The 57671-nt window shown below is 68.1% G+C and carries 48 protein-coding genes (1 of these 48 running past the window's edge); 28 read left to right on the top strand and 20 right to left on the bottom strand.

The window, feature by feature from the left end:
* Positions 1–2633 carry the 3' portion of a DEAD/DEAH box helicase gene (locus KK141_RS03565; RefSeq protein WP_214572781.1) on the top strand. Its footprint begins 394 nt before the window's first position, so only the last 2633 of its 3027 coding nucleotides appear in the window; the start codon falls outside the window, past its left edge; its stop codon occupies positions 2631–2633.
* Positions 2634–2640: 7 nt separating this feature from the next.
* Complete coding sequence (locus KK141_RS03560) at positions 2641–3258, top strand: class I SAM-dependent methyltransferase (RefSeq protein ID WP_214572780.1); 618 nt, start codon at positions 2641–2643, stop codon at positions 3256–3258.
* Between the two features lie 3 nt (positions 3259–3261).
* Here the strand turns inward: KK141_RS03560 and KK141_RS03555 are convergent, their stop codons facing one another.
* From KK141_RS03555 to kdpF, 16 genes are all read right to left on the bottom strand, one after another.
* Positions 3262–3585: a hypothetical protein gene (locus KK141_RS03555; protein WP_214572779.1), complete on the bottom strand. Its 324-nt coding sequence runs from the start codon at positions 3583–3585 to the stop codon at positions 3262–3264.
* A gap of 84 nt (positions 3586–3669) precedes the next feature.
* The gene (locus KK141_RS03550; RefSeq protein ID WP_214572778.1) at positions 3670–4056 is read right to left on the bottom strand and encodes a DUF4440 domain-containing protein; all 387 of its coding nucleotides are present in this window, start codon (positions 4054–4056) and stop codon (positions 3670–3672) included.
* The gene (locus KK141_RS03545; protein WP_214572777.1) at positions 4056–4745 is read right to left on the bottom strand and encodes an HAD family hydrolase; all 690 of its coding nucleotides are present in this window, start codon (positions 4743–4745) and stop codon (positions 4056–4058) included. Before KK141_RS03545 ends, KK141_RS03550 begins: the two co-directional genes overlap by 1 nt.
* Positions 4746–4835: 90 nt before the next feature.
* Positions 4836–5150 carry a DUF4189 domain-containing protein gene (locus KK141_RS03540; RefSeq protein WP_214572776.1) on the bottom strand — a complete coding sequence of 105 codons (315 nt, stop codon included), beginning with the start codon at positions 5148–5150 and terminating at the stop codon, positions 4836–4838.
* A gap of 161 nt (positions 5151–5311) precedes the next feature.
* Positions 5312–6526 (bottom strand): type IV secretion system protein, encoded by a 1215-nt coding sequence (locus tag KK141_RS03535; RefSeq protein WP_214572775.1) that lies wholly within the window; start codon positions 6524–6526, stop codon positions 5312–5314.
* 34 nt (positions 6527–6560) lie between these two features.
* Positions 6561–7280: a hypothetical protein gene (locus KK141_RS03530; RefSeq protein WP_214572774.1), complete on the bottom strand. Its 720-nt coding sequence runs from the start codon at positions 7278–7280 to the stop codon at positions 6561–6563.
* Between the two features lie 136 nt (positions 7281–7416).
* Positions 7417–8340: an AraC family transcriptional regulator gene (locus KK141_RS03525; RefSeq protein WP_214572773.1), complete on the bottom strand. Its 924-nt coding sequence runs from the start codon at positions 8338–8340 to the stop codon at positions 7417–7419.
* 328 nt (positions 8341–8668) lie between these two features.
* Positions 8669–10042 carry an SGNH/GDSL hydrolase family protein gene (locus tag KK141_RS03520; RefSeq protein ID WP_214572772.1) on the bottom strand — a complete coding sequence of 458 codons (1374 nt, stop codon included), beginning with the start codon at positions 10040–10042 and terminating at the stop codon, positions 8669–8671.
* Positions 10043–10341: 299 nt separating this feature from the next.
* Positions 10342–11037, bottom strand: a complete 696-nt coding sequence (locus KK141_RS03515) for a response regulator (RefSeq protein WP_167253451.1) — start codon at positions 11035–11037, stop codon at positions 10342–10344.
* Positions 11037–13691 (bottom strand): sensor histidine kinase KdpD, encoded by a 2655-nt coding sequence (locus KK141_RS03510; protein WP_214572771.1) that lies wholly within the window; start codon positions 13689–13691, stop codon positions 11037–11039. The genes KK141_RS03515 and KK141_RS03510 overlap by 1 nt, the downstream gene beginning before the upstream one ends.
* Before the next feature lie 112 nt (positions 13692–13803).
* On the bottom strand, positions 13804–14373 hold the full coding sequence (kdpC, locus tag KK141_RS03505; protein WP_214572770.1) for a potassium-transporting ATPase subunit KdpC: 570 nt from the start codon (positions 14371–14373) through the stop codon (positions 13804–13806).
* Between the two features lie 10 nt (positions 14374–14383).
* Complete coding sequence (locus KK141_RS03500) at positions 14384–15838, bottom strand: outer membrane beta-barrel protein (protein ID WP_214572769.1); 1455 nt, start codon at positions 15836–15838, stop codon at positions 14384–14386.
* A gap of 62 nt (positions 15839–15900) precedes the next feature.
* Entirely contained in the window at positions 15901–16089 is a 189-nt protein-coding gene (locus KK141_RS03495; RefSeq protein WP_214572768.1) for a hypothetical protein, read from the bottom strand.
* Between the two features lie 29 nt (positions 16090–16118).
* Positions 16119–18206: a potassium-transporting ATPase subunit KdpB gene (gene kdpB, locus KK141_RS03490; RefSeq protein ID WP_214572767.1), complete on the bottom strand. Its 2088-nt coding sequence runs from the start codon at positions 18204–18206 to the stop codon at positions 16119–16121.
* A 19-nt stretch (positions 18207–18225) separates the two neighbouring features.
* Complete coding sequence (gene kdpA / locus KK141_RS03485) at positions 18226–20028, bottom strand: potassium-transporting ATPase subunit KdpA (protein ID WP_214572766.1); 1803 nt, start codon at positions 20026–20028, stop codon at positions 18226–18228.
* Positions 20025–20117, bottom strand: coding sequence for a K(+)-transporting ATPase subunit F (kdpF, locus tag KK141_RS03480; RefSeq protein WP_081805176.1), 93 nt, complete (start codon positions 20115–20117; stop codon positions 20025–20027). Before kdpF ends, kdpA begins: the two co-directional genes overlap by 4 nt.
* 358 nt (positions 20118–20475) lie before the next feature.
* Between kdpF and KK141_RS03475 the strand changes: the two genes are divergently transcribed.
* The 5 genes from KK141_RS03475 to KK141_RS03455 all read left to right on the top strand — a co-directional run bounded on the left by KK141_RS03475 (position 20476) and on the right by KK141_RS03455 (position 24882).
* On the top strand, positions 20476–21183 hold the full coding sequence (locus tag KK141_RS03475; RefSeq protein WP_214572765.1) for a TraB/GumN family protein: 708 nt from the start codon (positions 20476–20478) through the stop codon (positions 21181–21183).
* Positions 21152–21583, top strand: coding sequence for a TraB/GumN family protein (locus KK141_RS03470; RefSeq protein ID WP_214572764.1), 432 nt, complete (start codon positions 21152–21154; stop codon positions 21581–21583). The genes KK141_RS03475 and KK141_RS03470 overlap by 32 nt, the downstream gene beginning before the upstream one ends.
* A 207-nt stretch (positions 21584–21790) precedes the next feature.
* Positions 21791–22873: a TraB/GumN family protein gene (locus KK141_RS03465; RefSeq protein WP_214572763.1), complete on the top strand. Its 1083-nt coding sequence runs from the start codon at positions 21791–21793 to the stop codon at positions 22871–22873.
* 137 nt (positions 22874–23010) lie between these two features.
* Positions 23011–24063 (top strand): TraB/GumN family protein, encoded by a 1053-nt coding sequence (locus KK141_RS03460; RefSeq protein WP_214572762.1) that lies wholly within the window; start codon positions 23011–23013, stop codon positions 24061–24063.
* 522 nt (positions 24064–24585) lie between these two features.
* Entirely contained in the window at positions 24586–24882 is a 297-nt protein-coding gene (locus KK141_RS03455) for a hypothetical protein (RefSeq protein ID WP_214572761.1), read from the top strand.
* Between the two features lie 84 nt (positions 24883–24966).
* On the opposite strand, the gene KK141_RS03450 is transcribed toward KK141_RS03455, so the two are convergent.
* The 3 genes from KK141_RS03450 to KK141_RS03440 all read right to left on the bottom strand — a co-directional run bounded on the left by KK141_RS03450 (position 24967) and on the right by KK141_RS03440 (position 27500).
* A complete protein-coding gene (locus KK141_RS03450; protein WP_214572760.1) occupies positions 24967–25500 on the bottom strand; it encodes a pseudouridine synthase in 534 nt (177 codons plus the stop codon).
* 9 nt (positions 25501–25509) lie between these two features.
* On the bottom strand, positions 25510–26406 hold the full coding sequence (locus tag KK141_RS03445) for a methyltransferase (protein WP_214572759.1): 897 nt from the start codon (positions 26404–26406) through the stop codon (positions 25510–25512).
* A 167-nt stretch (positions 26407–26573) separates the two neighbouring features.
* Positions 26574–27500, bottom strand: coding sequence for a LysR substrate-binding domain-containing protein (locus KK141_RS03440; protein ID WP_214572758.1), 927 nt, complete (start codon positions 27498–27500; stop codon positions 26574–26576).
* Between the two features lie 105 nt (positions 27501–27605).
* Between KK141_RS03440 and KK141_RS03435 the strand changes: the two genes are divergently transcribed.
* Both KK141_RS03435 and KK141_RS03430 read left to right on the top strand, forming a co-directional pair.
* Positions 27606–27806 carry a hypothetical protein gene (locus KK141_RS03435; protein ID WP_214572757.1) on the top strand — a complete coding sequence of 67 codons (201 nt, stop codon included), beginning with the start codon at positions 27606–27608 and terminating at the stop codon, positions 27804–27806.
* Positions 27807–27866: 60 nt separating this feature from the next.
* A complete protein-coding gene (locus KK141_RS03430; protein WP_214572756.1) occupies positions 27867–28811 on the top strand; it encodes an aldo/keto reductase in 945 nt (314 codons plus the stop codon).
* Between the two features lie 89 nt (positions 28812–28900).
* On the opposite strand, the gene KK141_RS03425 is transcribed toward KK141_RS03430, so the two are convergent.
* Positions 28901–29686, bottom strand: coding sequence for a TatD family hydrolase (locus KK141_RS03425; RefSeq protein WP_214572755.1), 786 nt, complete (start codon positions 29684–29686; stop codon positions 28901–28903).
* Between the two features lie 459 nt (positions 29687–30145).
* Here KK141_RS03425 and KK141_RS03420 point away from each other — a divergent pair, with 459 nt between their 5' ends.
* From KK141_RS03420 to hrpB, 19 genes are all read left to right on the top strand, one after another.
* A complete protein-coding gene (locus KK141_RS03420; protein WP_214572754.1) occupies positions 30146–31780 on the top strand; it encodes a S8 family serine peptidase in 1635 nt (544 codons plus the stop codon).
* A gap of 602 nt (positions 31781–32382) precedes the next feature.
* On the top strand, positions 32383–32802 hold the full coding sequence (locus tag KK141_RS03415) for a hypothetical protein (protein ID WP_214572753.1): 420 nt from the start codon (positions 32383–32385) through the stop codon (positions 32800–32802).
* Positions 32799–34805, top strand: a complete 2007-nt coding sequence (locus KK141_RS03410; protein ID WP_214572752.1) for a PA domain-containing protein — start codon at positions 32799–32801, stop codon at positions 34803–34805. The genes KK141_RS03415 and KK141_RS03410 overlap by 4 nt, the downstream gene beginning before the upstream one ends.
* 157 nt (positions 34806–34962) lie before the next feature.
* A complete protein-coding gene (locus KK141_RS03405) occupies positions 34963–39402 on the top strand; it encodes an ESPR-type extended signal peptide-containing protein (RefSeq protein WP_214572751.1) in 4440 nt (1479 codons plus the stop codon).
* Between the two features lie 293 nt (positions 39403–39695).
* Positions 39696–40199, top strand: coding sequence for a hypothetical protein (locus KK141_RS03400; protein ID WP_214570961.1), 504 nt, complete (start codon positions 39696–39698; stop codon positions 40197–40199).
* Positions 40196–42184 (top strand): PA domain-containing protein, encoded by a 1989-nt coding sequence (locus KK141_RS03395; RefSeq protein WP_214570960.1) that lies wholly within the window; start codon positions 40196–40198, stop codon positions 42182–42184. Before KK141_RS03400 ends, KK141_RS03395 begins: the two co-directional genes overlap by 4 nt.
* A 79-nt stretch (positions 42185–42263) precedes the next feature.
* Complete coding sequence (locus tag KK141_RS03390) at positions 42264–43742, top strand: YadA-like family protein (RefSeq protein WP_214570959.1); 1479 nt, start codon at positions 42264–42266, stop codon at positions 43740–43742.
* A 235-nt stretch (positions 43743–43977) separates the two neighbouring features.
* Positions 43978–45708 (top strand): type II secretion system ATPase GspE, encoded by a 1731-nt coding sequence (gene gspE, locus KK141_RS03385; protein ID WP_214570958.1) that lies wholly within the window; start codon positions 43978–43980, stop codon positions 45706–45708.
* Between the two features lie 108 nt (positions 45709–45816).
* Positions 45817–47034 carry a type II secretion system inner membrane protein GspF gene (gene gspF / locus KK141_RS03380; RefSeq protein ID WP_214570957.1) on the top strand — a complete coding sequence of 406 codons (1218 nt, stop codon included), beginning with the start codon at positions 45817–45819 and terminating at the stop codon, positions 47032–47034.
* Between the two features lie 89 nt (positions 47035–47123).
* The gene (gene gspG / locus KK141_RS03375) at positions 47124–47522 is read left to right on the top strand and encodes a type II secretion system major pseudopilin GspG (RefSeq protein WP_214570984.1); all 399 of its coding nucleotides are present in this window, start codon (positions 47124–47126) and stop codon (positions 47520–47522) included.
* A gap of 90 nt (positions 47523–47612) precedes the next feature.
* Positions 47613–48059 (top strand): GspH/FimT family pseudopilin, encoded by a 447-nt coding sequence (locus tag KK141_RS03370; RefSeq protein ID WP_284733850.1) that lies wholly within the window; start codon positions 47613–47615, stop codon positions 48057–48059.
* Positions 48056–48475 (top strand): prepilin-type N-terminal cleavage/methylation domain-containing protein, encoded by a 420-nt coding sequence (locus tag KK141_RS03365; RefSeq protein WP_214570955.1) that lies wholly within the window; start codon positions 48056–48058, stop codon positions 48473–48475. Before KK141_RS03370 ends, KK141_RS03365 begins: the two co-directional genes overlap by 4 nt.
* Complete coding sequence (locus tag KK141_RS03360) at positions 48475–49140, top strand: type II secretion system protein GspJ (protein WP_214570954.1); 666 nt, start codon at positions 48475–48477, stop codon at positions 49138–49140. Before KK141_RS03365 ends, KK141_RS03360 begins: the two co-directional genes overlap by 1 nt.
* A complete protein-coding gene (locus tag KK141_RS03355) occupies positions 49137–50009 on the top strand; it encodes a type II secretion system protein GspK (RefSeq protein ID WP_214570953.1) in 873 nt (290 codons plus the stop codon). The genes KK141_RS03360 and KK141_RS03355 overlap by 4 nt, the downstream gene beginning before the upstream one ends.
* Entirely contained in the window at positions 50006–51181 is a 1176-nt protein-coding gene (locus KK141_RS03350; RefSeq protein WP_214570952.1) for a PilN domain-containing protein, read from the top strand. Before KK141_RS03355 ends, KK141_RS03350 begins: the two co-directional genes overlap by 4 nt.
* A complete protein-coding gene (gspM, locus tag KK141_RS03345; RefSeq protein WP_214570951.1) occupies positions 51178–51831 on the top strand; it encodes a type II secretion system protein GspM in 654 nt (217 codons plus the stop codon). Before KK141_RS03350 ends, gspM begins: the two co-directional genes overlap by 4 nt.
* A complete protein-coding gene (locus KK141_RS03340) occupies positions 51828–52580 on the top strand; it encodes a general secretion pathway protein GspN (protein WP_214570950.1) in 753 nt (250 codons plus the stop codon). Before gspM ends, KK141_RS03340 begins: the two co-directional genes overlap by 4 nt.
* A 3-nt stretch (positions 52581–52583) precedes the next feature.
* Entirely contained in the window at positions 52584–54977 is a 2394-nt protein-coding gene (gene gspD, locus KK141_RS03335) for a type II secretion system secretin GspD (RefSeq protein WP_214570949.1), read from the top strand.
* Between the two features lie 115 nt (positions 54978–55092).
* Entirely contained in the window at positions 55093–57612 is a 2520-nt protein-coding gene (gene hrpB, locus KK141_RS03330; RefSeq protein ID WP_214570948.1) for an ATP-dependent helicase HrpB, read from the top strand.
* Positions 57613–57671 lie beyond the last annotated feature (59 nt).

Below are 57671 nucleotides of genomic sequence, written 5' to 3'. Positions count from 1 at the left end.
AAGTGCTGGACACCGCGCCGTGCTTCCTCGGCGGCCTGGCCGGGCTGCGCCTGTCGCGCGGCAAGGGGCATCTGCTGAACTGGCATTGGCATCTGGAAAAGGACGGCAGCCAGAAGCTGCTGCCCGCGCTGCCGGCCAATCAGCGCCTGGTGCGCATCGATGGCCTCTGGTACCTCGACGCCGAGCGCGCCGAGCTCGGCCATCTGGAAGCGCCGGCCGGGGAAACCCAGTGGCTGGACCTGCCGGCGCTGAAGCACGAGGACAGCGCCACCCTGCGCGACGCGCTGCCCGGCAGCCGCGTCGCCCATCGCGTGCCGGTGCCGCAGGTGTTCGACGAACTGCGCCGCGCGGAACTGGCGCCGCGCCCGGTGCTGATCCTGCACGCGCTTACCCGCCACGCCCGCCTTGCCGCCGGCACGCCGCCGCTGGCCTATGCGCGCCTGGCCTTCGACTACGCCGGCGAGCGCCTGCCCGGCCGCGGCGGCGAGCCGCTGGTGCGCCGCGTGCGCCACGGCACCCTGGTGGAAATCACCCGCCGCCGCGCGGAAGAACTCACCGCGATGGAACAGCTCGAACGCGCCGGCCTCACCCCCGGCGTCGACACCGAAGGCCTGCCCTGGGATCTCGCCGACACGCTGCCGGAAGACGCCTGGCTGTTCCCCGGCAAGGGCTATGCCGGCGCGCTGGAAGTGAACACGCCCGCACGCTGGCTGGCGCTGCGGCCCAAGCTCGAGGTGGAAGGCTTCCTGCTCGAATACGCGCCCAGCTTCCCGTTCGAGGTGCTGGAAGGTCCGGTGCAGTGGTACGGCAATGCGGTGGAAGACGCCGACGACCACGCCTTCGACCTGGAAATCGGCATCGAGCTGGAAGGCAAGCGCCACAACCTGCTGCCCGCGGTGGCGCAGGCGCTGGCCGAGCACACGCTCAATCTCAGTCCCGCGCCCAACGAGCCGGAAGACGCCGTGTGGTACGCGCCGGTGGACGAACGCCGCCGCGTGCCGGTGCGCCTGAAGGAACTGCGCGGCCTGCTGGCGCCGCTGGCCGAATACCTGGAGAAGCCGCGCAAGAAGCTGCATCTGCCGCGCGTGCAGGCCGGCCGCCTGGAAGAAATCGTCGAGGCGCTGCCGGTCGGCGCCGCACTGGAAGCACCCGAGCAGCTGCGCGGCTTCACCGCGCGCCTGCGCGACGCCGCCGAGCGCGCCAGCGACGCGGTGCCGGAAGGCCTCACGGTAGAAATGCGCCCGTATCAGCGCGAAGGCCTGCGCTGGCTCAATGCGCTGGCCGAGGCCGGCGTGGGCGGCGTGCTCGCCGACGACATGGGCCTGGGCAAGACCTTGCAGCTGGTCACCCATCTGCTGGCGCTGAAAGAACGCGGCGCGTTGACCCAGCCCGCGCTGATCGTGGTGCCGACCAGCCTGATTCCGAACTGGCAGGCCGAGATCGCGCGCTTCGCGCCCGCGCTCAAGGTGCTGGCCCTGCACGGTCCGCAGCGCGGCGGCGAGTTCGCGCAGCTGGGCGCGCAGGACATCGTGCTGACCAGCTATGCGCTGCTGCCGCGCGACGTGGTGGCGCTGCGCAAGCAGCCGTTCGCGCTGATCGTGCTGGACGAGGCGCAGCAGGTGAAGAATCCGCGCACGCAGGCGCGCCGCGCGGTGCTCAGCCTGCGCGCGCCGCGCTGCATCTGCCTGACCGGCACGCCGCTGGAAAATCATCTGGGCGAACTGTGGTCGCAGGTGGACCTGGCCGTGCCCGGCCTGCTCGGCGACGAAGGCGCGTTCCGCCGCCATTACCGCGTGCCGATCGAGAAGCAGCACGACACCGAATGCCAGGACCGCCTCAACCGCCGCCTGGCCCCGTTCATCCTGCGCCGGACCAAGTCGCAGGTGGCGTCCGAATTGCCGCCGAAGACCGAGATCACCCGCCGCGTGGTGCTGGAAGGCCGCCAGCGCGAACTGTACGAAAGCCTGCGCCTGTCGCTGGCCGAGGAGCTGCGCGAGGTGATCGCGCAGCGCGGCATCCAGCACAGCGGCATCGTGGTGCTCGATGCGCTGCTGAAGCTGCGCCAGGTGTGCTGCGATCCGCGCCTGGTCAAGCTCGAAGCCGCGCGCGGCGTGCGCGATTCGGCCAAGTTCGACCTGCTGATGGACATGCTGCCCGCGCTGCTGGCCGAGGGGCGCAAGGTGCTGCTGTTCTCGCAGTTCACCGAAATGCTGCGGCTGATCGCCAGCGAACTGGACCGCCGCCGCATTCACTACGTGATGCTCACCGGCGAGACGCGCGACCGCGCCGAACCGGTGCGCCAGTTCCAGGAAGGCGACGTGCCGCTGTTCCTGCTGTCGCTGAAGGCTGGCGGCGTCGGCCTCAACCTCACCGCCGCCGACACCGTCATCCACTACGACCCGTGGTGGAACCCCGCCGCCGAGGCGCAGGCCAGCGATCGCGCGCATCGCATCGGCCAGGACAAGCCCGTGTTCGTGTTCCGCCTGATCACCTCCCATACCGTGGAAGAACGCATCGAGGAACTGAAGGCGCGCAAGGCCGAACTGGCCGAGGCGGTGCTGGAGGGCGGCGGCACGCGCGAGCGGCTCAGCTTCGACCAGGAAGACCTCGACGCGCTGCTGGCGCCGGGTTGATCGACGCATGAGCGACCGCGGCTCGCGCTGGGACGAGGTGTATCGGAGCAAGGGCGCCGATACGGTGAGCTGGTTCCAGGCGCGGCCGGTGATGTCGCTGGCCCTGATCGAGCATGCCGGCGTGGTCAAAGGCGCGCCCGTCATCGACGTGGGCGGCGGCGCTTCGTCGCTGGTCGATCATCTGCTGCACGAAGGCTATGCGGACCTGGCCGTGATGGATCTGTCGGACAGCGCGCTGGCCACCTCGCGCGAACGCCTGGGCGATCGCGCCAGCCAGGTCGACTGGATCGTCGGCGACGTGCTCGCCTTCGCGCCTTTGAAGCGCTACGCGCTGTGGCACGACCGCGCCGTGTTCCATTTCCTGGTCGATGCCGGCGACCGCCGCCGCTATTTCGAAGCGCTGCATCGTGCATCGCAGGTCGGCACGCAGGTGGTGATGGCCACGTTCGCCGAAGACGGCCCGGAGCGCTGCAGCGGCCTGCCGGTGGCGCGCTACCGCGCGGCCGAATTGCATGCCGCATTCGGCGCGGATTACGAGCTGGTGGAAAGCACGCGCGAAACGCATCGCACGCCGAGTGGGGCGGAGCAGCACTTCACCTGGGTGCGGATGCGGCGGGTGCGGTGAGCCTTACTGCGCCCGCGTGCGCAGCAGCGCATCCACCGCCTGCTGCCACTGCGGAGAACCGGGCTGCGATTGCGGTGCTTCCTCGCCGAGCTTGCGCTGCACGGCGTTGTTCCATTCGTCCGAACCGCCGTCGGGACCATGTCCCTCGCCATCGCTGATGGCCAGCCGCTGGTCCACCCACTGATACCACTCGTGCGAACCCAGCGACGCGTTGGCCGGTGTCGCTGCGGAGGCCTGCGGCTTGGGCTGGTTGTCCGGCTGCGGCGCTTGCGGCGAGGAACAGGCGGCCACGAGCACGGCCAGAGGCAGAAAGACGAGTCGACGCATGACAGCTACCCCGAAAACTCCGAGGGTTCAGCCTAACGCCGTCAGCGGGCGCGGCGGTGAATCGTGCCTGACAAGCGTGGGCGCTCAGGCGCCGTCGAGCACGACGGTGCCTTGGTGATAGAGGATTTTCCATTCGTCGCCATCCCGCCGCCAGATCGTCGACCTGCGCGTCATGCGCGTTCCTTGATGCAGTGTGTAGGTGATCAGATAAGCCTGCCCGTCGATCGGCGTGCAGCGGAAGTCTTCCAGCTCCAGCGGTTCGTGCAGCCAGCCGTCGCGGTGGCGCTGTTCCAGCATGTCGAGCACGAAGCCGCGGTCGTAGCGGCGGCCGGAGGCGCCGACTTCGTGGAAGTCCGTGGCGGTCATGCGCTCGAAGTCCGCGCGCGCATGGCCGAACTCTTCGCAATGAAAGATCGGCTCGCGCCGGCGCAGTTCCGCGCGTACCTCATCGATGCCGTTCGCCATGCGCATCAAAGCCTCGCGGCCACTTCGTCGATGTGCTTGAGCAGGTCGGCGGGATCGTCGTACACGCGCAGCGCACCGGAGCGGGCGAGTTCGTCCTCGCTGTAGCCGCCGGACAGCAGACCCACGCCGAGCGCACGGGCGCGCTGCGCGGCCAGCATGTCCCAGATGCTGTCGCCGACCACCAGCGATTGCTCGATATCCACGCCGAGCTTTTCCGCCGCGGCGAGGAACAGATCCGGATCCGGCTTGGCATGGCGCACCTGGTCGCGGGTGATCACCGGCACCTTGGACGGATCCACGCCCAGCGCCGCGATATTGTGCGCGGCCGTGGCCATGCGCCCGCTGGTGGCGATGGCCCAGGGATAGCCCTGCTCGGTGAGATAGGCGAGCAGTTCGCGCGCGCCGGGCAGGGGCCGCACCAGGCCCTGGGTATGCTGGCGGTTGAACGCTTCGACGTGGCGCTGATGCAGCCGCGCCAGGCGTTCCTCGGTGATCTCCAGTCCCGTCTCGCGCAGCAGGATGTTGGTGAACAGGCCGCCGCTCATGCCGATCTTGCGATGGATGCGCCACACCGACAGTTCCACGCCCTCGGCATCGAGTGCTTCCTTCCAGGCCAGCACGTGCTGGTAGACGCTGTCGATCAGGGTGCCGTCGAGATCGAACAGGAAGGCGGTGCTGCTGCGGGCGCGGTGCATGGCGGGGCTCCGATGGGGCAGGGGGCATACAGTGTCGCCCATCTGGTGGGAGCGGTGCATGGTGGCTGTCGATGCGCTGCGCATGGGGTGCTATGGAACCTGCTCAGCGGGACTGCATTCGGTGTAGACGATCTGGCAGTCGCTGGTTTTCTTCCGGCAGCGTTTCATGGAGATCGCGGAAGCTTCGTCCACGGTCGTGGCGCTGCTCATGGAGGAATAGGTGGCGCCCCAGGCGACGGCTACGCATTGGTCGCGGTAGGTGAAGTCGATCTGGCAGTCCGGGCTGGCGCACCGTTCCATGGCGCTCTGTTGGGCCATCGATTGGCTCGGCTCACCGAAGGAAACACCCATCTTCTGCGTGGTATTGCTGGTCGCGATGGATCCCCACCGCGACAGGTAGCGCACGGACGGAACTGGCGAGGCGTTGGTGCGACAAGGGCCTCCGCCCATGTTGTACAGGCCCGGGCCTCGTGGACCTTCCGGACGCCATTGGCAAGACTGAGCCAGGGCTTCCGCACAGGACACAAGCAAGACAACCAGTACGGACCATTTGTATAGGGGCGTTGTCATGGGTTTTCCGAAGTGGGAGCGACAGGCGGCCCTGAAGGGTCCCGTGCGCGATCGGTGAATGACGCATGGGGACGGGGAGAACGCTTGATGACGTCTTCATTGGTGCTGGCGCCATAGCTGGACCCGCGTGTTGCTCCGACGACCTCCGGCGGCTTCATTCTTCCGGCGGTCTCGCCAGTCCTCGGCTGATCGCCTTGCGCGTGACCCTGGTGGGGACGCGCAGGCTGTGGCTGCGCGGTGGGCACCTGATCATGGGAGGTATTCCCACCAAACATCGAGTAAGCACTGAACTGCCCCAACGCCCCCATGAAAAACTCCGCCGTCATCTGCGGCACCGTCACGATCAGCAAAGTCATGATCAACCCCAGCCCACCCTGCTGCAGCGCCATGCTCGACACGCCCTCGGCCATATGCAGGTCGACCGCGCCATGGCTGAGCCTCTGCACCGCCGCATTGAGCAGCCGGTCCGCCCAGAACGCCGCCGCTACCGCGCACACCATCTTCAGCGCCACCGAGGTCATCACGGCCGTCACCGCAAGCCGGAACAGCGAACCCACGCAGTACTGCAGCCAGCGCTGGAAGATCGGGCGCGTGCCCTGGAACAGCAGGCACATCACCGCCAATGGCGCCATGGCGATGAGGAACCGCAGCACGATCTGCATCAGCATCAGCAAGGTGCCGCCCACCACCACGGGGCCGGCGGTGCCGATGCCGGCGAACCACAGGCTGCGCTCCCTGGCGGCGGCGATGGCGGCATCGCCGCCGGTGGGCAGGGTGTCGATGCTGGACAGCGCGAACTGCATCCAGCCCAGGCTGGCGCGGATCTGGCCGTCCATGTCCTGCTCGCCGCTGACCAGCACGCTGATCAGTTGATCGAGCTCGTTGATCCGCGCCGCCATCCAGGGATTGCCCATGCTCGCCGCAGTGACCGCGAACACGATCAGTGCCGCGCGCGCCGCATCCACCACCAGCCCCATCATCGGCTCGCGCGAACGTCCGCTGACGATGCGGTAACCGTGCATCAGGATCCACGTGGTAAGCAGCGGCAGCGCGAGCAGCGCCAGCAGCGAGCCGAGGCGCTCCGCCATGCCGGCGGTCCACTGGGTGATCAGGCCGTCGTCGTCCAGCAAAAAGTCGCGGATGGCGGAGAAGAACACGACGTGGCCCATATCGCCCGAAGGGGCGATGGACGCGAAAGCGCTGGCGAGCATGAAGTCGTCCATGACGGAGCAAGACGCCGCGCGCCTATCGATGCCTCGCGGCATCGAGCGCCTGCCGCAGCGCCGCGCCCTGAATCAGCATGCCCGCAAGGCCGCCCGCATCGGCGGGAGCGCTGGCCAGCGCCTGCCCGGTGAGCTGCGCCTGCTGCTCGCGCACCGCCTGTCCCAGCGTGGCGTACTGGTCGAGCGCCGCCCTGGCGCCATGCATGTCCTGTCCCAGATTGGCCTGGAAGGCCTGCACCTCGGTATCGAATGCTTTCAGCCCGCCAAGATCGTCCGATGCCGCCTGGGTGATGCGCCGCGCCAGGATGACTCGCATCTCCTGTCCGCGCCGTTCGATCAGCCGGTTGAGATCGACCAGCACGTTGTAGCGCCGGTTCTCCAGCTGCAGCAGCATCCGGCAGAACACGTGCTGCTGCTGCGCGAGCGTGCCGGCCTGCAGGGGACACCGCTGCGCCATGCCGTCTTCTTCGCCGCGATGCTGCAATGGCGCGCCGTCGAGAAACGACGGCCCGGCCTGTACCACATTGAGCATGGTGAAGTACTGCTGCTGCCACTGCGCGAACTGCTGCTCCCACTGCAGCCATTGCTTGGCCCAGGCCTCGGTGCCGATGCGGTTCTGCTCCACGTCGACCACGGCCCACTGCGCCATGCCGTCGGCCATGGCGCAGCAGCAGACGAGCGATACCGCGAGCCGGACGCACAGCCGGCGCACCCACCCGGTAGGACCGGCTCCCGATCGCACGTGCTGCTCCTGCGGCTATGGCTGCTCAGGCCCGATGCCGCATTGAAGCCCCAGCGCAACACGCTTCGCTATCGGACTAGTACGAAAGTGCGCAGGCCCTTTGCCGATCTGCGAACCACCTTCCATTCACCGCGCATCACGGCGCACCCTGGCAACTCTCCTGGCTGGCGGTCGCCGCCGCCCGCACCGCGCGCATCTCTCCAGGACACATGCCCTGGATCCGCTTGAACAGCCGATAGAACGCCGCCTTGCTCGCATAGCCCACCTGCTCGGCCACGTCGGCCACGGACAGCCGCGGATCCTGCAGCAGCCGCTCGGCCAGATGCATGCGCCAGTAGGTGATGTACTGGCCCGGCGGCATCTTCATCAGCTGGGTGAAGCGCTGGGTGAAGGAAGAACGCGACATGCAGGCCAGCGCCGCCATCGTCTGCACGCTCCAGCCGCGGCCGGGGTCTTCGTGGATGGCGTTGAGCACCTTGGAAATGCGCCGGTCCGAGAAAGCAGTGAACAATCCGAGGTTCGCATCGGAACGCTTCGCGTAATGGCAGATCGCGATGGTGAACAGGATCTCCGCGAGCTTGTTGAGGATCACCCCGCGCCCGGTGATGCTGGACTGCGAGACCTCGATCATCGCATTGGAAATCCGCCGGTAGACGTCGCCCGCATCGCCGGGCCGGATCACGAACCATGGTGGCAGCACTTCATGGAACTGCCGATGCCAGCCGCCGGTGAAATAGAGCCGGCCGCGGATCAGGCTCGGGCCGCTGATCTGCAGGCCGATGGCCTTGAGGTCCCCATGGGCGTCGAAGGAGGCGATCAGCAGATCGCCGGGATCCAGCCGGATCGGCGTGTCGATCGAGCCCCCGTGCACCTGGCAGGCATGCATGCCGGCCATATGGAACAAGCCGCAGTATTGCCGGGACGGCGCCGGGTGCCCCTCGGCTTCGGCGCCCTGGATATCTACATGGACCAGCGACAGATCGAGCAAGGTCTCCAGCGAGTGGATGAGGTCATCACGATGGTGTCGCTTGACGAGAGAAGTTTTCAGCTCGGTGTACATACGGATGTCCTTCCTCTTTGCTTCGTCGGCATGGCGTTGCGTGAGGTTCGTTCATGCGCTTGCGGCTCCAGGTGGCGGAACGATGGGGAGGGTTAACTAAGAAATTTCTTAGTTGCCGGTGGCCGGGATCAGGTATCGCGCGACACGATGTCGTACTTCATGCCCGATGCAGACGCTCTCACTCTATGGAGGCGCGCTGGAAGATTTCGTTCCCCTGCGCTGGCATCAAGCCCACGCTTTGTTGTCCATGCTGATGCTTCGAAATGATCGATAGCGTGGTTACCGTTGAGCGATGGGAGAGAGGCGAAAGTAACGAATCGCAGGCTGTCTATGGATGCTTCGCAGCTTTATCAGACACATCTGATTGGATCGGTGCTGATAACTCATTAGGGAATTTTCCTAGCAAGAAAGAAGTGACTTTATCGGCGAGAATCTGGTGGCCTTTCGCGGTCGGATGCAGGCCGTCCCAGAAGAAGTAATCGTCGGCGCGCGTACATGCCGGACGCGGGTTTTGCTTCATGGTGTAAGCAAGGCTGCTGCCGTATTCGATCTTCAGGCAGGAGTCGCTGAAGACGCTGAGGCCGTGGCCGGCCAGATCCGCGGCGACTGCACGGAGCAGCGGCGTGTTGTCCAGCAGGGCCAGCTGGACGTCGGCGTGTTTTTTCTGCAGGCGGTCGACCAGGTCGCTCAGCTTGCTGTTGTAGCTGGACACATCCCTGGTCACCTTCGCCTTGTCCTTGGAACTGCGCAGGCCGGGGGCGAGGGTAAGGTCGGGAAGATTCAGCACCAGCACATGCCTGGCGCCTTGCGCGATCAGTGCACTCAGCGAGGTTTCGACATGCTGGGCCACGCTTTCGGCCGAGCGGCCGTAGCTGATCAGGTCGTTGGCCCCGATCCACAGCATGAACAGCGTTCGCGCCGGCTGGTAGTTCTTGGCGGAGCGCATGTACTGCGCCCAGGAGGCGACCTGTTCGCGCAGGCCGGGTATCACCAGGTAGCGGTCGCCGGCCGCACCGCCTATCGACCAGTTGTACAGCGGGAGACCCAGCGCGGCGGCAACCTTTTCATTCCATAGCGGGCCATTGCTGAAGCGTCCCAGCAGCCAGCTTTTGCGATGGGGCATCTTCCACAGCGCGCCGTTGAACAGGTTCATGGTGTCGGAGAGGCTGTCGCCGAAGCTGACGATGCGATCGATCGAGGTGCCGGCCCCGCCCTTGCTGTTCGTCCAGATCAGATAGTTGAAGGAAAGCCGGTTGTCGGCCGCATGCAGGTCGAACAGCGTGGCGGGGCGGCTCTGCTGGCGCAGCGTGTCCTGGCAGGTGCGTTCGAGCTCGGCGCGCGTGACCGTGGTGTAGAAGATGTTCCGCCACTCGAACAGCTGGTTGTCGTGCCAGTAGCCCGGGAGCTTGTAGTACGAGCCCTGAGCCGTGCGCGCCCACTCGTAGCCGGACTGCGGATCGAGGTCGCTGGCGTGCTTGCGGTACCAGCAGCGCACATAGGTGTAGTCGCGATCGAACGCCGCGCGCAGCACGGCGCGCTGGTTGCGCTGCATGGGTGCTTCAGGTCCGTCGTCCGAGATCTGGCGGCCGCTGTAGGCCTTGGGTTCGTCGTCCTCGTGGTCCGCGGCCGACTGCCCATGTACCGGGCCGAAGCTGCCCAGCAAGATGGCGAACACGATGAAACGCAGGTGTGGCTTGCTCATGGCTATGGCTCCGTCGACGGCGCGCGGGCTCAAGCCCGGCGGGCCGCGCAAGGCCGCGGTGGCACCCCGTGCCTGCGGCGATGGAAGCGATGCGGGCGGTGCCCGGATCGCGGATCGGGAACGCAATGCCCGACTCGAGAGGCCATCGCTTCAGCGGCGGCATGGAAGGATTCTTATGCCGGCCTCGGCGATGCTCCATCGCCTGCTGCCCTGCCTGCGGTGTCCCTCTGGCCGAGAGAGCGCGCGCTACAGCCGGCGGACAGCCCACCGTCAGCCATGCTTAGGGTTTGCCCGCCGGCTCAGCCGGCGAGGAAGCGATAACCGACGCCGGGCTCCGTTTTCAGCCAGCGCGGCTCGGCCGGATCGTCGCCCAGCTTCTGGCGCAGCTTGCCCAGCACGATGCGCAGGTAGTGCGTGTCCTGCACGTGGGTCGGACCCCAGATCTCGCGCAGCAGTTGCTGCTGCGTCACCACGCGGCCCGCATGGCGCAGCAGCATGGCCAGCACGGCGTACTCCTTGCGCGTGAGCGCGAGCGCCTCGCCGTCGAGCTGCACTTCGCGCCGCGCCAGGTCGATGGCGAGGCGGCCGTCGTCGTAGCGCTGCGCGGCCGGTTCCGGTTCGCCCGGGCGGTTGCGCAGCAGGGCGCGCAGGCGAGCCATCAGTTCCTGGATGCCGAACGGCTTGGTCACGTAGTCGTTGGCGCCGGCATCGAGCGCGCGCACCTTCTCGCTCTCGGCATCGCGCACGGAGAGCATCAGCACCGGTACCTGGGTCCACTGGCGCAGTTCCTTCAGCACCTCGTGGCCTTCGCGGTCGGGCAGGCCGATATCCAGGATCACCAGGTCGGGCGAGCGTGTGGCCGCCTTGGCCAGGCCTTCCTCGGCATTGGCGGCCAGCACCACCTCGTAGCCTTCGGCGCGCAGACCGATATCGAGGAATTTGCGGATCTGCGCCTCGTCGTCGATCACGAGCACGCAGGGTGCGGCAGCGGTCATCAGGGCGGCGTCGGCAGCGGCAGGGTGATGCGAATGGTGGTGCCCGCGCCGTCGCCGGGCAAGGCCTCCACCGAACCGCCGTGCGCGCCGATCATGCCGCGGCAGATCGCCAGCCCCAGGCCGGTGCCCTGCGGCGCGCGGTCGCCGCGCGAGACCGAATAGAACATGTCGAAGATCAGCGCGCGCTCGTCCTCGGGAATGCCGGGGCCGCGGTCGCTCACGTCCAGAACGAGCTTCTCGTCCTGCGTGCGCACCAGCACCCGCACCGCCTCGCCCGGCGGCGAGAAGCGCGCGGCGTTCTCCAGGATATTGAACAGCGCCTGCTCGATCAGCGCCGGATGCACGTACAGCAGCACCGTGCCGGCCGGCAGCATGGTGTCCACCTTCAGTTCCGGGAACAGCTTGTGCAGCCGGGTGACCGCGGCGGCGACGATCTCGGCCACGTCGGTCCAGTCGCGATTGAGCTTGAGCGTGCCGTGGCCCAGCCGCGTCATGTCCAGCAGGTTCTGGATATAGCGGTCCAGGCGCTGGCCTTCGCCGAGGATGGCGTCGAGCAGCTCCTGGCGTTCCTCCCGCGGCAGCTGCTCGCCATAGCTGGACAAGGTGCCGGCCGAGCCGATCATCGAGGCCAGCGGCGAGCGCAGGTCGTGCGACACGGAAGACAGCAGGGCATTGCGCAGCCGCTCGGTCTCGCCCTGCACGCGCGCGCCTTCCAGTTCCTCGGCGAGGCGTGCGCGCTCCAGCGCCTGGCCGATGTCCTGCACCATGGCCATGGCCAGGCTGCGCTGGTCGGGCGAGAGGTCGCGCTGCTCCGGCGGGAAGCGCATCGCGGCGACGCCGAGCGGGCGGCTTTCGCTGCCCAGCGGCAGCACCCAGCAGGGCGCGGCGTTGAGCGTGTCGGTGTAGCGTCCGGCGGCTTCGGCGTGTTTCTCGCTCCAGTCGGCGGCGCCCAGGTCCTGCGCGGTCAGGCGGAAGTCGCGCGGCGACACCGAGGCCACCTGCAGCACGCGGCCGGGATCGCGCATCAGCACCGCCGCATCGCAGCGCAGCGCGCGCGCCAGCGCCGCGGCGCCGACATCGCGGATGCCGCTGGCATCGGTGCTGGCGGTCAGCCGCTGGCCCAGCGCAAGCAGGGCGCGCGCCTGCGCGTGCGCCGCGCGCATCGACTCCACCTGGCTGGACAAGCGCGTGGCCAGCCGGCTGCACACCAGCGCCGCGACGAAGAACAGGCATACCGCCAGCACGTCGTCGAAGTTGGCGATCATCAAGGTGTAGCGCGGCGGCGCAAAGAAAAAGTTGTAGCCGACGAAGCACAGCGTCGCCGCATACACCGCCACCGCCATGCGTGTGCGCACCGCCACCACCAGCACGGCGGTAAGGAAGATCAGCGCCAGGTTCGCCACGGAGAGGTAACGGTCGGCGATAAAGGCCAGCACGAAGGCGACCAGCGCGGCGAGGGTGGCGTAGATGTATTCGCCGCGCCGACCGCGCCCGCCCGGCATGCGCAGCCGCAGGCGCGACTGCGCGCGTTCGGTGGGCGTGGCGATGATGGTCAGTTCCAGATGCGCGCCGCGGCGCAGCAGCTGCTGGGTCAGCGAGCGGCCGAGCATGCGCGCCAGCGGACGCTCGCGCGTGCGGCCGAGCAGGATCTGGCCCACGCCTTCGCGGTCCGCATGCGCAAGAATCTCGTCGGCGATCGTATGGCCGCGCAGCACGATGGTTTCGCCACCCAGGCGCCGTGCCAGACGCATCGCGGCGTCGAGCTGTTCGCGGCGCTTGCTGTCCAGGTCCGCGCCGGTATCGACGAAGGCCACGCTCCACGGCGCGCCGCGGCGCTCGGCGATGCGCCGCGCCACGCGCACCAGGTATTCGCTCTGGCCATGGCCGTCGATCGCCGCCAGCACGCGCCGGCGCACCGGCATCGCACCGCCGCGCGCCAGCATATGGCCGCGCAGGTCGCTGTCGACGTGGCCGGCCACGGTATCCACCGCCAGCTCGCGCAGCGCGGCCAGGTTGGTCGGCGAGAAGAACGCATCCAGCGCCGCGGCCGCGGTTTCCGGCACGTAGACCTTGCCCTGCTTCAACCGCCCGATCAGCTCGCGCGGCGGCAGGTCGACCAGCACGATGTCGCGCGCGCGGTCGAGGAAGGCATCCGGCACGGTTTCGCGCACGGTGACGTTGGTGATGCGCCGCACCTGGTCGTTGAGGCTTTCCAGGTGCTGCACGTTGAGCGCGGTGTAGACCTCGATGCCGGCATCGAGCAGCTCGGCGATGTCCTGCCAGCGCCGCTCGTGCCGCCCGCCCGGCAGGTTGCGATGGGCCAGTTCGTCGACCAGGATGACTGCTGGCTTGCGCGCCAGCGCGGCGTCCAGGTCGAACTCGGTGAAGTCGCGGCCGCGGTATTCGACCGGCCGGCGCGGCAGCACCTCCAGCCCGTCGACCAGCGCCTCGGTCTCGGCGCGGCCATGCGTTTCCACCAGCCCGATCACCACGTCCACGCCTTGGCGCTTCAGCTCGCGCGCCGCGGACAGCATGGCGAAGGTCTTGCCCACGCCGGGCGCGGCGCCGAGGAAGATCTTCAGGCGGCGGTGACGCTCCTCCTGCACGCTGTCGAGCAGCGCATCGGCGCGCAGTTCGCGGGAGAGGTCGGACATGGAAGCAGGCAGTCCTTGAGGCGTGAACGCATTGTAGGTTGGGGTGAGCCGCAGGCGAACCCCAACGGGGCGATACGCCTCAGGGCGGCGATGTTGGGCTTGTCACCCCAACCTACAGCCGGTCCAGCGCCAGATTCAGTTCCAGCACATTGACCCGCGCCTCCCCCAGCACGCCGAACTGCCGCCCGCTGGTGTACTGCGCCACCAGCTGCTGCACCCTGGCCGCTTCCAGCCCGCGCGCCTTGGCCACGCGCAGCAGCTGGTACTGGGCCGCGGCGGGGCTGATCTCCGGGTCCAGGCCGCTGCCCGACGCCGTCACCAGCTCCACCGGCACCGGCGCCGTGTTGCCCGGGTCGGCGGCGCGCAGCGCATCGATGCGCTGCCTGGCCGCGTCGGTCAGCGCGGGGTTGGTCGGTCCCTGGTTGGACGGCGTGGACGAGGCACCGTTGTTGGCCATCGGCGACGTCGCCGACGGCCGTCCCCAGAAATACTTCGGCTCCGTGAAGGACTGGCCGATCAGGCGCGAACCGACCGGCTTGCCATCCTTGGCGACCAGGCTGCCATTGGCCTGCGCCGGAAACAGCAGCTGGGCGAGACCGGTGGTGGCCAGCGGATAGAGCAGGCCGAGGATCGCGCTCATCAGCACGAGCATGCCGGCGGCATTGAGTATCAGGCGTTTCATGCGCTTTGCCTCAGTAGTGCAGGATCGCGTCCATCAACGCGGTCATCTGGTAGTTGCGGCGGCCGCGGTCGTAGATGGGCTGGTCGTACGAGCGCTCGTAGCGGATCTCCGGGCGCAGCTCCAGGTCCTGCGATACCCAGTGCGTCAGTCCCAGCGTGTGGCTGGAATAGCGCGTGGCGAAGCCGGTGCGCTGGCCTTGCAGGTCGCGGTAGTACTCGTTGCGGAACGACAGCATGTTCTTCGGATCGAGCTCGAAGTTCAGATAGTTGACGATGCCGTAGGCGCCGGCCTGGCCCGCGGTGGACGCCGAGCCCGGCACGCCGGGAATGCCGTCCGGCCCATAGCCGGGAATATTGCGGCCGTAGATGCGGTAGGCCTCGGTCAGCATGTGCACTTCCTTGCTGAAGCGGTGGCCCCAGGTGGCCACGTACATCTGGATGTTGTTGTAGTTGTAGTCGGACTTGTTCCAGTTGTTGATGCAGGGGTAGAGCATGTCGTTGTTGTCCGCCGACACCCAGCGCACGCAAGCCTGCAGCGACGGGCGCGACGAATGGTTCCACACCGCCACGTCGTTGCCGCCGTTCACGCCCAGCTGCACCGTCCACTGGTCGCTGAGCTTGGTGGTGGTCATCACGCCCATCTGCGTATACGGGTCGACCGTGTAGAGAATGGAATGGGTCAGCAGGTAGTTGTTCGGCGAGAACTGCGCTTCGATATCCGGCAGCGACAGATAGCGGCCCACGCGCACGTTCATGCCCTGCGCCACCGAGGGGAAGTACACGTCCACGTAGAACAGCATCGGGTCGACGCCGTAGGTCTTGCCCGGCAGCGGCTGGTCGGCGCGCGGGTTGTTCAGCAGCTGATTGCTGAAGACGCCCTTCATCGTCGTGTAGTGGTAGTCGTAGCCGTACAGGATGTCCAGGTGCATGCCCCAGTCGATATGGTCGGTCTGCACGGTGTCCGGCACGCGCTCGATGCGGAACAGGAACTGGTTGAACTCCACCCGGTTCGGGCGCGTGGCGTACGACAGCGGGTAGTTGGTATGGCTGGACGAGCTGATATTGATCGAGGGATTGATCCAGCCGTACACCTCGATGCGGTTGTCCTTCATCCAGTGGCCGAGCCCGGTGCAGGCCAGCGCCTTCTCCAGCGGATACTGGCTGTTGAGGTTGGGCACGCCGATCGGATACGCCACGCCGCCGAGCTGCCATTCCGCCGAGGGGAACGGCGCCGAATCGAACGGCGATTCCATGGCGCGGCGCTTGGGCGCCGGCGCGTTCGGGTCGGCCGGCTGCGCGTTCTCGCGGTAGGCGGCGGCCAGGCGGCTGCCGAAGCCGGCGGAGCAGTCGTCGCTCGACACGGCCGGCGCGCCGGGCGCGGGGCCCAGGTCCGAGGCCGCCATGGCTTCGCCGGCTGGTGCCAGCGCCAGCAGTCCTGCGAACGCGAGTGCCTTCTTGTGTTGCATAAAGTCCTGTGAGAACCGGTCCGCGAAGGACCGCCTTGTGTGGGTTGGAAAAGATCGTCGCTTCAGATGCCGGCGTAGCCGCCGAGCACGTAGTCGTCCTGCTCCGGCGTCGCCGCCTCGCGCCGCGCGTCGCGCGCACGCACCGGCAACGCGATCACCACGTCGCAGGCGGATTCATCGGCCGACAGCCGCAGTTCCACGTTGTCGTGATCGGCGTCGGGCAGGGACACGGAAAGCTTCAGGGTCTGCATGGAACACATCTCCTCGTGATGGATCGCGCTCAGGCCAGGCCGAGCAGTACCAGCAACAGGTCGATCAGCTTGATGCCCAGGAAGGGCACGGCGATGCCGCCCAGCCCGTACACCAGCAGATTGCGGCGCAGCAGCGCGCCGGCGCCCAGCGCGCGGTACTTCACGCCTTTCAGCGCCAGCGGAATCAGGAACACGATGATCAGCGCATTGAAGATCACCGCCGACAGGATCGCGCTCTGCGGCGTGGCCAGCTTCATCACGTTCAGCGTGTTGAGCGCGGGGTACGTGGTGGCGAACGCGGCCGGGATGATGGCGAAATACTTGGCGATATCGTTGGCGATGGAGAACGTGGTCAGCGCGCCGCGCGTGATCAGCATCTGCTTGCCGATCTCCACCACCTCGATCAGCTTGGTGGGGTTGGAGTCCAGGTCCACCATGTTGCCGGCTTCCTTGGCCGCCTGCGTGCCGGTGTTCATCGCCACCGCCACGTCGGCCTGGGCCAGCGCCGGCGCGTCGTTGGTGCCGTCGCCGCACATCGCCACCAGGCGGTTCTCGGCCTGGATCTTGCGGATCAGTTTCAGCTTCGCTTCCGGCGTGGCTTCGGCGAGGAAGTCGTCCACGCCGGCCTCGGCCGCGATGGCGGCGGCGGTGAGCGGGTTGTCGCCGGTGATCATGATGGTCTTGATGCCCATCCGGCGCATTTCGGCGAAGCGCTCGCGGATGCCGCCCTTGACGATGTCCTTCAGCTCGATCACGCCCAGCGCCGTGGCACCTTCGACGACGATGAGCGGCGTAGCGCCCCGGCGCGCGACGTCCTCGGCCATGCGCTTGACCAGCGGCGGCAGGTGGCTGCCGGCGGCGTCCAGGTAACGCTCCACCGCATCCAGCGCACCCTTGCGGATGCGGCGCTCGCCCACGTCGACGCCGCTCATGCGGGTCTGCGCGGTGAACGGCACGAACACCGCGTGGCTTTCCTCGAGATGGCGCTCGCGCAGGCCGAAGCGCTCCTTCGCCAGCACCACCACGCTGCGGCCTTCCGGCGTTTCGTCGGCCAGCGAGGCGAGCTGCGCGGCGTCGGCCAGGATCGATTCCTCCACGCCCGGCGCCGGCATGAAGGCCACCGCCTGGCGGTTGCCCAGGGTGATGGTGCCGGTCTTGTCCAGCAGCAGCACGTCGACGTCGCCCGCCGCTTCCACCGCGCGGCCGGAGGTGGCGATCACGTTGGCGCGGATCATGCGGTCCATGCCGGCGATGCCGATGGCCGAGAGCAGGGCGCCGATGGTGGTCGGGATCAGGCACACCAGCAGGGCGATCAGCACGGTGAGGGTGATCGGGTTGCCGTGGCCGCTGGCCTGCACGCTGTAGATCGAGTACGGCAGCAAGGTGGCGCAGGCCAGCAGGAAGATCAGGGTGAACTTGGCCAGCATGATGGTCAGCGCGATCTCGTTCGGCGTCTTGCGCCGCGCGGCGCCTTCCACCATCGCGATCATGCGGTCCAGGAAGCTCTCGCCCGGGTTGGCGGTAATGCGCACGACCAGCCAGTCGGACAGCACCCGCGTGCCGCCGGTGACCGCGCTGCGGTCGCCGCCGGATTCGCGGATCACCGGCGCGGACTCGCCGGTGATCGCGCTCTCGTCCACGCTGGCGGCGCCCAGCACCACCTCGCCGTCGCCCGGCAACTGCTCGCCGGCATCGACCAGCACGTAGTCGCCGGTGCGCAGTTCGCTCGACGGTACGAACGTCACCGTGGCATCGCGCTGCGGCGCGGCCAGCTTCTTGGCGATCACGTCCTTGCGCGAACCGCGCAGCGCGGCGGCCTGGGCCTTGCCGCGGCCTTCGGCCAGCGCTTCGGCGAAGTTGGCGAACAACAGGGTGAACCACAGCCACAGCGACACCCAGAAGATGAAGCCGGTGGGTGCCTCGCCGTGGCCGGCCAGCGCCTGGCCCCACAGCAAGGTGGTGAGCACGCTGCACACGAACACCACGAACATCACCGGGTTGCGGAACTGCTGGCGCGGCGACAGCTTGCGGAACGAGTCCGCGACGGCCTTGAGGATCAGATCGCGGTCGAACGAGCGCGCCGCTTGGACGTGCACAGATTGAGCGTGCGAAGTCATCGAACGGTATCCCTATGAATCAATGAGCCGACATCAGGAACTCGGCGATCGGGCCGAGCGCCAGCGCAGGCAGGAAGGTCAGCGCGCCCACCACGATCACCACGCAGGCCAGCAAGGTGACGAACAGCGGCGTATGCGTGGGCAGGGTGCCGGCCGAGGGCGGCACGTGGCGCTTGGCGGCCAGCGAGCCGGCCATGGCCAGCATCGCGATCGCCAGCGGGAAGCGGGCGATGAACATGCACAGGCCGGTCAGCACGTTCCAGAACGGGGTGTTGGCGGAAAGGCCGCCGAACGCGCTGCCGTTGTTGTTGGAGGCGGAGGTCACCGCATACAGGATCTCGCTGAAGCCATGCGCGCCGGGGTTGGCGACGCCCGCCACGCCGGCCGGCGCCATCACCGCGATCGCCGTGCCCACCACCACCAGCGCGCAGGGAATCAGCACGGCCAGGCTGGCCATCTTCATCTCGTGCGCTTCGATCTTCTTGCCCAGGTATTCGGGCGTGCGACCCACCATCAGGCCAGCGATGAACACCGCCACCACCGCGAAGGCAAGCATGCCGTACAGGCCCGAGCCCACGCCGCCGAAGATCACCTCGCCCAGCTGCATCAGCCACATCGGCACCAGGCCGCCCAGCGGCGTGAGCGAGTCGTGCGCGTTGTTCACCGCGCCGCAGGAGGCGGCCGTGGTGATGGCGGTGAACAGGCCGCTGGCGGCGATGCCGAAGCGCGTTTCCTTGCCTTCCATATTGCCGCCGGACTGCAGCGCGCTGGCCTGCTGGTCGATGGCCAGGCCATGCAGCGCCGGGTTGCCGGCCTGCTCGGCGGCGACCGCGCCGATCGCCAGCGGCACGAAGATCAGCAGCATGGTGGCGAGGATCGCCCAGCCCTGGCGGCGGTCGCCGACCAGCACGCCGAAGCTGTAGCACAGGCCGCCGGGGATGATGAAGATCGCCAGCATCTCCAGGAAGTTGGCGAACGGCGTCGGGTTCTCGAACGGATGCGCCGAGTTGGCATTGAAGAAGCCGCCGCCATTGGTGCCCAGCTGCTTGATCGCGACCTGCGAAGCGGCCGGGCCCATCGGCAAGGTCTGCACCGTAGCCGGCGATTCCTTGGTCAACGGATTGCCCTTGGCGTCCTTCAGCGGATTGCCGTCGGCATCTTTCAGCGGCTCGACCTGGGTGATGTGCTGCGTCAGCGGCACGTCGACATAAGGCTTGAGGTTCTGCACCACGCCCTGCGACACCAGCAGCAGGCTGAGAATGAGCGAGAACGGCAGCAGGATGTACAGCGTGCTGCGCGTCATGTCGACCCAGAAGTTGCCGATCGACAGCGAGCTGCGCCGCGAGAAGCCGCGCACCACGGCAACGAGCACCGCGATGCCGGTGGCCGCGGACAGGAAGTTCTGCACGGCCAGGCCCAGCATCTGGGTGAGGTAGCTCATGGTGCTTTCGCCGCCGTAGCCCTGCCAGTTGGTGTTGCTGGCAAAGCTGATCGCGGTATTGATCGCCGAATCCGGCGACACCGCGGCGAAGTGCTGCGGGTTCAGCGGCAGCCACTGCTGCACGCGCTGCAGCAGGTACACGGCCAGCAGGCCGAGCATGTTGAACACCAGCATGGCGATGGCGTAGCGGCGCCAGCCCATGTCTTCGTCGGCGCGGATGCCGGACAGGCGATACAGCAGCCGTTCCACCGGTGCGCCGAAGCGCGTCACCCGGTTGGGCTGATCGCTGAAGACCTGCGCCATATAGCTGCCGACCGGCTTGATCAGCAGCAGCAAGACCACGAGAAACACCGCGATCTGGATAAAGTCATTGGTGGTCATTCGAACCACTCCGGCTTGAGCAGGGCCACGCACAGGTAGCCCAGCAGGGCCACCGCGATCACGGCAGCCACGGCATAGAAGAAAGTCATGGGGAAAGTCCCGCTAAGGCGCGTCGGGAAAAGCCGCGGAAAGCGCGGCGGTCAGGGGCGTCGGCCCAGCCGGTCGCAGATCAGCAGGAAGCCGATCGTGGCGGCGAAGAGCACGAACGAGAACAGCAGATAGAGAGCGTCCATGGCGAACGTAGGTACCGGCAATGCAACGGTGCGTATTGTCGAAACCCGGGTATAAGAAAGGGGTAGCGAATCGGGGGCGGGGCGTATAGAACGCGTAAATTTTCCAGCCGGACAGGTTGGCATCGCGCCTCATGGATCAGGAATATTCATGTGGAGCGTCAGGGAGCCATCGCCCATGCTTGACGGCTTACTTCCTTGAAGCTTCGACATCTTCATGCGCTCGATCCGAACCGTCCTCTGGCTGGCCATCTGCGCAAGCTGCCCTGTTTTCGCACAGTCCTTGCCGGACACGCCTGCACCGTCCGCCGCGATGGCCAAGCCGACGGCCACAGCTCCGGTGTCCAATCTGGAGTCGGTGGTGGTGCATGGCGTGCTGCAGGGGCCGCGCCTGTGGAAAGTGAGCAAGCAGGGGCATGTGATGTACGTGCTCGGTACCGTGTGGCCGATGCCCAAGAACACACCCTGGAAAACCGACGAAGTGGAGGGCGTGATCGCCGCATCGCAGGAGGTGCTGGCTGAGCCGTGGACGGCGGTCAGCGGCGCGTCGGTCTTCAGTGAGGCGCTGCTCGCCATACCGACATTGCTTGGCGTGAGGAGCGGGAATTCCTGGATCGCCAAGCTGATGGTGGTTCCGATCGGCGTGCGAAAGGATCCCGCGGGCCTCAGCTTGCGCGAATCGTTGTCGCCGGAGGAGTACGAGCGCTGGTCGGTGCTCAAGAAGAAGTACATCGGTAGTGGCGGCGGCGTGGAAAAGTGGCGCCCGATATTTGCCGCGGCGGAACTCTATCGGACAGCGATCAAGACCAACGATCTCGACGCCGTGCCGAACGACATCGTGCGCAAGTTGGCAAAAAAAGCATGGCGTGACGTACAGCTCGACGAACAATCGCATGACCTTGCCGAATCCCGCGGCGATCGTTGACGCCATCGAGTCGGCTTCGATCGACGGCGGCAGCTGCTTCAGCCAGACTCTGGATCTGCTGGAACATGGCCTGGACAACATAGCCGCGCGGGCCGATGCATGGTCGGTGGGGGATCTGGCCACACTGCGCGGCCTGCCAGGCGGCGATACCTTCGAGGTCTGCGCGGAGGCGGCGCGGCGCTCTGGCGTGGTCGAGCAGATCGGCTTCGCGGATTTCAAGGACCGTCAGGCGGCCTACTGGACGCAGGTGGTCGATCAGGCCATGGCGAGGAACGCACAGACCTTCGCCTTGCTGCCGCTGGAAGAAGTGACGTCGCCGACCGGCATGCTGTCGCGACTGCGCGCACGGGGATACGCAATAACCGAGCCCGATGAGAACGAATCGGTGCCGGTGAACTGAAGGATTCGCGGCTGTTTTTTCCGCGACCACAGTCTGCGGTTCGGCTAGATTCCGATCTGCCGCGGCAGAGCGTCGAAGCTTTCGCCATCCTTGAATCCGACGACCGTTCCCGGTCGTGCCGGTGATCTGATTGGGAAAAATCGTATCGATGAACCTAGGACATTGGCTCATCCTCGACCGCCCTTTCCCCCGAAGTTTCAAGTACCCATGCGTCCGCTCTATCTCATTCCCTGGCTGGTGCTGTTCGCCGCCACAGCGGCTTTCGCGCAGAAGCAAGCTCATATACGCGCGTCTTCTTCCTCCGCACCGGTCGCCAATCTGCAGTCGGTGCAGGTCCAGGCCGAGATGCCCGGGCCGCAGCTATGGAAGGTGAGCAAGGGCGGCCACGTGATGTACGTATTGGGTTTCCCGCGGTTCCTGCCGCCCCGCCAGCGATGGAATGCCGCCGAGGTGGAAAGCATCATTGCGTCCTCGCAGCGTGTTCTTACCGAAACCCAGCTCAAGATTCCGGTCAGTGCTGAGGTTTCGGAGACCGTGCTTGCCTTGCCGCCTTTGTTCGGCCTCTACATGGTCAAGAACGATCTGGGCCTGGAGTCGCTGCCTACGGCTGACGTCCGCAAGAACCCGCGTCACGCTTCGTTGCGCGAGTCACTCGCGGCGGGTGACTACGCGCGCTGGAAGGCGCTTCGGGAGAAGTACCTGGGCGGGGACACCGAGGTGGAAAACCGGCGCCCGATCTTCGCCGCGGCGGAGCTGCTCGGTAAGGCCATCGACAACGGGCGCTTCGATCTTGGCGTGAGCGACAGCGTGCGGAATCTGGCCGGGAAGCATCGTGTGAAGGTCAAGGCAGTCATCGGGGAGATGCCGTTCGACCGGCCCGAGGCGGTAGCGGCGGCGATCGAATCGCTGCGCATGGATGACCGCCCCTGTTTCAGGGCGACGCTCGACATGGTGGAGCAGGGGCTGGGCAACCTCGTCGAGCGCGCCAGGGCATGGGCGGTGGGCGATCTGCCGGGCCTGCGCCAACTGCTCGCGGGCGATCCAGGCGCCGCCTGCGCGGCGGCGGCCAGGAAGGCGGGCCTGGTCGAGAAGCTGGGATGGGACATCCAGCAGATGATGGATGCAACCTGGATGGCCGCGGTGGATGAATCGATGAGCCTGCACGCGCAGACCTTCGCCCTGCTGCCCGTCGAGGAGGCGTTGTCGCCTACAGGTGTGCTGCGGAAACTCAGCGAGCGCGGTTACAGGGTGACCGCACCGGATGAGGGCGACGCCGCGTCTTCCCATTGATCCGGGGTCTTTCTCGGATGCGGAGCAGGAAGGCCGGCGGTGCCAACGCATGGAACCTTTCTGCCATGCTTGAGTCGGACGGCTGTTCCCTGCCCATCTCAACACCCGTCCCCCGCTATCTCCGGAGCTTAGAACTCATGCGCCTGGTCCCCCTTGTCCTATGGCTGGCGCTGTGCGCCGCCACCTCTGCCGTTGCGCAGCAGGCGCCGGCACCGGCCGCCACCGCCATGGCGCCCACACCCGCCGGCTCGGTGACCAATCTGGAATCGGTGGTGGTCAGCGGCGTCGTCCCCGGCCCCGGCCTGTGGAAAGTCAGCAAGGGCGATCACGTGATGTACGTGCTCGGCACCTTGTCGCCACTGCCCGAACATATGCAGTGGAAGACCGACGAGGTGGAAGGCGTGATCGCGGCTTCGCAGGAAGTGCTGTCGCCGCCGTCGGTGTCGATCAAGCCGAAGGCGAGTTTCTTCGGGAAGCTTTTCCTGCTGCCGTCGCTGATCGGCGCGCGCAAGAACCCGGATGGCGTCACCTTGCAGCAAGCCTTGCCGGCGGATGAGTACGCGCGCTGGACGGTGCTCAAGCAGAAGTACATCGGCAGCGACCGCGGCGTGGAAAGCTGGCGCCCGATCTTCGCCGCCGTCGAGCTGTACGAGAAGGCGGTCAAGCGCAGCGGACTCAATGCTTCCGGCGGCGTGAAGGACGCGGTGCGCGAGCTGGCCAAGAAGCACGGCGTGAAAGTCAGCGCCACGCGCTACGAGATGGTGATCGAAGAACCGCGCGCGGCATTGAAGACTTTCAAGACCTCCTCGATGGAGGACAAGCAGTGCTTCAGCCAGACGCTGGACACCGTCGAGCATGGGCTTGACCAGGTCACCGCGCGTGCGAATGCGTGGGCCGTGGGCGATATCGAGGAGTTGCGCCATCTGCCGATGAACGACCAGCGCGAAGTCTGCATCGAGGCGATCACCGGCTCAGGCTTTGCGGAGAAGCTGGGCTTGAAGGATGTGCCGGGGAAGGTGCAGGCGACCTGGATGGCGGCGGTGGATCGCGCGATGAGTGCGAATGCGCAGACGTTTGCTTTGTTGCCGATGGAAGAGGTGCTGTCGCCGAAGGGTTTGCTGGCGAAGTTGAAGGCGCGTGGTTACACGGTGACGGCGCCGGATGAAGATGATGCGGCGCCGTCAAACTGAGGACGAATCGAATCGGATTCGCCCTACAGACAACCCTAAGTTGCTCTGCTAGCGTGTTTGCGTTGTCCGCGTAGTGTTTCAGGACGTGTCGCGGACAACCATGGCAGCAATGTCGTGAGAGCGCGGGCCGAGGGTGTAACGAGCACCCCCGACCCGCTAACCATCACCAACTAACTAGGAGTCGATCATGGCTAAGCCAGATCATACGGTACTTGCACGCTCGCCGATCCCCTGGGCGACATCTCCACCGGCTGACCGGGCCGTCCGCTCTCTTCGCGGACACGGTTGAAGCGCCGCGGCCTAAGAGTTTTCGCAGGTAATGAATCCTAGCCGTGCAATCCGGCGCGTTGCTTCGTGCAACGGCGAGAACGACTGAAGCCGCAACCCACTTCATCAATCAAGCCGCCCGGTGCCTGTTTCCCAGGTGTCGGTCAACCTCGAGTCCGTGTGGTCGCGGCACGCCGTGCTGTCCGGCGGTGTGCCGTTCTCGGGACGAGGGCGGTGTAGAGCAAGGAGTTGCTTATGGACGTTTATGGCGAGGCGTGGATGACACGCCATGTGGAATATTTTTCGGATCCGGAGGCGGGGCCGGATGCGTTGTTGAACGATGCAACGGAGTGGCTGCATTACGCGCACAACGCGATCCGGCTGTTGGCGGAATTTGTTGAGGAGCGCGGCAGTGTGAATACGCAGCGCCTGCCGGTCATGTTGGAAAGCATCGCGACGTTTATCGAAATGGGGACGCGTTGCGCGACGCAGGCGCATTTACGGATGCAGTGGTTGCAGGTGAAATGTGAGGCAGTAAAGCCACCGGCGTAGGTTGGGGTGAGCCAACGGCGAACCCCAACGATGCGATGCGTTCCCGCGTTGCCATGTTGGGGTTCGCCTGCGGCTCACCCCAACCTACGCGAGGACGCGCGTCTCGCCCGGCGCCAACCCATCCAACGCATATCCACCCACACTCACCCGGATCAACCGCAACGTCGGAAACCCCACCGCCGCCGTCATCCTGCGCACCTGCCGATTGCGCCCTTCGCGCAAGGTCACACTGATCCAGCTCGTCGGAATATGTTTCCGGAACCGCACCGGCGGATCGCGCATCCACAACCACGCTGGCTCGTCCGCATGCTCCGCACCCGCGGGCAAGGTCGGTCCGTCGTTGAGCGTCACGCCAGCGCGCAGCTGCGCGATGGCTTCATCGGTAACGGCGCCATCCACCTGCACCAGATACGTCTTCGGCTGCTTATGCCGCGGATCGGTCAGCTGGTGCGCCAGGCGCCCATCGTCGGTCAGCAGCAGCAAGCCTTCGCTGTCGTAATCCAGCCGCCCCGCCGGATACACATCTTTCTGGCGCACGAATTCGGCCAGCGTCCGCTTGTCCCCTTCGGGACTGAACTGGCACAGCACGTTGAACGGCTTGTTGAGCGCCAGCAGCATGCGCCGCGCTCAGTGCGCGGCGGTCTGCGTCGTGGCTTCCGGTTTGACGAAGCGCAGGGTCATGCGGTCGGACTCGCCGATGGCGAGGTACTTGGCCTTGTCCTGCTCGCCCAGGGTGAGCGTCGGCGGCAAGGTCCACACGCCCTTGGCGTAGTCCTTGGTGTCCTTCGGATTGGCGTTGACCTCGCTCTGGCCTTCCAGCTTGAAGCCGGCGTCGGTGGCGAGCTTGATCACGAAGGCGGTGGGCAGGTAGCCGCTGTCCTTGATGTCTTCGAGCTTGGCGCCGTCGGCGGCGCGATGGTCGACCACGCCGAGCACGCCGCCCGGGCGCAACGCGGTGTAGAAGCCCTTGAACATGGCGGGGGCGCTGTTGTCCTCCACCCAGTTATGTACGTTGCGGAAGGTCAGCACCAGGTCGGCCTGGCCGGCCGGGCCGAACGAGGGGGCCTTGGGGTCGTAGGCGACGATCTGCGCCTTGCCGTAGTGCTCCGCGTCGGCCGCGAACTTCGCGCGCAGGCCGCCATCGCCCGCTTCGCTGCCGGACTTCTTCACCGCGGCGGTGTAGCTGCCGTTGTCCTTCAGCAGCGGCGCCAGGATCTCGCTGTACCAGCCGCCGCCGGGAGTGATCTCGATGACTTTCAGATCCGGGCGGATGCCGAAGAACTGCAAGGTGCCCTTCGGATGCCGGTAGACGTCGCGCGCGCGGTTCTTCTCCGAGCGCCAGCTGCCGGCCAGCACGCTGTCCAGCTGCGACGAGGTGAAGTCGGTGGCGCTGGTAGGCGGCACCAGGCCGCCGGCGGGCTGGTCCTGCTGCGCGTCCAGGGCGGCGGCGGGCATGGAGTTGCCGGTGCATGCCGCGAGCAGGGCGGCGGCGAGCACGGTGGCGAAGGGGCGGATCGTCGGCATGGGGGCGTTTCCGAAAAGTGCCTGTTGGAGGCTAGCACGCGTTTTCGTGCCGGCCATGTATACGTTTGGTCGATGGACAGTGAGTGCGGCGTGTAGGTAGGGAGGTTTCGGAACCTGGCGCGCCAACGCTCAAAAAAACGCCGGCCCTGGCGGCCGGCGCGCGCATTCTAAGGCAAGGCGGCGCGGGCGGCAGCGCGGCGGCTCGACGCATCCGCCATGTCCCGCGCATAGGCCTGCGCCTCGCAGCGGATCCAGTCGCGGAAGATGCGCAGCCCCGCGTGCTCCAGCGAACGCGGCGGATACACCAGGTAGTACGCCTCGGTGATCGGCATGTAGCGCTCACCCAGCACGTGCAGCAGCCCGGCGGCCACCAGCGGCCGCGCGGTGACCATGCGCCCCAGCGCCACGCCCATGCCTTCCAGCGCGCCGCGCTGCAGGGCGTCGGTGGTGTCGAACTGCGCCACGTAGCGCGGCGGCGGCGTGCCGCCGAACACTTCGAACCAGTCGCGCCAGCGGTTGCCCGGGTCGCCCAGCAGCGGCCAGGCGCCGAGGTCGTCCGGGTCGGTGCCGCGCATGCGTTCCAGCAAGGCGGTGGAAGCGACCGGCGCGATCCACTCGCCGAACAGGTGCTCGCTTTCCACGCCCTCCCACACGCCGCGGCCGTAGCGCACGGCGGCGTCCACCGGGTCGCGCTCGAAATCCACCAGCAGCGAGCTCGATTGCAGGTTGAGTTCCAGCTCCGGATGCGCCGCCACCAGCCGCGCCAGCCGCGGCACCAGCCAACTGCTCATCACGCCGGGACTGGCGCTCAAGGTCAGCGCTTCCTCGCGGCGGCAGCGGTAGCTGGTCATGGCGCGGTCGATGCCTTCGAAGTGATGTCCTACCGCTTCGAGCAGGCGGCGCCCTTCGGCGGTGAGCTGCACGCCGCGCGGGCCGCGGTCGAACAGCTTGCGTTCCAGGCGCTGCTCCAGCTGGCGGATCTGGTGGCTGAGCGCGCTGACGGTGAGGTTGGCCTGCTCGGCGGCGCGCGACAGATTGCCCAGCCGCGCGGCGCTGACGAACTGCTGCAGAAGGTCCAGCGAGATGCGTGGCATCTTGAATATCCCTCAAGGCTGGCTTGCGAATATATCGCTTTGTCGCGCCCTGGCGGCTGTCTATCTTGAGCGGACCGCCAGATGGCGGACACCCGGGAGGCTGCCATGAGTTCGATCTGGAACGACCTGCTGTTCCTGCACGGCCATATCGCCGATGCGAACCTGGCGCGCCGGCTGGCGGCGGCGCCGGACACCGAAGCCCAGCCGCGCGAGCCGGCCAGGCAGAAGGAAAAGACAGCGCGCACGGGGCGCATGGACGTGGCGCGGATCGCCGCTTGCGGCAACGGCGCCTGCACGCCGACTTGAATTGCCCCGGATCGGGCGGCAAGTTTCCTGGATCACTCCCCCGCTACAGGAAACCCAGCCATGCAACATCGCCGCCTCGGCCGTTCCGATCTCTCCATCGCGCCGCTCGCCTTCGGCGGCAATGTGTTCGGCTGGAGCGTGGATGAAAAGCGCTCGTTCGAATTGCTGGACCAGTTCGTCGACGCCGGCTTCAACCTGGTCGACACGGCGGACGTCTATTCCGCCTGGGGCCCCGGCAACCGCGGCGGCGAATCGGAAACCATCATCGGCAAATGGCTGAAGCAAAGCGGCAAGCGCGACCGCGTGGTGATCGCCACCAAGGTGGCGAAGTGGGTGGAGCACCGCGGCCTGTCGCCGATGAATATCCAGCAGGCGGTGGAAGGCTCGCTCAAGCGCCTGCAGACCGACCACATCGACCTGTATCAGGCCCACGAGGACGACGCGAGCGTGCCGCTGCACGAGACGCTGGGCGCGTTCGGCCGCCTGATCGAGCAGGGCAAGGTGCGCGCCATCGGCGCCTCCAACTACAACGCGGACCGCTTTGCGGAGGCGCTGGAGGTTTCAGCGCGGCACCACTTGCCGCGCTACGAGAGCCTGCAGCCCGAGTACAACCTGATGGCGCGCGGCGGTTATGAAAAAGCGCTGGAGCCGCTGGTGCTGAAGGAGCAGGTCGGCGTGATCAATTACTACGCGCTGGCCAGCGGCTTCCTCAGCGGCAAGTACCGCAGCGAGGCGGACCTGGGCAAGAGCGCGGCGCGTGCAGGGGCGGTGCAGAAGTTCCTCAATCCGCGCGGTTTCGGCGTGCTTGCCGCCTTGGACGACGTGGCGAAGGCGCATGGCGCGACGCCGTCGCAGGTGGCCTTGGCGTGGTTGATCGCACGGCCGGGGATTACGGCGCCGATCGCGAGTGCGACGAATGCGGATCAGCTGAATGAGTTGCTGGGGGCGGTGCGGGTGCAGTTGAGTGCGGATGAGGTTGCGCAGTTGGATGCAGCGAGCGCGTAAGTCGAAGGGCGTAGGTTGGGGTGAGCCGCAGGCGAACCCCAACGATGCGACAGGTTTGGAGCTCGCGATGTTGGGGTTCGCACCCCAACCTACAGATTGAAAAACTTCTCCGCCGTCGCCGTACTGTTCGCCGCGGTCACCTCCACCGGCTCGCCGCGGTCCCGCGCGATCTCATAGCAGATATGCCGCAGATACATCGGCTCGTTGCGCCGGTGGCTGGGCTGCGGCTTCACCGTGCGCGGCAGCAGGTACGGCGCGTCGGTCTCGATCATCAGCCGGTCGGCGGGAATCTCCTTCACCAGCTCGCGCAGATGCACGCCGCGGCGCTCGTCGCAGATCCAGCCGGTGATGCCGATATGGCAGTCCAGCGCCAGGTAGTCGCGCAGCGCCTCGCCGGTGTCGGTAAAGCAATGCACCACCGCCGCCGGCACGCGGTCGCGGTAGCGGCGCAGCAAGGCGATGAAATCCTCGTGCGCGTCGCGCTGGTGCAGGAACAGCGGCTTGCCCAGCTCCGCGGCGATGCGCAGCTGCTTCTCGAAGACCTCCAGCTGCACCTCGCGCGGCGAGTAATTGCGGTGGTAGTCCAGCCCCGTCTCGCCCACCGCGCGCATTTCCGGCTGGGTGTGCAGTTCGCGCAGCAGCGCGTCGGTGGCGTCGTCGTAGTCCACCGCATGGTGCGGGTGCACGCCGGCAGTGGCGTACAGCTCGCCGGGATGGCTGCGGGCCAGTTCCAGCGCATGCACGCTGGCCTCGCGCGAAGCGCCGGTGACCACCATGCGCGTCACGCCGTGCTCGCGGGCGCGCGCCAGCACTTCGTCGAAGTCGTGGCGGAAGGATTCGTGGGTGAGGTTGGCGCCGATGTCGAGCAGGTGCATGGGGGCAGGGGTCGCAAAAGCGTGCATTGTCTCCGAGCCCTCCAGCAGGAGCAAAGCTAAGCCCCTCTCCCCCCGGGAGAGGGGTTGGGGTGAGGGTACGGGCGGAGCGCAAGAGTGATGTTCACCGCTCCGCCCGTACCCTCATCCGGCTGCCGCCACCTTCTCCCGGAGGGAGAAGGATTCCACCCCAAAAGTCGATCCGTACCTGGCGCTCATCAGTGCCCCTCCCTCCGAAAAATTCCTACGAATTTTCGTGCGCCGTCGACATTTCCTTCGAATTTGTCTTGCTAGCGTGAACCCGGGTCCACCAGTTCCGGTTGACCCATCTCTTGATCGGGGGAGGCCGGGCTCGCCAGCCCGGCGGTCGATCTGCGTGCTCTGGGGAGGGCGCGCCGGCCGTACATCCTCGGGGGCACCTCCGCTCAATCCATCCAGACCAAGTAGATAGAGGGAGTTCGAATGAATCGTTCGCATATGAAGCTGCTGGCCGCCTCGCTTGCCCTGGCCCTGGGCCTGCCTGCCGCCGCCATGGCCGCCGACGACATTGCCGGCAACACCCGTTTCGATCTCAGCTCGGTACAGGAAACCGCGACTTACGACCGCTTCGTGGTGGTCTACCGCGACGGCAGCACCGAGCGCGGCAATGCCGGCGCCGCGGTGCAGGCCATGTCGGCCGCGGCCGGCAAGGCGAAGCTCAGCGATGCGGTGCAGTTCGGCGGCCGCGCGCTCGGCCTCAACTACAAGCGCAAGCTGGCCAGCGGTGGCGATCTCGTCACCACCTCGCGCCGCCTGAATGCGGCGGAGACGCGCCAGTTCGTGCAGCAGATCGCCGCCGACCCGGCGGTGGAATTCGTGCAGCCCGACTATCTGCGCCACGCCTTCGACAAGCCCAGCAAGGTGGTGCTGCCGCAGGGCGCGGCCACCTTCACCACGCCCAACGACCAGTACTTCGCCAGCTACCAGTGGGATTACCTCGCTGCCGGCGGTGCGTCCTTCGCCGACGCCAGCCTGGGCACCAGCGTGGCCAACTGGGGCGGCGCCAACATCAAGCAGGCGTGGACCCTGGCCGATGGCACCGGCGTGGTGATCGCCAGCCTCGATACCGGCGTCACCAATCATCCGGACCTGGATCTGACCCTGGCCAACGCCGGCTACGACTTCACCAGCACCGCCCTGGTCTCCGGCCGCAGCGCCGACGGCCGCGTGGCCGGCGGCTGGGATACGGGCGACTGGACCACCGGCAGCAAGTACCTCGCCAGCAACGGCGGCTGCGTGGATTCCACCCATCCGGCCGAGGACAGCAGCTGGCACGGCACCCACGTGTTCGGCACCGCCGGCGGCGAGAACACCAACAACACCACCGGCATGGTCGGTACGGCCTTCGGCGCCAAGGTGTTGCCGGTGCGCGTGCTCGGCCATTGCGGCGGCTACGACAGCGACATCGCCGATGCCATCACCTGGGCCTCGGGCGGCCACGTCAACGGCGTGCCGGACAATGCCAACCCCGCCAAGGTGATCAGCATGAGCCTGGGCGGCAGCGGCACCTGCACGGCCAGCAGCGTCACCGGCAAGGCGATCAGCGGCGCAATCAGCCGCGGCGCCACCGTGGTGGTGGCGGCAGGCAACGACAACGCCAACGTGTCCGGCTTCTCGCCGGCCAGCTGCCCGGGCGTGGTCGCCGTGGCCGCCACCGGCATCACCAGCCGCCGCGCGTTCTATTCCAACTACGGCAAGGGCATCACGCTCGCCGCGCCGGGCGGTGGCGTGTACAAGAACGACGGTTCCAGCGGCACGCAGGCGACTACCGGTTTCATCTGGTCGACCATCGACTCCGGCACCACCACGCCGTCCGGTTCCACCTACGGCGGCATGGCCGGCACTTCGCAGGCCACGCCGCACGTGGCCGGCGCGGTGGCGCTGATGCAGAGCTACCGTCTGTCGCTGGGCAAGTCGCTGCTCAGCTCCACGCAGATCACCTCGCTGCTGAAGTCGTCGGCCAGTGCGCCGCACGTGGCGGCCAGCGGCAGCAAGCCGATCGGTGCAGGCATTCTCAATGCCTACGCGGCGGTGCAGGCGGCGGGCGCGCAGCCTTGAGCTGAGCTTGCACGGTGGTAGCAACAGCGAAGGCCGGCGCGCGATGCGCCGGCCTTTTTTCTGCGCAGGCGATGGCTGTCGCGGCGCATAAAAATTTTTCGCAATTTCTTATTGACGCACGCAAGAAGGCACTGATAGCTTCGCCAACGCGTCAACGATTTGACGCACGCATCACGCATCGCGAAGGACGTGTCGCATCTTAAGGAAGCATGGCGGGGGCCATGTGCACGTGTCCGAATCGAAGCGCAACGCTATCGAGGGGAAAACACATGGCACATGTGCAAGGGCCGCTGCCGGCCTTCGGAGTTCTTTGTCCTGGATCCGGCCACTGCGGCCGATGGCGAATACGCCCGCATTAAACCTTCCGTTCTGAATCACGGCTGCCTTCACCGGTAGCCGCGGACGGCCATTCGTTCGATTTCGCACACCGAAGGCGCCAGCCATCGGCGGACGCGTGCGGCCGCTCAAAACGCATCGCTGCAACCCACACCGCAAGCCGGGCGAACGCGCTCGGCCATCGAAAAGTCGGCGCCGGCATTCGCTGCCTGCGCTGTTGTTCGCGGAGCCGGCCGACGGTTCCGCCGCCTATGGGAGGAGTACAGATGGAAAACACGGGAAAGATCCAGGCCATGGGCCTGTTGCTGATGGCGGTGTTCGCCACGGCAAGCATGGCGGGGGAGGGACGCACGGCCGCGCCGGCGCCGACGCAGAACCAGCAGGTGACGTTCCGCGATCCGGCCACCGGCCGCACGCGCGCGCCGACCGAAGCGGAACTGGCCGAGCTGTCGCGCATCGCCGCGCAGGAGGCCGCCACGCAGCCGTCCACCGGTCCGGTCACCGAAGCCGATGCGCGCGCCACCATGCGCAAGGTGCGCCTGAGCACGGGGCTGGAAGTCACCGTGATGGACGTGCCGCAGAGCCTGGAAACTTCGGTGGTGGCCGAACGCGGCGCCGACGGCAAGTACCACGTGCACCACGCCGGCGATAAGCCGCGCGCCGCGGCGCCGGAGGTGTCGCAATGATCGCCTGCAAGCCTCTGTTCAAGGCCCTGCTCGCCACCGGCCTGCTCGGCCTGGCCAGCGCCGCGGCCGCTGCCGACATCCGCATCATCAATCTCGACGCCGGCACCGGCAAAGGCCTGGACGATCCCACGCCGGTGGCGCCGATCGGCGGCAACCCGGGCGTGACCCGCGGCGAGCAGGCGCGCATCGCCTTCGACTACGCCGCCTCGCTGTGGAGCGCGGTGCTCAAGAGCGGCGTGCCGATCGACATCAACGCCACCTTCCAGAAACTGGCCTGCACCGCCACCGGCGGCACGCTCGGTTCCTCGCGCGCGCTGTCGATCACCGCTTTCAGCGCCACCAACCTGCCGGCCGGCGCCAAGGCCGACACCTGGTACCACATCGCACTGGCCAACACCCTGGTCGGCGAAGACACCAGCCCCAACAACGCCGACGTGCAGATGCAGTTCAACGGCGCCATGGGCACGCCGGGTTGCCTGGAAGGCATGCAGTGGTACTTCGGCCTGGACGGCAACACGCCGGCCGGCCAGTCCAACTTCCTCAACGTGATGCTGCACGAGATGGCGCACGGCCTGGGCTTCTCGGGCTTCAACAACCTCACCACCGGCAAGCCGCTGCTGGGCAACGACGGCGTGGCGCGTCCGGACATCTATTCCAGCTACGTGTACGACAACGGCGCGGCCATGAAGTGGTACGACATGACCGACGCCCAGCGCGTCACCTCCGCCTTGAACGATGGCCATCTGGTCTTTACCGGCCCGAAGGTCAAGGCCGATGCGCCGCTGGCCCTGGGCACGCGCGACGCGTTGATGGTGAGCGCACCGGCCGCTGCCGCCGGCGAATACCTGTATGGCCAGGCGCAGTTCGGGCCGGCCGCCAGCGTGGCCAATTTCAACGGCAGCGTGGTGCGCGCGGTCACCGGCGCGAATGCGGAAGGCTGCGCGGCGTTCGACAACGCCGCCGCGGTGGCCGGCCATATCGCCCTGGTGGATCGCGGCACCTGCGGCTTCGCGGTGAAGGCGCGCAATGCCGAAGCGGCCGGCGCCACCGGCATGGTCATCGCCAACAACCAGGCCGGCAACGACCTGATCACGCCGGTGGGCGACGGCGGTGCGCCGATCAATATCCCGGTGGTGGCGGTATCGCAGAACTCCGGCATCACGCTGAAGGCCAACCTCGCCGGCCTGGCCATCGCCATGAACACGGTGCCGGCCGGCATCGACGCGGCGGGCAATGTGCAGATCTACGCGCCCAAGACCCTGGTGGTGGGTTCGTCGTTCTCGCACTTCGACACGCGCTTGTCGCCGAACGCGCTGATGGAATACGCCGAGAGCCCGGACCTGAAGGGCCATATCGACGTGGACCTGACGCCGTCGCTGTTCATCGACGAAGGCTGGCGCGTCAACGGCGGCAGCCAGCTGCTGCGCACCTGCGATACCGGCGTGCCGGCCTGGGTGCCGGGCGGCGTGATCATCGGCGCCAACATCTCCGCGGAAGCGAAGAAGCTGGCCAAGGCCTCGGCCACGGTGGGCGACTATGCGGCGGCGATCCGCGCGCATGCGGCCAAGCTCGCCACCGACGGCCTGCTCACCGCGCCGCAGGCGAGCAGCCTCAATGCCTGCCTCAGCGATGCGGAAATCGCCAAGCAGTACGACAACTGGCGCCAGGGCGGGACCGGCGCGCCGGCGGTGGTGGACATGGCCAACGGCCAGACGCTGACCGCACAGGCCGGCGCGGCCGGCAGCGAGCGCATCTACACGCTGGTGGTTCCGGCCAATGCGCGCACGCTGAACATCCGCACCTTCGGCGGGTCCGGCGACGTGTCGCTGTACGTCAAGGCCGGCGCCGAGCCGACCGCGGCGAGCAACGACTACCGCTCGGTGCACGTGGGCAACAGCGAAACCGTGGTCGCGGCGCGGCCCGCGGCCGGCACGTACTTCATCAAGGTGGCGGGCGACAAGGCCTACGCCGGGGTGAGCGTGCAGGCCAGCTACAGCCTGTAAGAGCGATGCGGCATCGCGGTTTGCGCGATGCCGCTTTCCATGGAACGCAAGCGGGGGACGCCGCGACGGCGCCCCCGATGAATGCAGCGGCATGCACCGTGGCGCGCGAATGCGCAGCCGCGGGCGCGTGCCCGGACGACATCAGGGAGTGCCACTCGTGAACAAGATTTACAGCAAGGTCTGGAATGCGTCGCTCGGCGTGCTGGTCGTCGCCAGCGAGTTGGCCAGCGCCCGCGGCAAGCGCGGCGCCTCCCGGCGCCTGCGCGCCTCGATGCTGGCGGCACCCCTGGCAGCCTGCATGGCGCTGTGCGCCGGCAGCGCGCTGGCGCAGAGCACCACCACCGCCGGCACCGGCGCCACCGCCAATGGCGAGCGCGGCACCGCGGTGGGTGAGAACGCACTGGCCGATGCGCAGGACAGCACGGCGGTGGGCGCGGGCAGCGCAGCCTTCGGCATCGGCGCCACCGCGCAGGGCGCCAGCAGCATCGCCAATGGCGCGGAGAGCGTGGCGGTGGGTTATCGCAGTTTCGCCAACGATGCGAACAGCACGGCGGTCGGTGCGAATGCCAATGCGTTCGGCATCGGTGCCTCGGCCTTCGGCAATGGCGCGAATACCAATGCGGACTATGCGACGGCCGCCGGTTACGGCGCGGTTGCTTCCGGCAAGAACAGCGCGGCGTTCGGCGCCGGTGCGCAGGCGGCGGGTGCCGGCAGCGTGGCGATCGGCGGCAATGCGGTCGACGAAGACGGCGCGGCCTTGTTGAACGACGCGAATGGCCAGCCGATCACCACGGCGGCGAGCAGCGCGGGTGTCGGCGGCACCGCAGTGGGTGCGAGCGCGAAAGCCGGCGCGCTGGGTGCTTCCGCTTACGGCCTCGGTGCCGACGCTTCCGGCTCGCTGAGCATGGCGCTGGGCACCTTGGCGGCGGCGAGCGGTTCGCAATCCGTCGCCATCGGCTACGGCTCGTCGGCCAGCACGGCGTCGAGCGTGGCGCTGGGCGCCGGTTCGCAGGCGACGCGCGCGAACACCGTGTCGGTCGGCAAGGCCGGAGCGGAGCGCCAGATCGCCAACGTCGCCGCCGGCACGCAGGCTACGGATGCGGTGAACAAGCAGCAGCTCGATACGGCCGTGCAGGGCACGACGGCCAACCATTACTTCGCCGCCGACGGCGCGAAGGATGGCAGCGACGATGCCGCCGCGTTCGGCGTGCACAGCGTGGCCTCGGGCGCGAGCAGCATTGCCAATGGCGAAGAGAGCGTGGCGGTGGGTTACCGCAGCTTTGCCAACGATGCGAACGGCACGGTGGTGGGTGCGAATGCCAATGCCTTCGGCGTGGGTGCGTCGGCCTTCGGCAGCGGCGCCAACACCAATGCGGACTATGCAACAGCAGCCGGCTACGGCGCGGTCGCTTCCGGCAAGAACAGCGCGGCGTTTGGTGCGAATGCGCAGGCGGCGGGCGCTGCCAGCGTGGCGATCGGCGGCAATGCGGTCGACGAAGACGGCGCGGCCTTGTTGAACGATGTGAACGGCCAGCCGATCACCACGGCGGCGAGCAGCGCGGGTGTTGGCGGCACCGCGGTCGGCGCCAGCGCGAAGGCGAGTGCACTCGGCGCGTCCGCTTACGGTCTTGGCGCCGAAGCTTCCGGCTCGCTGAGCATGGCGCTGGGCACCTTGGCGGCGGCGAGCGGTTCGCAATCCGTCGCCATCGGCTACGGCTCGTCGGCCAGCACGGCGTCGAGCGTGGCGCTGGGCGCCGGTTCGCAGGCGACGCGCGCGAACACGGTGTCGGTCGGCAAAGCCGGCGCGGAGCGGCAGATCGCCAACGTCGCCGCCGGCACGCAGGCCACGGATGCGGTGAACAAGCAGCAGCTCGATACCGCCGTGCAGGGCACCGCATCGAATCACTACTTCACCGCCGATGGCGCGAAGGACGGCAACGACGATGCCGCCGCCTTCGGCGAGCACAGCGTGGCCTCGGGCGCCAGCAGCATTGCCAACGGCGAAGAGAGCGTGGCGGTGGGCTATCGCAGCTTCGCCAACGATGCGAACGGCACGGCCATCGGCGCAAATGCCAATGCCTTCGGCGTGGGCGCGTCGGCCTTCGGCAGCGGTGCCAACACCAATGCCGACTATGCGACGGCCGTGGGCTATGGCGCCGTCGCTTCCGGCAAGAACAGCGCCGCGCTCGGCGCCAATGCGCAGGCGGCGGGTGCGGGCAGCGTGGCGGTCGGCGGCAACGCCATCGACGAAGACGGCGCGGCGCTGCTGAACGATGCGAACGGCCAGCCGATCACTACGGCGGCTACGAGTGCCGGCGTCGGCGGCACGGCGGTGGGGGCAAGTGCTAAAGCCAGTGCACTCGGTGCTTCGGCCTATGGAGTGGGCGCGGAAGCTTCCGGTTCGCTGAGTACTGCACTTGGCGCGCTGGCGACGGCGAGCGGTGCACAGACTGCGGCTATCGGCTACGGCGCGTCGGCCACCGCGGCGTCGAGCGTCGCACTCGGTGCAGGCTCGCAGGCCACGCGTGCCAATACCGTGTCGGTCGGCAAGGCCGGTGCGGAACGCCAGATCGCCAACGTCGCGGCCGGCACGCAGGCGACCGATGCGGTGAACAAGCAGCAGCTCGACACCGCCGTGCAGGGCACCGCATCGAATCACTACTTCACCGCCGATGGCGCGAAGGACGGCAGCGACGATGCCGCCGCCTTCGGTGTGCACAGCGTGGCCTCGGGCGCCAGCAGCATCGCCAACGGCGAAGAGAGCGTGGCGGTGGGCTACCGCAGCTTCGCCAACGATGCGAACGGCACGGCCGTCGGCGCGAATGCCAATGCCTTCGGCGTGGGCGCTTCGGCCTTCGGCAGCGGTGCCAACACCAATGCCGACTATGCGACGGCCGTGGGCTATGGCGCGGTCGCTTCCGGCAAGAACAGCGCAGCCTTCGGTGCGAATGCGCAGGCGGCAGGCGCCGCCAGCGTGGCGATCGGCGGCAACGCGGTCGACGAAGACGGCGCGGCCCTGTTGAACGATGCGAACGGTCAGCCGATCACCACGGCCGCCACCAGTGCCGGCGTCGGCGGCACCGCGGTCGGCGCCAGCGCGAAGGCGAGTGCGCTCGGCGCTTCCGCCTACGGTCTCGGCGCCGAAGCTTCCGGCTCGCTGAGCACGGCACTCGGCACGCTGGCGACGTCCAGCGGTTCGCAAGCCGTCGCCATCGGCTACGGCTCTTCCGCCACCGCCGCATCGAGCGTGGCGCTCGGTGCCGGCTCGCAGGCCACGCGCGCGAACACGGTGTCGGTCGGCAAGGCCGGCGCCGAACGCCAGATCGCCAACGTCGCCGCCGGCACGCAGGGCACCGATGCGGTGAACCTCGCCCAGTTGCAGGGCGCGGTGAGCGCCAGCGTCGGCAATGCGCTGATGTACGACGCGGCCGACAAGAGCCAGGCCACCCTGGCCGGCGCGAACGGCACGCGCCTGTCCAACCTCAAGGCCGGCGCGCGGCGCAACGACGCGGTCACGGTCGGCCAGGTGCAGGACGTGCTGCGCCTGATCGGCGGCAACGCGGACGTCGACGCCAACGGCGCCCTGGTCGCCAGCCCCTTCACCGTGCAGGGCGGCAGCTATACCAGCGTGTTCGACGCGATCGGCGCGCTCAACGGTTCGGTCAGCAACATTTACGCGGGCATCGGCGATCTCAACAACCGCCTTACCGCGCTGGACCAACGCGTCACCACCGGCGACGGCAGCTTCGGCGGCCGCCTGGCGGTGGATGGCACCGGTCCCGCCAGCGTGGCGAACGGTTCCAAGGGCGTGGCGCTCGGTGCGGGCGCCGCCGCCGGCGGCGATCACGGCACGGCGATCGGCGGCGACAGCTACGCGGCCGGTCCCAACGACACGGCGATCGGCGGCAACGCGAAGGTCAATGCGGATGGCAGCACGGCGGTCGGTGCGAACAGCACGATCGCCGCCGTCGCCACCAATGCGGTAGCGGTCGGTGAAAGCGCCAACGTCACCGCCGCTTCGGCCACGGCCGTGGGCCAGGGCGCGTCCGCCAGCGCTGCCGGTGCGGTGGCGCTGGGCCAGGGTGCGGTGGCCGATCGCGCCAACACCGTGTCGGTCGGCAATGCGGCCACGCAGCGGCAGATCGTCAACGTCGCCGCCGGTACACAGGCCACGGATGCGGCGAACGTCGGCCAGGTGGAGGAAGCGCTGACCACCGCCAAGAGCTACGCCGATGCCGGCGACCGCCAGACGCTGTCGCAAGCGAAGGCCTACACCGACCAGAAGCTCGGCAGCTTCGCCAGCAGCAGCGACCTGAGCGCCCTGCGCGAACATGTCGACGGGCAGTTCCGCTCGGTCAATACGCGCGTGAGCCGCGTCGGCGCGATGGGCACGGCGATGGCGCAGATGTCCTTCAGCACGCAGGGCATCAATACGGAGAACCGCGTGGGCGTGGGTGTGGGCGGTTACCGCGGGCAGGCGGCGCTGTCGGTGGGTTATTCGAGGCAGCTGTCGCCGCGGGCGAATCTGACGTTCGGCGCGGCGGTGGCCGGTGGCGGGGAAAGCTCGGGCGGCGTGGGCCTGGGTGTGGGTTGGTAGAACCTTGCAGCCGGCCGGGGCGTGGTCCCCCGCCGATGCTGCAGGCCGGTCGGTTCCGGCGAGGCCGGTGCGCCATGCACCGGCTTTTTTTCATAGCGCCGGCGGGGGTTTAAGAACTGTCTGAAAGTCGACGAACTGTGAAGCCACTTCACGGATTCGCTGCCAATAATCGGACCGCCATGCCGGGTACATCCGGGCATGGAGATCGAGCGTTTCGTGATCGCGCGCGGCCGGATACCCGACGGCCGCGCGGCATTCCCCATCGCCCTTCGACCGCACCGCCGGCCCCGCCGGTGGCGGGCAAGTGCGGTCGCTCGAAAGTCCGCGCCGCGGCAGTTTCCCGAGCGGCGCTCTTCATCGATGAGGAGTACAGGCAGTTGAAAAACGAGACAGGCATACATCTTCTGGGTCTGGTGCTGATCGGGCTTTTTGCGGCGGCAGCGTCCGCGGCCGAGGGCCCGGCGAAGGCGCCGGCGCCGACGCAAAACCATCAGGTCGCCTTCCGCGATCCGCTCACCGGCGAACTGCGCGCGCCCACCGAGGCGGAGATGGCGAAGCTGCAGCGCGCGATGGAGGAAGAACAGGCCGTGCAGCCGCGTTCGCTCGGCGCGCCAGCGAAGGCTGACGAGCGCCTGCATTGGCGCGACGTCGATCTAGGCAACGGCAGCAAGGGCAAGATCGCGACACTCCCCGACCGCTTGCAGAGCCGGCTGGTGATGGAGCGCGGTGCGGATGGCGAATATCGCGTGCAGCACGCGGCCGGTGCCGCCGCTGCCGCGCCGGAGGCCACCCCATGAGCCGGCGCAAACGATGGCTGATGGTGCTGGCTGGCGGGCTGATGGCCGCAGCGGGTGCGGCGCCGGCGGAAATCCGCATCGAGAATCGCGACATCGGTACCGGCATGGGACTGGACGATCCGGCTGCCGCGGCGCCAGTCGGCGGCAACCCCGGCAAGACCCGCGGCGAGCAGGCGCGCATCGTGTTCGAGTATGCGGCCTCGCTGTGGGGCAGCGTGCTGAAGAGCCGCCCGCCGATCATCGTGGGCGCTTCGTTCAAGAAGCTGGCATGTGCTGCCGATGGTGGAACGCTGGGCCAGGCAGGCCCCGCCGACGTTTTCGTTTTCGCTTCGGGGGCGGGTATCCGGCCGGGTGTCGCTTATCACATCGCTTTGGCCAAGGCGTTGAGCGGGCAGGATTTGACTCCTGGGGCGGTGGACATCAACGCCGCGTTCAATGGCGCGATCGGCACGCCGGGATGCCTGGAAGGGTCCAGCTGGTACTTCGGCCTGGACGGCAACACACCGCGCGGCCAGAACAATTTCCTCAACGTGGTATTGCACGAGATGGCGCACGGCCTCGGCTTTCTCGGCTTCGGCGATGTGGAAACCGGAGCGCCGGCGACGAACGACGATGGGCTGCCGATACCGGACATCTACTCGCTGTTTGCCTACGACAACGCCAAGGGCAAGCGGTGGTACGACATGTCCAATGCCGAGCGCGCCAGCTCGGCGTTGAACGATGGGCATCTCGTGTTTACCGGCGCTAACGTCAAGGCGCATGCACCGCTGGCGCTGGGTACGCGCAACGCGCTGCAGGTGACTGCACCGGCCGCGATCGCCGGGGAGTACGAATTCACCGTACTGGAGCTTGGCCCGGCGCCGACTCCCGCCAATTTCAGCGGAACCGTGGTGCGTGCGGTGACCGGTGGCAATGCGCAAGGTTGCACGGCCTTCGACAATGCGGCCGCGGTGGCCGGTCACGTTGCGTTGATCGACACCGGTACCTGCGACTTCACGACGAAGGCGCGCTTCGCGCAAGCGGCCGGAGCCACCGGCGTGGTCTTCGCTTACGATCCGGCCGGTCCTGCCATCTCGATACAGGCCGGCGCAGGCGCTGCGGTCACGATCCCGGTTCTGGGGCTGCTGCAGAAAGAGGGCGACGTGCTCAAGGCGAATCTCGCCGGTTTGACGGTGAGCATGCGCGCCACGCTCGCGGGCGCTGACCTGGCCGGCTACGTGCAGCTCTATGCACCCAAGACCGTCCAGTCCGGTTCTTCCTTCTCGCATTTCGACACGCGTCTTTCGCCCAATGCGTTGATGGAATTCGCATTGACCCCCGATCTGAAAGGCCATATCGACCTCGACCTGACCCCGTCGCTGTTCATGGACGAAGGCTGGCGCCTCAACAGCGGCGGCCAGCTGCTCGGTACCTGCGATACCGGCGTGCCGACCTGGGTGCCGGGCGGCGTGATCGTGGGCGCGAACATCGCCGCGCAGGCGAAGATGCTCGCGACCACTTCCGCCACCGCAGGCGACTATGCAGCCGGCATTCGCGCCCATGCCGCCACGCTGGCGAGCATCGGACTGTTGAATGCAACACAGGCGAGCAGCCTCAACAGCTGTCTCTCCGACGCGGACCTGGCCAGGCAATACGCCAGCTGGCGCCAGGGCGGCAATGGCGGCACGGCATTCACCGAACTCGACAGCGGCAAGGCGATGCCGGCGCTGGCCGGTGCGACGGGCAGCGAGCGGCTCTATCTGCTGACCGTGCCGCCCGGCGCACGCTCTCTGAATATCCGCAGCTTCGGCGGCACGGGCGACGTTTCGCTGGTGGTGCGGGTGGGCAACGAGCCGATGCCGACGAGTTTTTCCTACCTCTCCGCGCATCCCGGCAACAGCGAGAGCGTGGTCGTGGCGCGTCCTGTGGCGGGTGCCTATTTCATCAAGCTGGTGGGTATCAAGCCCTACGCCAACGTGAGCCTGCAGGCCACTTACAGCATGTAACAGCAGCAGCGCCGCCGCGCCGCCGCGAGCGCGCGGCGATGCGGTGCGCGCTTGTCCGATCTTGAGGAGTGCTATTCCGATGAACAAGTCTTGCAACGAGAACCGCCGTGCATCCTCGTCCTTGCGTGCGCCTGTATTGGCAGCCTGTCTGGCGTTGTACGGGATGACCGATGCGCCGGCGCAGAGCGCGCCGACCGGCACCACCACCAGCGGCCCCGGCGCCGCCGCCAATGGCGACCGCGGCACGGCGGTGGGCGAGAACGCGCTGGCCGACCAGGCCGACGCCACCACCACCGGCGCCGGCAGTGCCGCGCTCGGCATCGCCGCCAGCGCGTACGGGGCCAGCAGCATCGCCAACGCCGATGAAAGCGTGGCGGTGGGCTATCGCAGCTTCGCCAACGATGCGAACAGCACGGCGCTCGGCGCCAATGCCAGCGCATACGGCTATGGCGCCTCGGCTTTCGGCGGCGGCGCCAGTACCAATGCCAGCTATGCCACCGCGGCCGGCTTCGGTGCCGCGGCCTCCGGCCTGCGCAGCACGGCCTACGGCGAAGGTGCGCAGGCGACCGCTGCCGGCAGCGTCGCCATCGGCGGACGCGCGGTCGACGCTGATGGGAATCCGACACTGAAGGACGATGCGGGCGCGCCGATCGAAGCGTCGGCGACCAGCAGCGGCGTCCTCGGCACCGCCGTGGGCGCGGGCGCCAGCGCGGCCGGAGCGAGAGCGTCGGCTTTTGGCGCGGGCTCGGAAGCCTCCGCCGAGGACAGCACGGCCTTGGGTTCCCTGGCCAAGGCACGCGCGGAGAAGGCAGTGGCCATCGGTTCGGAAGCGACCGTCACCGGTGCGTCCGGCGTGGCGCTGGGTGCCGACAGCAGTGCCAGCATGGCCAACAGCGTCGCGCTCGGCGCCGGCTCGAAGGCCTTGCGCGCGAACACGGTGTCGGTGGGCAGCGCTGGCGCCGAACGCCAGATCACCGACGTCGCCGCCGGCACCCAGGCCACCGATGCGGTGAACCTGAGCCAGCTGCAGAGCGTGCTCGGCAGCTCGGTGGGCAGCATCAACGTCGGTCTCGGCGAGTTGAACAGCCGCCTTGCCGCGCTCGATCAGCGCGTGGCCACCGGCTACACCAAGGACCCGGCCGCGGCCACCGGTAGCCAGGTACAGGAAGCGCTCACCACCGCCAAGAGCTACGCCGACGCCGGCGATCGCCAGACCCTGGGCCAGGCCAAGGCCTATACCGACCGGAAACTCAGCGGCCTGGCCAGCCGGCGCGAACTGGACGATTTGCGGCAGCGCGTCAACGATCAGTTCCATACGCTCGATACGCGCATCAACCGGGTCGGCGCGATCGGCGTGGCGATGTCGCTGATGTCCGCCAGCACGCAGGGCCTGGGCGAAAGCGGCCTGGGCGTCGCGGTAGGCGGTTATCGCAGCGAGGCGGCGCTGTCGGTCGGCTTCTCGCGGCAGATCGGCTCGCGGGCGCGGCTGATCTTCGGCACCGCCATCGCCGGCGGCGGCGAAACCGCCGGGGGCGTCGGCCTGGGCATAGGCCTCTAAGGCATAAGGAGAAAGGCCGCGGCGAAGGGGTAGGGTGATCACTACCCTTTCGCGTTACTGCTCGATCGCCCAATAAGACAGATATTTTTGCCTTTTTCTTACGACATCTCAGTGCCGCGGGAGCATGCTCGCCACTGCCACGATGGTTGTGTTAACAATGGCGCTTCACTCGCCCGGCAGGGGCGATGCATGGAGCATCGCGGGCGCGACCTGGACTTGAGATGTGGGGTGTGTGATGTCGGCAGTGGCCAAGCCGGCGCCCGGCGATGGAGCCGCAGATGGCAACCGCGAAGCGGCGGTATGCGACCTGCTGGTGGCGCGGGGGCGGCTGAAGGACAGCGATCTGGCGCGCGCGCGGCGGCTGCACGAGGAGTCGCCCGAAGGCACGCTGACGGCGCTGATGGCCCGCCTGGGCCTGGTGTCCGAGCGCGACCTGGCCGAGGCCTGGTCCGAATTGCTGCACACGCCCCTGCTCGCCGCGCGCGAGGCGCCGGAGTTGCCGCCCGCGGAGCTGGACCTGTCCTCGCGCTTCCTCAAGCTGCACCACGTGGTGCCGGTGCGCGACGGCGACGACGGCCTGGCCCTGCTGGTGTCCGATCCGGCCGACCCCTATCCACTGCAGGCGGTGGAGCTGGCCGCCGGGCGGCCGGTGACGCTGCGCATCGGCCTGCGTTCCGAAATCGACGACCTGATCGAGCGTTATTACGGCTCCGGCCGCTCCGCCATGGGCACCATCGTGGAGAACCTCGACGGCGGCGCCGCGGTGGAGGACGACGTCGAGCACCTGCGCGACCTCGCTTCCGAAGCGCCGGTCATCCGCCTGGTCAACCTGATTCTGCAGCGCGCCGTGGAACAGCGCGCCTCGGACGTGCACATCGAGCCGTTCGAGAACCGCCTGAAAGTGCGCTACCGCATCGACGGCGTGCTGCACGAAGTGGAAGCGCCGCCGTCCAGTTCCACCGCCGCGGTGATCTCGCGCGTCAAGATCATGGCCAAGCTCAACATCGCCGAGCGGCGCCTGCCGCAGGACGGCCGCATCCAGCTGCGCGTGCAGGGCAAGGAACTGGACCTACGCGTGTCCACCGTGCCGACCAGCTTCGGCGAGTCGGTGGTGATGCGTATCCTCGACCGCGAGTCGGTGGTGTTCGACTTCTCCACCCTGGGTTTCACTTCCGCTTTCCAGCAGCGCTTCGTCGACGTGCTGGAGCGCCCGCACGGCATTCTGCTGGTCACCGGCCCCACCGGCTCGGGCAAGACCACCACGCTGTACACCGCGCTGGGCAAGATCAACACCCCGGACGTGAAGATCATCACCGTCGAGGACCCGGTCGAATACCAGATCGAAGGCATCAACCAGATCCAGGTGAAGCCGCAGATCGGGCTGGACTTCGCCGGCGCCCTGCGCTCGATCGTGCGCCAGGATCCGGACGTGATCATGATCGGCGAAATGCGCGACCTGGAAACCTGCCGCATCGCGATCCAGTCCGCGCTCACCGGCCACCTGGTGCTGTCCACCCTGCACACCAACAGCGCCGCGGGCGGCATCACGCGCTTGCTCGACATGGGCGTGGAGGATTACCTGCTCGGCTCCACCGTCAACGGCATCCTGGCGCAGCGCCTGGTGCGCCGGCTGGATCCGGAAACCGCGACGCCCTACGAGGCGCTGCCCGAGGTGATCGAGCAGTTCGAGCTGCACAAGTACACCGACGAGCGCCCGATCCGGCTGTGGAAGCCCGGCAGCAGCGCGGCCAATCCCACCGGCTACCGCGGCCGCCGCGCCATCATGGAATTCCTGGTGATGACCGACCCGCTGCGCCGCCTGGTGATGCAGCGCGCCGACGCCGGCGAGATCGAGCGCCAGGCGCGCGCCGAAGGCATGCGCACCATGTACGAGGACGGCATCGCCAAGGCCGTGGCGGGCATCACCACGCTCGAGGAGGTGTTGCGTGTCACGCAGGAAGGTTGAGGGCAGGACGCCCGGTCTGGCGCATGAGGCATCGGCGCGGCTGCTTTTGTCGCCGTTATTTCATGCGCCGCGCCTAAGGTGCGCTTCCCGCGCCACCGATCGCCGCCCATGAGCCAGTTCCACTACCGCGCCGTCAGCGACACCGGCGACATCCTGCACGGCGAAATGGAAGCGGCCAGCGTCGACGAGGTGATCGCGCGCCTGCAGGACCAGGGCCACACCCCGCTGGAAGCGCGCCCCGCCAACGAGGCCGGCAGCGCCGGCAGCTTCGGCGGCCTGTTCAAGCGCGGGCCGTTCACCGGCGACCAGCTGGCGCAGTTCACCCACCAGCTGGCCACGCTGTTGGGCGCCGGCCAGCCGCTGGACCGCGCGCTGGGCATCCTGCTGGACCTGCCCGAAGGCGAGCGCGCCAAGAAGCTGATCGAGCGCGTGCGCGACCGCGTGCGCGGCGGCACCACGCTGTCGCAGGCTTTCGACGAAGAACACGGCGTGTTTCCCAAGCTCTACATCAGCCTGGTGCGCGCGGGCGAAGCCGGCGGTTCGCTGGAAGACACCCTGCGCCGCCTGGCCGACTACCTCGAGCGCAGCCAGCAATTGCGCGGCAGCATCGTCAATGCGCTGATCTACCCCGCCTTCCTGATGGTCGGCGTGCTCGGCTCGCTGGTGCTGCTGCTGGCCTATGTGGTGCCGCAGTTCGTGCCGATCTTCGAGGACATGCAGGTGCCGATCCCGCTGGTCACCCAGGCGGTGCTGGCGCTGGGCAACCTGATCCAGTCGTGGTGGTGGCTGCTGGCGCTGTTGATCGGCGGCGGCATCTTCGTGTGGCGCGCGCGCATGCGCGACCCCGCCTACCGCCTGGCCTGGCACGGCAAGTTATTGCAGAAGCGGGTGGTCGGCCCGCTGCTGCTGAAGGTCGAGACCGCCCGCATCGCTCGTACCCTGGGCACCCTGGTCAAGAACGGCGTGCCGCTGCTGTCGGCGCTCACCATCGCCCGCCAGGTCACCTCCAACCGGGCCCTGGACGAGGCGCTGGCCCAGGCTGCGGAACAAGTGAAGGGTGGTTCGGGTCTGAGCCTTGCGCTGGCCCAGTCGCAGCGCTTCCCGCGGCTGGCCCTGCAGATGGTGCAGGTGGGCGAGGAGGCCGGCCAGCTCGACACGATGCTGCTGAAGGTGGCCGACACCTTCGAACTGGAGAGCAAGCGCGCGATCGACCGCCTGCTCGCCGCGCTGGTGCCGGCGCTGACCATCGTGATGACCATCCTGGTGGCCATCATCATGGCGGCGATCCTGCTGCCGCTGCTCAGTCTCACCAGCAATATTCAGTGACGAAAGAACGGAGATAACCAATGGCTCATTCGATGAAGCGGGCCCCGGCCCTCGGGCGCGGGCAGCGCAGGACCCTGGCCCTGCACGGCATGCGTGCACGCGGCTTCACCCTGCTGGAAATGCTCGCGGTGATCGTGCTGATCGGCATCATCGGCGCGGTGGTGGTGACCCAGGTCGGCAAGAACGTGGACAAGGGCAAGTACGGCGCCGGCAAGGCGCAGCTCACCACGCTCAGCCAGAAGATCGAGAACTACGCGCTGGACAACGGCTCGCCGCCGCAGCAGCTGCAGGACCTGATCGCCAAGCCGGCCAATGCGCGCAACTGGCAGGGCCCGTATGCGAAGGAATCGGAGCTCAAGGATCCCTGGGGCCATGCCTTCGGCTACAAGTACCCCGGCGAGCACGGCAACTTCGACCTGATCTTCTACGGCCAGGACGGCCAGCCCGGCGGCGATGGCTATAGCGCCGACGTGGGCAACTGGCAGTAAGCGATGAAAGGGGAACGGGGAACAGGAAACGGGGAACGGCAGGCGGTAGTACGTACCGCCGCTTCGTCCCGTTTCCCGTCGCCCCGTTCCCTGCGCGCTTCGCGCGCACACGGCTTCACCCTGCTGGAAATGCTCGCCGTGATCCTGCTGATCGGGATCGCGGCGGCGGCGGTTTCCGTGTCGGTCTCGCAGGGCCTGGCCAGCGCGCGCGTCAATGCGGCCAGCGTCGAGATGGCCGCGGCGCTGCGCGCCACGCGCGCGCAGGCGATCGTCACCGGCAAGGAGCAGGTGTTCGACGTCGACATCCGCAAGAACACCTATAAAGGCGCCGGCCATCGCGACGTGCGCCTGCCCTCGGGCATGAAGCTCTCGATCACCAGCGCCAAGGAAGACCAGCCCAACAGCACTACCGGCCGCATCCGCTTCTTTCCGGACGGCAGCTCCACCGGCGGCCACATCACCCTGCAGCGCGAGCAGCGCAAGTGGCAGGTCAATGTGTCGTGGCTGACCGGCGCGGTGAGTGTGGTGACGACGTGAAAGCGCCGGTAGCGACGCGCAGCGGGGGCTTCAGCCTCCTGGAAGTGATCGCCGCGATCCTGCTGCTGGCGATCGCCTTCACCGCGCTGATGCGCGTCACCGGCGGCTCGATCGGCCTGACCAACAACGCCGCCGACTACACCCGCGCCGCGCTGTGGGCGCACAGCCTGCTCGATACCGTCGACGCCGAGGGGCCGCTCAAGCCCGGCCGCACCGAAGGCCGCTTCGACCAGCAATACCGCTGGCGCCTGACGGTGACGCCGTGGACACCGGTCGACGTCGACCCGCAGCAGCAGCTGTCCTCGCTGGTATTGACCAAGCTCGATCTGGACGTGCTGTGGGGCCAGGGGCGCAGCGAGCGCACCGTGCACTTCAGCACGCTGCGCCTGACCATGCCGCCGAACGGACCGCAGTGATGTCCATGCAGCGCGGCTTCAGCCTGCTCGAAGTGCTGGGTGCACTGGCGTTGATGGCGCTGCTGCTGCTGGGCGTGTATTCGGGCGTGCGCACCGCCACGCGCAGCGTGCGTTCCGGTTCGATCGCGGTGGAGCGGCTGGACCAGTTGCGTTCGGCCCAGCAGTTCATGCGCCAGGAACTGACCCAGGTCGCGGCAGTGCCGCAGGGTCGCGATCAGAACGGAGACAGTATCTATTTCACCGGCGATGCGCAGAGCATGCGCTTCGTCGCACCGCTGCCGGGTTATCTGGGCAAGCTGGGGCCGCAGTTGCAGGAGTGGAAACTCGTGTCCAACGACAAAGGCGGCTCGCGGCTGGAAGTGCGCTTCGCGCTGTTGCCGCCCGACGGCAGCAGCCCCAAGCCGCTGGGCGAACCCGAAGTGCTGATGGACGACGTGCGCGAAGGCCATTTCAGCTATCGCACGCCGGACCTGCCCGACCAGCCCGGCACCTGGCAGGCGACCTGGCCCGACCCGCGCCTGCTGCCGCGCGTGGTGCGCGTGGAGCTGAAGCTCGACGGCCTGCGCGACTGGCCGCGGCTGGATGCGCCGCTGCGCATCGATCCCACCGCCGGCCAGCAGATGGACCTGCTGCGCGGCCTGCGCCGCCAGCCGGTGACGCGATGAGCCGGCGCCAGGCCAGCGCAAGCCCGGCACGCCAGCGCGGCGTCGCGCTGCTGGTGGTGCTGTGGGCCTGCACCCTGCTGGCGATCGTGCTCGGCGGCTATGCGCTGCTGGCGCGCAACGAAGGCCTGCAGGCGCGCTACCAGTTCGCCCAGCTGCGCGCGCATTACGCGGCGGAGGCGGGCATCAACCGCGCCATCTACGCGCTGCTCACGCCGTCGCCGGACCGGCGCTGGATTCCCGACGGGCGCGAGTATCCGTTCCAGTACGAGGACGCCAAGGTCGGCATCCGCATCGTCGACGAAACCGGCAAGGTCGATTTCAACGCGGCCTCGCCCGAGGTGCTCAAGGCCTTGTTCCGCGCCGCCGGCATGAACGACGGCCCGGCGAACGACCTGGCCTCGCGCGTGGTCGAATGGCGCAGCTTCGGCAATCCCACGGACATGAACAACAACGCGGCCTACCTCGCGGCCGGCCGCGACTACGGCCCGCGCCACGGCCCGTTCGCCAGCCTGGAGGAAGCGCAGATGGTGCTGGGCATGGACCCGGCGGTGTATCGCAAGATCGCATCGCAGATCACGATCTGGTCGGGCCGCAACGCGCCCGATCCGAACTACGCGCCGGCGCTGGCCATGCAGGCCATTCCCGGCATGACGCAGGACCAGGCGAACGCGGCCTACGCCGCAAGACAGCAGGCCGGTACTACGCAAGGCCTAGGCGGCAGTCAGGGCGTAACGCATAGTATTCGTTCGGAGGCAACGCTACCGGACGGCACGCGGGCGATCCTGCGTGCCACGGTGCGGTTGCAGGGAGCCAGGGCCGGAGCGCAACCGTACGCGGTGCTTCGCTGGCAGGAGGGAGACGGGGAATGAGCATGACCAGCTCGCTGCGACCGCAGCTCGAACAGGTGCGCCGCGCATGGCGGGCTTCGCCGTTGCCGCGGTTCTTCGCCTGGTGGGGCGGCGAGCTCGCCGCCCTGCTGCCGGCGGGCCTGCGCGCGCGCTTCGGCGGCGGCGCGGCCTGGCATCTGCTGGAGCGCGCCGGCGGCGACTGGCGCCTGCGCCGCGACGGGTCGTCCGTGCCGCTGGCGCAATGGAGCGACGAACTCGAAGCCGCCGGCCAGCAGGCCGCGCTGGCCGATGGCCTGCGCGGGGTCGATCGCGAGGACTTGCGCCTGGCCCTGTGCCTGCCCGCCGCGCAGGTGCTGCGCCGTCCGCTGCTGCTGCCCGATGCCGCGCGCGACACGCTGCGCCAGGTCGGCGCGTTCGAGATGGACCGGCAGACGCCGTTCCGCCCCGAGCAGGTGCGCTACGACATCCGTGAATTGAACGCCCCGGCGCCGGCCGGCCGCATCGCCGCCGAACTGGTGGCGGTGCCGCGCACCACGCTCGATCCGTTGCTGGGCCGGCTCGGCCAGCTCGGCATCGCGGTGGACGCGGTGGACATGGCGGTCGACGCCGGCCGCTGCGGCGTCAACCTGCTGCCGCCGGAACAGTCGCCGCGCCGCACGCGGCCGCGCCAGCGGCTGAATCTGGCCCTGGCCGCGGCGATCGTGGTGTTGGCCGGCCTGGTGCTGGGCGAGTGGCTGCACAACCGGCGCGATGCGCTGGAGCAGATGCAGACCCAGGTGGAGACCATGCGCGGCGAGGCGCAGAAAGTCGGCGCGCTGCGCCAGCAGCTGCAGGACATCGCCGGCGCCGCCGGCTTCCTGGCCGAGCGCAAGAAGAACACTTCTTCCGCGCTGGCCGTGCTGCAGGATCTCAGCCAGCGCCTGCCGATGACCGCGTGGCTGGAGCGCCTGAGCATCGACAACACCGGGCAGGTCGGTTTCCAGGGCCAGAGTCCGCAGGCGGCGCGATTGATCGACGCGCTGAAGGATTCCACTGTCATCGCCAATCCGAATTTCCAGGGCACCATCCAGGCCGACCCACAGACCGGCAAGGAACGCTTCTACATGGTCGCGCAGCTGCGCAAGAAGATCCCGCCCAAGCCGGCGCGCCCGGGCGCGCCGGGCGCGGCCGCCAGCAGTGGAGAACAGCCGTGAAGCTGGCCGCGATGAAACCCCGCGACAGCCGCATCGCGGCGCTCCTGCTCCTGCTGGTGGCGCTGGTGATCGCTTATTTCGCGCTGCTGCACTGGTGGTTCGTGGCGCCGATGCTGGACGTCAACGCGCAGATGGCCGACCTGCGCGACACGCAATCGCGCTTCGCCGCCGCCATCGCCGAGAAGCCGCAGCTGGACAAGCGCATCGCCGCGCTGGGCCAGGGCCAGGCCACCAGCAATGCCTTCCTGCCCGAGGACGACCCCAACGCGGCCGCCGCCGGCATGATGCAGCGCGTGGTCGACGTGGTCGCCGCGCATGCCGAGGGCGGCAGCTGCGAAGTGACGCAGAAGATGCCGGTGCCCAATCCCGCCACCCACGACGAGCCTTACCGCAAGGTGGCGGTGAGCATCAGCCTGCGCTGCGACATGCAGCCGCTGGCCGCCGTGCTGCACGACCTGGAACAGGGCACGCCGTATCTGTTCGTCAATGAGATGAGCGTCTACCGCAACCCGGTCGCCGCGCAGCAGAACAACAGCGCGCCGCCGCTGGAAGTGCAGTTCACGCTGTGCGGCTACGTGCGCCAGGCCAGCGGCGGCGCGCCCGCCACGCAGGCCGCGCCGCAGCAGCCGGCCGGGGAGGACGACGCATGAACGCCGCCGCGCAGCGCCGCCTGACTCCCGTGCTCGGCGGCATCGCCGGCGTGCTCGCCCTGCTGCTGTGCGTGCTGCTGGCCGGCGTCGGCCGCGGCGTGCACTGGAATCCGCCGCGCCCGACCGAGCCCCTGCCGGACATGCACGACAGCGCCGCCGACCTGCCGCGGCCGCTGCCGCTGGAGCAGTTCGGCATCGTGTGGCAGCAGCCGGTGTTCAATCCCGACCGCAAGCCGATCACGCGCGCCGCCAAGGGCGGCGCGAGCCTGGGCGAGATGCAGCTGACCGGCATCATCCTCACCTCCAAGCTGCACATGGCCCTGCTGCACACCCGCGGCCAGGACGCCGACGTGCGCGTGGCCGAAGGCGCCTCGCTGCCGGACGGCAGCTGGAAGCTGGTGGAAGTGAAGCCGCGTTCGGCGGTGTTCGAATCCGGCAGCGGCCGCACCGAACTGGAACTGCCCGCCGGCGCGCCGATCGACGCACCCAAGGCCGACGGCCAGCCGCCGCCGCTGCAGCAGCAGCCCAGCAACATGACCGGCCCGATCGCGGTGCCGCCCGGCGCCGTGCAGCGGGTGGGGCCGGGCATCGCGCCGCAGCCGCCGCCCGACGGTAACGAACCCCGCCCGCAGCAGGCCGACAGCTCGCTGCAGGCCGAACGCATCCGCCAGCTCAAGGCCGCCATCCAGAAGCGTCGCGCCGAACAGCAGCAACAGCAGCAAGCCGGCAATCCTGAAGGAGCGCACTGATCCATGTCCCCTTACTTCACCAAGCCGGCATGCCGCATCGGCAGCCTCGCACTGGCGGTCTGGCTGGCCGGTTGCGCCTCCATGCCGCCGCCCAAGGACGACGGCGCGCTGCAGCGCGAGGCCATGGCCGGCACCGAAAAGCCCGCGCCGCAGCCGCAGCCGCTGAACACCGGCGTCGGCCCCGCCGACAACAAGACCATCGCCCCGCAGATCAGCGAAGGCAGCGGCAACTTCATCAAGCCCACCGCGCTGGCCACGCCGCGCACGCCGGCCAGCGGCGACGGCGCGGTCACCTTCAACTTCGAGAACCAGCCGGTGCAGGCGGTGGTGAAGGCGATCCTGGGCGACCTGCTCAAGCAGAACTACACCATCGCGCCGGGCGTGCAGGGCAACATCTCGTTCGCCACGGCCGAGCCGGTGGATTCCAGCCAGGCCATGCCGATCCTGGAAACGCTGCTGTCGTGGACGGGCAATGCGCTGATCAAGCGCAACGGCGGCTACGTGGTGGTGCCGGCCAAGGAAGCCGTGGCCGGCAATCTCGTGCCCAGCCTGGGCGCCGCGGCGCCCGCCGCCGGCATGCAGGCGCGGCTGTTCCCGCTGCGCTATATCTCGGCCGCCGAGATGCAGAAGCTGATCAAGCCGTTCGCGCGGCCGGATTCGATCCTGCTGGCCGACCCCTCGCGCAACCTGATCGTGCTGGCCGGCTCGCCGCAGGACCTGGCCAACTACCAGCGCACCATCAACACCTTCGACGTGGACTGGCTGCGCGGCATGTCGGTCGGCGTGTTCAATCTGCAGCGCGCCAGCGTGGCCGAGCTGATGCCCAAGCTGGACGGCATGTTCGGCGCCAAGGGCGACACGCCGCTGGCGGGCATGCTGCGCTTCATCCCGATCGAGCGCACCAATGCGCTGGTGGTGATCAGCACGCAGCCGAACTACCTGCAGGAAGTGGGGCAGTGGATCGAGAAGATCGACCGCGGCGGCGGCAACGAGCCGCAGCTGTTCGTGTATGACGTGCGCAACATCAAGGCTTCGGACCTGGCCCAGTACCTGGCGCAGATCTACGCCAGCGGCAACGGCGGCGGCAGTTCCGGCGGCCGCGTCGGCCCCGGCCTGAACTCGGGCACGCTGGGCGGCGGCAGCGACAACGCTTACGGCTCGGGCAGCGGCATGGGCAGCACCGCCGGCAGCTTCGGCAGCAGCACCACCGGCGGGCTGGGCGGCAACAGCGGCGGCCTCAATGGCGGCATGAACAGCGGTCTCAACAGCGGCATCAATTCCGGAGCCGGCTTCAACGGCGGCGACGCCAGCAAGACCGGCGGCTTCGGCGGCCCGGGCGCCTCGATCGGCAGCACCTTCGGCTCGCAGCAGGGCAGCGGCGGCGCCAACCAGGCGCCGCAGCAGTACAGCTCCGAGGACGGCAGCGTGCGCATCAGCTCGGTGGACGCGAACAACCAGCTGCTGGTGCGCGCGCGTCCCTCGCAGTGGTCGGAGATCGAATCGGCGATCAAGCGCCTGGACAACACGCCGCTGCAGGTGCAGATCGAGACGCGCATCCTGGAAGTGAAGCTCACCGGCCAGTTCCAGTTCGGCGTGCAGTGGTACCTGGAAGGCCTGATCGGCGGCACCAACAACGGCAACGGTACCTACACGCCGGGCCAGCCGGGCAACCAGCAGCAGTGGGGACTGGGCCAAGGCGGCGTCACCTACAACCCCGGCACCAGCACCTCGGCCGGCGACGCGTTCTTCTACTCCTTCATCAACCACAACCTGCAGGTGGCGGTGCGCGCGCTGGAGCAGAACGGCAATACCAAGACGCTGTCGGCGCCCTCGCTGGTGGTGCTGAACAACCAGATCGCGCAGATCCAGGTCGGCGACCAGGTGCCGATCAACCAGACCAGCGTGAACCCCGGCGTGGGCACGGCCACCTACAACCAGGTGAACTACCTCAACACCGGCGTGATCCTCAACGTGCAGCCGCGAGTGAACCCCGGCGGCCTGGTCTATCTCAACGTGCAGCAGCAGGTGAGCTCGCCGAGCTATCCGGCCGGCGCCTCCAACCCCACCATCTCGCAGCGCTCGATGGGCACCCAGGTGGCGGTGCAGAGCGGGCAGACGGTGCTGCTGGGCGGCCTGATCTCGCAGCAGGACGGCACCACCGACACCGGCATTCCCGGCCTCAACCGCATCCCGGTGCTGGGCCGCCTGTTCGGTTCGACCAACCGCAACCGCACGCGCACCGAGCTGATCGTGCTGATCACGCCGAAGGTGATCGGCAGCAGCGAGGAAGCCAAGCAGATCACCGACGAGTACCAGCAGAAGTTCGAATCGCTGGCACCGCTGCGCCAGCAGGCGGCGGGGGCTGCGCCGGCGTCGCAGCCGTATCCCACCAAGTGATGTAGTTAAGAGGCGTAGGTTGGGGTGAGCCGCAGGCGAACCCCAACGATGCGACACGTTTGAACGTGGTGGTGTTGGGGTTCGCCTGCGGCTCACCCCAACCTACGCCGTTATCATGGCGGCGATGACTCTCGCCTTCCCCATCACCCCGCTGCTCCCCGAGATCCGCGCCTCCCTCGCGGCGCATCCGCGTCTCGTGCTGGAAGCGCCGCCCGGCGCCGGCAAGACCACCCAGGTGCCGCTGGCCCTGCTCGGTGAAACCTGGCTGGCCGGCGGCAAGCTGCTGATGCTGGAACCGCGCCGCATCGCCGCGCGCGCCGCCGCGCAGTTCATGGCGCGCCAGCTCGGCGAGGAGCCGGGGCAGACGGTCGGCTACCGCATCCGCTTCGAGTCGAAGGTCAGCGCGAAGACGCGCATCGAAGTGGTGACCGAAGGCATCCTCACGCGGCTGATCCAGGACGACCCGGAACTGAGCGGCATCGGCGCGATCCTGTTCGACGAATTCCACGAGCGGCATCTGGCCGGCGATCTCGGCGCCGCGCTCGCGCTGGACGTGCAGGCCACGCTGCGCCCGGAGCTGCGCCTGGTGGTGATGTCCGCCACGCTCGACGGCGAACGCATCGCGCAGTGGCTGGACGCGCCGCGCATCAGCAGCCCGGGCCGCAGCTTTCCCGTGCGCATCGACTATCCGCCGGCACGCACCCAGGAAAGCACCGAGCATCAGCTGGCCCGCGTGGCGCGGCTGGCCCTGGAAGAAAACGACGGCGATGTGCTGGCCTTCCTGCCGGGCCGCCGCGAGATCGCGCGCGCCGAGGCGGTGCTGACGCAGACGCTGGAGCGCGGCGACGTCGACGTCGTCGCCCTGCACGGCGAGCTGTCGATGGCGGAACAGCAGGCCGCACTGAGTCCGGCCGAGCCGGGTACCCGACGCATCGTGCTGGCAACGAACGTGGCGGAATCGAGCGTGACCTTGCCGGGCATCCGCGCGGTGGTCGACAGCGGCCTGGCGCGCGAGCCGCGCTTCGATCCGAATTCCGGCTTTACGCGATTGGAAACGGTGACGATTTCGCAGGCGTCGGCGGATCAGCGCGCCGGACGCGCGGGCCGCGTCGCCGAAGGCACGGCGTATCGGCTGTGGCCGCAGAGCAAGCGGCTGGATCCTTCACGCACGGCGGAGATCGCGCAGGCGGAGCTGTCGGGCCTGGCGCTTGAACTGGCGGCGTGGGGTGTTACCGCGGAAAGCGGCAGTTTGCCGTGGCTCGATGCGCCGCCTTCCGGTGCACTGGCGCAGGCGCGCGAACTGCTGATCGCACTCGGTGCGCTCGATACGAGCACGCGCATCACCTCGCTCGGCCGCCGCATGCTGGAACTCGGTGCCGCTCCACGCCTCGCCGCCGCCGCCATGCGCGCGCCACCCGAACTGCACGCACTGGTTGCCGACCTGCTCGCGCTGATGGAAGCGCGTTCCCCACTGCGCGGCGAACAGGCGCGCAGCGACGATTTCCGCGCGCGCGTCGATGCGCTGCACGCCTGGCGCGACCGCCGCACCGCCGGCGCGCGCGGCGGCGCCGACACCGGTGCGTTGGCCGCGATCGAACAGGCCAGCAAAGGCTGGCGCCGCCGGCTGGACCTGCGCACCGCTGCCAGCGGCGTGCCGGACAGCCACGCGGTCGGCGACTTGCTGCTGCATGCGTTTCCCGATCGCGTGGCGCGGCGCGACGACAACAATCCCCTGCGCTACACGCTCGCCAACGGCCGCGGCGCGCGCCTGCACGAAAGCACGGCGTTAATCGGCGAACCCTGGCTGGTGGCGCTGGATCTGCGTTACGACGCACGCGACAGCCTGATCCTCGCCGCCGCGCCGCTGGATCCGCGCGTGCTGGAACGCGACTACCCCGCGCAGTTCCGCCGCGAACGCGCGCTGCGCTGGAACGACGAGCGCAATGCGGTGGAGGCGTTCGAGGAACATCGCTATGCCGGCATCGTGCTGTCGCGGCGCAGCGTGCCGGTGCAGCCCGGAGATGCCTTGCCCGCGCTGCTGGCGGCGATCCGTGCGAAGGGACTGGATGCGCTGCCGTGGAGCGAGAACGCACGCCGTCTGCGCCTGCGCATGCAGGCGGTGCGCGAATGGATGCCGGAACTCGGCCTGCCGGATGTCAGCGACGATGCGCTGCTCGCGTCGCTGGAGAGCTGGCTGGCGCCTTACCTCGACGGCAAGCGCCGCTTCGATGCGCTGAGCGCGGAGGAGCTGTCACAGGCGCTGTCGTCGCTGTTCGACTACGAACAACGCCGCGCGCTCGACGCGCACGCGCCGGAAAACCTCACTGTGCCCAGCGGCATGAGCCGCCGCATCGAATACGCCGCCGGCGAACCGCCGGTGCTGGCGGTGAAGCTGCAGGAGCTGTTCGGCCTGGCCGATACGCCGCGCGTGGGCAATGGCCGTGTGCCGGTGACGCTGCATCTGCTGTCGCCCGCGGGGCGGCCGATCCAGGTCACGCAGGACCTGAAAGGCTTCTGGGAGCGCACGTATCCGGAAGTGAAGAAGGAACTGAAAGGGCGTTACCCGCGGCATCCGTGGCCGGACGATCCGTGGAGTGCGACGCCGACGCACAGAGCAAAGCCACGCGGAACGTAGCGGCGTAGGTTGGGGTGAGCCGCAGGCGAACCCCAACGGTGCGATGCGCCTGGAGGTGG

Origin of the sequence: Dyella sp. LX-66 (assembly GCF_018599165.1) — a bacterium.
Classification (GTDB): Bacteria; Pseudomonadota; Gammaproteobacteria; order Xanthomonadales; family Rhodanobacteraceae; genus Dyella_D; species Dyella_D marensis.
Note: the sequence above shows the minus strand (reverse complement) of the source record. Positions and strands in the feature narration are given on the sequence as shown.

What these genes read in the sequence shown, in the direction of transcription:
- KK141_RS03470 (WP_214572764.1), top strand. Translation starts at nt 21,152, where the DNA reads ATGACCTTGCCGAATCCCGCGGCGATCGTTGACGCCATCGAGTCGGCT.
- KK141_RS03510 (WP_214572771.1), bottom strand. Translation starts at nt 13,691, where the DNA reads ATGTCCGACCTCTCCCGCGAACTGCGCGCCGATGCGCTGCTCGACAGC.
- KK141_RS03360 (WP_214570954.1), top strand. Translation starts at nt 48,475, where the DNA reads ATGTCCATGCAGCGCGGCTTCAGCCTGCTCGAAGTGCTGGGTGCACTG.
- KK141_RS03435 (WP_214572757.1), top strand. Translation starts at nt 27,606, where the DNA reads ATGAGTTCGATCTGGAACGACCTGCTGTTCCTGCACGGCCATATCGCC.
- KK141_RS03460 (WP_214572762.1), top strand. Translation starts at nt 23,011, where the DNA reads ATGCGCCTGGTCCCCCTTGTCCTATGGCTGGCGCTGTGCGCCGCCACC.
- gspF (WP_214570957.1), top strand. Translation starts at nt 45,817, where the DNA reads ATGAGCCAGTTCCACTACCGCGCCGTCAGCGACACCGGCGACATCCTG.
- KK141_RS03475 (WP_214572765.1), top strand. Translation starts at nt 20,476, where the DNA reads ATGCGCTCGATCCGAACCGTCCTCTGGCTGGCCATCTGCGCAAGCTGC.
- KK141_RS03390 (WP_214570959.1), top strand. Translation starts at nt 42,264, where the DNA reads ATGAACAAGTCTTGCAACGAGAACCGCCGTGCATCCTCGTCCTTGCGT.
- KK141_RS03430 (WP_214572756.1), top strand. Translation starts at nt 27,867, where the DNA reads ATGCAACATCGCCGCCTCGGCCGTTCCGATCTCTCCATCGCGCCGCTC.
- KK141_RS03535 (WP_214572775.1), bottom strand. Translation starts at nt 6,526, where the DNA reads ATGCTCGCCAGCGCTTTCGCGTCCATCGCCCCTTCGGGCGATATGGGC.
- kdpC (WP_214572770.1), bottom strand. Translation starts at nt 14,373, where the DNA reads ATGAAACGCCTGATACTCAATGCCGCCGGCATGCTCGTGCTGATGAGC.
- KK141_RS03445 (WP_214572759.1), bottom strand. Translation starts at nt 26,406, where the DNA reads ATGCCGACGATCCGCCCCTTCGCCACCGTGCTCGCCGCCGCCCTGCTC.
- KK141_RS03415 (WP_214572753.1), top strand. Translation starts at nt 32,383, where the DNA reads ATGGAAAACACGGGAAAGATCCAGGCCATGGGCCTGTTGCTGATGGCG.
- KK141_RS03395 (WP_214570960.1), top strand. Translation starts at nt 40,196, where the DNA reads ATGAGCCGGCGCAAACGATGGCTGATGGTGCTGGCTGGCGGGCTGATG.
- KK141_RS03410 (WP_214572752.1), top strand. Translation starts at nt 32,799, where the DNA reads ATGATCGCCTGCAAGCCTCTGTTCAAGGCCCTGCTCGCCACCGGCCTG.
- KK141_RS03520 (WP_214572772.1), bottom strand. Translation starts at nt 10,042, where the DNA reads ATGAGCAAGCCACACCTGCGTTTCATCGTGTTCGCCATCTTGCTGGGC.
- KK141_RS03495 (WP_214572768.1), bottom strand. Translation starts at nt 16,089, where the DNA reads ATGCAGACCCTGAAGCTTTCCGTGTCCCTGCCCGACGCCGATCACGAC.
- KK141_RS03440 (WP_214572758.1), bottom strand. Translation starts at nt 27,500, where the DNA reads ATGCCACGCATCTCGCTGGACCTTCTGCAGCAGTTCGTCAGCGCCGCG.
- KK141_RS03545 (WP_214572777.1), bottom strand. Translation starts at nt 4,745, where the DNA reads ATGCACCGCGCCCGCAGCAGCACCGCCTTCCTGTTCGATCTCGACGGC.
- KK141_RS03555 (WP_214572779.1), bottom strand. Translation starts at nt 3,585, where the DNA reads ATGCGTCGACTCGTCTTTCTGCCTCTGGCCGTGCTCGTGGCCGCCTGT.
- KK141_RS03560 (WP_214572780.1), top strand. Translation starts at nt 2,641, where the DNA reads ATGAGCGACCGCGGCTCGCGCTGGGACGAGGTGTATCGGAGCAAGGGC.
- gspD (WP_214570949.1), top strand. Translation starts at nt 52,584, where the DNA reads ATGTCCCCTTACTTCACCAAGCCGGCATGCCGCATCGGCAGCCTCGCA.
- KK141_RS03525 (WP_214572773.1), bottom strand. Translation starts at nt 8,340, where the DNA reads ATGTACACCGAGCTGAAAACTTCTCTCGTCAAGCGACACCATCGTGAT.
- KK141_RS03425 (WP_214572755.1), bottom strand. Translation starts at nt 29,686, where the DNA reads ATGCACCTGCTCGACATCGGCGCCAACCTCACCCACGAATCCTTCCGC.
- KK141_RS03350 (WP_214570952.1), top strand. Translation starts at nt 50,006, where the DNA reads ATGAGCATGACCAGCTCGCTGCGACCGCAGCTCGAACAGGTGCGCCGC.
- hrpB (WP_214570948.1), top strand. Translation starts at nt 55,093, where the DNA reads ATGGCGGCGATGACTCTCGCCTTCCCCATCACCCCGCTGCTCCCCGAG.
- KK141_RS03355 (WP_214570953.1), top strand. Translation starts at nt 49,137, where the DNA reads ATGAGCCGGCGCCAGGCCAGCGCAAGCCCGGCACGCCAGCGCGGCGTC.
- KK141_RS03500 (WP_214572769.1), bottom strand. Translation starts at nt 15,838, where the DNA reads ATGCAACACAAGAAGGCACTCGCGTTCGCAGGACTGCTGGCGCTGGCA.
- kdpF (WP_081805176.1), bottom strand. Translation starts at nt 20,117, where the DNA reads ATGACTTTCTTCTATGCCGTGGCTGCCGTGATCGCGGTGGCCCTGCTG.
- kdpA (WP_214572766.1), bottom strand. Translation starts at nt 20,028, where the DNA reads ATGACCACCAATGACTTTATCCAGATCGCGGTGTTTCTCGTGGTCTTG.
- KK141_RS03340 (WP_214570950.1), top strand. Translation starts at nt 51,828, where the DNA reads ATGAACGCCGCCGCGCAGCGCCGCCTGACTCCCGTGCTCGGCGGCATC.
- gspG (WP_214570984.1), top strand. Translation starts at nt 47,124, where the DNA reads ATGCGTGCACGCGGCTTCACCCTGCTGGAAATGCTCGCGGTGATCGTG.
- KK141_RS03420 (WP_214572754.1), top strand. Translation starts at nt 30,146, where the DNA reads ATGAATCGTTCGCATATGAAGCTGCTGGCCGCCTCGCTTGCCCTGGCC.
- kdpB (WP_214572767.1), bottom strand. Translation starts at nt 18,206, where the DNA reads ATGACTTCGCACGCTCAATCTGTGCACGTCCAAGCGGCGCGCTCGTTC.
- gspE (WP_214570958.1), top strand. Translation starts at nt 43,978, where the DNA reads ATGTCGGCAGTGGCCAAGCCGGCGCCCGGCGATGGAGCCGCAGATGGC.
- KK141_RS03455 (WP_214572761.1), top strand. Translation starts at nt 24,586, where the DNA reads ATGGACGTTTATGGCGAGGCGTGGATGACACGCCATGTGGAATATTTT.
- KK141_RS03550 (WP_214572778.1), bottom strand. Translation starts at nt 4,056, where the DNA reads ATGCGCATGGCGAACGGCATCGATGAGGTACGCGCGGAACTGCGCCGG.
- KK141_RS03450 (WP_214572760.1), bottom strand. Translation starts at nt 25,500, where the DNA reads ATGCTGCTGGCGCTCAACAAGCCGTTCAACGTGCTGTGCCAGTTCAGT.
- KK141_RS03515 (WP_167253451.1), bottom strand. Translation starts at nt 11,037, where the DNA reads ATGACCGCTGCCGCACCCTGCGTGCTCGTGATCGACGACGAGGCGCAG.
- KK141_RS03465 (WP_214572763.1), top strand. Translation starts at nt 21,791, where the DNA reads ATGCGTCCGCTCTATCTCATTCCCTGGCTGGTGCTGTTCGCCGCCACA.